The organism is Halobacillus sp. KGW1, from assembly GCF_001592845.1.
Taxonomy (GTDB): domain Bacteria; phylum Bacillota; class Bacilli; order Bacillales; family Halobacillaceae; genus Halobacillus.
Genome location: NZ_LSOC01000003.1, coordinates 759,249 through 816,919, shown reverse-complemented (window position 1 = coordinate 816,919; position 57,671 = coordinate 759,249). Strand labels below are relative to the sequence as shown.

Genomic DNA, 57,671 nt, shown 5'->3' with positions numbered 1-57,671 from the left:
CGACACCCGAAGAAGTGGCATCCGAAATATCAGAACCACTGGAGCAACAGGTCGGTAACTTGAGTGGTGTAAAGACGGTAAGTTCGACCTCCTATCAGAATGCATCTTCACTACAGCTGGAGTACAGCTTTGATAAGAGCTTGGACGAAGCGGAAGACGAGCTGCAAGAGGCAGTTGCGGATGTCGCCCTGCCTGAGGATGCTCAGGAGCCGTCCGTGTCCCGCTTGAACTTCAATGCTTTTCCTGTCGTAAGCTTCAGTGCCATCGATAAAGATGCCTCTTTGGAAGAACTGACGCAGGAAATGGAAGACACTGTCGTACCGGCACTTGAAGGTCTGGAGGGAGTTGCAGATGTTCAAGTTTCCGGACAACAGCTGAAAGAAGTCCGTATGACACTGGATGAGGACGCGCTTGCAGAACGCGGTCTTGATTCAGAGACGATCAAGAACTTGATACAAGGTTCGAATGTCAATTTCCCATTAGGGCTGTTTACGTTCGATGATTCACAGAAATCTGTCGTTCTGGATGGCAGTGTAGCCAATATAGAAGAATTGAAAGAATTAGAGATTCCTGCTGTACCTGCTTCTGGAGGCGGGGAAGCGCAGCAGGCCCCGGGCGGCCAGAACAGCCCGACAGGCACCGATCAGGCACAAACGACTTCTTCCATCCCGACAGTAGCGCTTGGAGACATCGCTGATATTGAAGTCGTTGGAGAAGCGGAATCCATTTCCAGAACCAATGGAGAAAATTCTATTGCTGTTCAAATCGTCAAGTCGCAGGAAGCGAATACAGTTGATGTCGTAAATGCGGTGAAAGCAGAGACAGAAGACCTCCAAACGGAATTGGACGGAGTGGAGTTTATTTATTCCTTCGACCAAGGAGAACCGATTGAAGAATCTGTCAGCACGATGCTGAATAAAGCGTTGTTTGGTGGAATCTTCGCTGTCATTGTCATTCTGTTGTTCTTAAGAAATATTAAAACGACTATCATATCCATTATTTCGATCCCTCTATCCCTGCTGATCGGGATCATTATCCTTAATCAAATGAATATTACGCTGAATATCATGACGCTTGGAGCTATGACGGTCGCCATCGGACGTGTCGTCGATGATTCCATTGTTGTTGTAGAAAACATATACAGGCGAATGTCTCTGCCTGGAGAATCATTGCGGGGCAAAGCGCTGATCAGGGAATCGACAAGAGAAATGTTCATGCCGATTCTTTCTTCGACGCTCGTAACTATCGCGGTGTTCCTGCCGCTTGGGCTTGTGGAAGGAACGGTCGGACAGATATTCCTTCCATTCGCTTTGACAGTAGTATTTGCTTTGCTTGCTTCTTTACTCGTGGCTGTCACCATTGTACCGATGCTGTCCCATACGTTATTGAAAAGCGATAAAATTAAGCAACAGCCTCATGAAGAGGGAGGCGGCCGGCTCGCTCGCTGGTATAAGTCAATATTGACCAAGGCTTTGAATCATAAGATCATTACATCGATTATTGCTGTTGCTGTATTGGTTGGGAGCATAGCCTTACTTCCTCTTGTCGGAACGAGTTTCCTTCCGGATCAGGAGCAGAAGATGGTCATCGCGACGTATAACCCGGAACCGGGTCAGACATTAGAGGATGTAGAGGCAGTTGCTGATGAAGCGCAGGACTTCTTCCTCGACCGTGATGGGGCGGAAACAATCCAGTATTCCGTCGGTGGAGAAAACCCAATGAACCCTGGTGCGTCGAATCAAGCAATGTTCTTCGTAGAATACAACGATGACACGGAAGCTTTTGACAAAGAAACGGAAACGGTCATTAAGGAATTAAACGCGAACTCAGATCAGGGAGAGTGGGTAAGCCAGGACTTCTCTGGTACTGGTTCAAGCAGTAACTTGGAACTGAGGGTATATGGAGAAAATATCGATGAAATCAAGCCGATTGTGACAGAGCTGGAAGATCTTCTTTCACAAGAAGATAACCTTCGTAATGTCGACTCCAGCCTTTCAGAATCCTACGATGAATATACACTCGTAGTGGATCACGATAAACTGAGTGAACTTGGCGTTACGGCTGCCCAGGTAGGAATGGAACTCAGCCAAAATAGAGAAGAACCTGTTCTGACAACCGTGCAGCAGGATGGAGAAGACTTGAACGTTTACTTAAACGTGGAGGAACCGGAATTATCAACGATAGAAGACTTGACCTCGCGGGAAATTCAAACGCCGCTAGGCCAGACGGTTCCGGTTTCTGAAGTGGTTGAAGTGGAAGAAGGAACGACTGCGGATACGATTACTCGTCGAGACAATCGTGTGTATGCGAGTGTCAGTGCAGAAATTACGGTAGACGACGTCGGAGCCGTTTCGGGTGACGTTTATGACAAAGCACAGGATATCGATACACCGTCCGGCGTAGAAATCACCCAGGGCGGAGTAGCCGAAGACATTGCTGATTCCTTCTCCCAACTAGGATTGGCCATGCTTGCTGCCATTGCAATCGTCTATTTGATTCTGGTCATCTTCTTTGGTGGAGGACTTGCGCCGCTTGCCATTTTGTTCTCGCTGCCATTCACCATCATTGGAGCGGTGCTTGGGCTGCTTATCAGCGGAGAAACCTTGAGTATTTCCGCTATGATTGGAGCACTCATGCTGATTGGTATCGTAGTAACGAACGCAATTGTACTAATTGACCGTGTCATCCATAAAGAGAAAGAAGGATTTACGACACGCGAAGCCTTGATTGATGCAGGTGTGACAAGACTCCGTCCGATTCTGATGACGGCATTAGCCACGATCGGCGCGCTGCTTCCGCTTGCGCTTGGTTTTGAAGGCGGTTCGATCATCAGTAAAGGGCTGGGTGTGACGGTAATCGGAGGTCTGGCAAGCTCGACGCTGCTGACACTGTTGATTGTTCCGTTGGTTTATGAGATTTTGTCTAAATTCCGCAAGAAAAAGCGGGTAACAGTAGAAGAGTAGGCGACTTCCGTACTATGTCCCTTGTTGAATAGTAAGTGGTAAAATAAGAACATCCTTGGATTGTCCGGGGGTGTTCTTTTTTCATTAAAGAGCATTCTACGAAAAGGAATATGGAGGTGGCTTAATTGGATCACTATGAGATTACGATCGTCGGTGCAGGGCTTGCTGGTATTACGGCAGCCAGAAGGTTTAAAAAACAAGGCCGGGATAATTTCGTTCTTGTAGATAAAGGAAGAAGTGTCGGCGGACGTCTCGCTACCCGTCGTGTCGCTCAGGGGAAGGCGGATCACGGCGCCCAGTTCTTCACAGTGAGGACCGAAGAGCTGGAGGAGGAAACGCAGGAGTGGCTCGATGAGGGGTGGGTGAAACGTTGGTTCGGGGAGGACTATCCTCGCTACACAGCAGTCGATGGAATGAACGGGTTAGCCAAACAGCTCGCCCAAAATATCCGTACTTCCTTACATACGAAGGTCGTCAAGCTGATGGAAATAGACGGCGGCTATCGTTTGTTTGGGGAAGATGGCGCAGAATGGCAGTCCGACAAAGTTCTGTTCACAATGCCGGCTCCGCAGGTTGTGGAGTTGATACGAAACAGTAATCTTGATATGGATCCTTCTTCTTGGAAACAGCTGAAGGATATCTTGTTTGAGCCTACTTATGTCGGGATTTATCATTTCAATGAAGCGACGGGTCTTCCGGATGGAGGTCATCTGGATAAGGATCTCCCGGAGGGCGTGGAGCGGGTGGTCGACCATCAGAAAAAAGGAATATCTGAAGATCCTGTTGTCAGTGTTTATATGCAGGGGGATTGGTCCAGAAAGCATTATGGGGAAGATTATGTACTTTCCCTGATTAAGGACAAGGTCGATACTTACCTCGACTGGAGTCATTTAGAGTCGGAGCAGCTGAAGCGTTGGCGGTATGCGCAGGCGAAGAAGGTCGTCCAACAATCCTATCTCGATTTGTCGGGAGACGGTCGCCTCGTCGCAGCCGGGGATGCTTTCCTTCGCCCGAATGATCAGGCGGGGAGGACCAGGCTCGAAAGTGCCTATCTATCCGGCAAAGACGCTGCGGCTTTTCTAAGCTGGTAATAACGTAAAAAAGCTCTCTGTGCGCAGAGAGCTTTTTTGATTAAAGAGCGAGGCGGTAAAGGATCAGCTCGCTTTTCTATAATATTTCTGCAGACGCTTCATCCGGCTGAATGTATAGACGGCGAGTCCTGCCCATATCAGACTGAAGGATACAGCGTGTACGGATGTGAACGGTTCTTCATAGAGGAAGACGCCGATCAAAAGCATGATAGTCGGAGCGAAGTACTGCAGGAAGCCGACCATGGACAAGGGGATTCGCTTCGCTCCTGCCCCGAATAAGAGCAGCGGGATGGCTGTGACGATACCGGAACCAAGTACGAGAAGAGTTGTTGATGAAAACACAGTGATTTCTTCCCATTGCCCATATTGTCGTTGAAGAAGAAAGGCAACGGCCACAGGAGTTACAATCATGGTTTCTAATGCAAGTCCGAACATAGCGTGGAGCGGGACGAGCTTTTTCAGTAGTCCATACGCACCGAAGCTGAATGCGAGCAGCAGGGCGAGCCATGGAATGGAACCGAAATGGAATGTCATGTAGAGGACGCCCAGACCTGCAAGAAGGAAGGCGGTCCACTGTGCTTTTGAAAATGTCTCTTTAAGAATAATCATTCCGAGCAGGATGCTCACCAGGGGATTAATGTAGTAGCCGAGACTTGCCTCTACCACATGCCCTGTATTGACAGCCAGTATGTAAACGACCCAGTTAATGCTGATGGTGATCGAAGCAAATACAATTCCGATGATCTGTTTTTTATCTTTTAGAATCAATCGAGCCTGTTTTAGGAATGCATGATAATTACGAGTAGCCAAAATCACGATTCCCATGAACACGAAGGACCAGACGATCCGGTGGGCGAGAATTTCAAAGGCTGGGATGTGCTGAATCAACTTCCAGTAAATAGGGAGGAATCCCCAGCATATGTAGGAACCGGCAGTGAGAAGGATGCCTGCTTTTTGTTCTTTGTCCATGTGAAGAAGTCCTTTCTGTGTGGCTCTTAAAATTTTTCATACGAATCATTATAGCACCGATTCCTGGAAAGGACAGCAGGGAAAAAGACGCAGGAAAGATAATAAAACCAGACACCTGAGGAAGTGGTGTCTGGTTTTACCCAATTAGATTTGATCTTGATTTCCATTCGAATCCTCTTCTAGTTGGACAGGAATATCTTTTTCGTCTTCTACAGCAAGCTTCATAAGCGGACGGTCGGCAGGTCCTTCCATCACAGACCCGTCAAAAGCGAAACGCGATCCATGGCATGGACAGTCCCAGGTGCGTTCAGCATTGTTCCACTCCACTTCGCAGCCTAGATGGGTACAGGTTGTATCCAAAACATGAAGCTTCCCTTCTTCATCTCTAAAGGCGCCGGCGCGCTCTCCTTTCCATTGGACAACCATCCCTTCGCCCTTATCCAATGTTTCCGGACGGTCAGCGACAAGTTCCAGTTTTCCTTCGATTAAGTGACTGGCGACATCAAAATTCTGAGACAGGAAGTGTTTCATGCTTGGATCTGCTTTGAAACGGGCCGGCTTGAATAATTCGTGATAGAGGGACTGCTCTCTCATAACATAATCACGAAGCAGCATGGCTGCGAGTGTTCCGTTCGTCATGCCCCATTTGCGGAAGCCGGAAGCGATCAAAACCCGATGATTGTTCCTTGTTATTGGTCCGATATAAGGTACTTTATCAAGCGTCGTCAAGTCTTGCGCAGACCACTGAAACAGCTTCTGTTTTATGCCGAATGTCTCGGAGGCGAATTCTTCCAAGGCCCGGTAGTGAAAGGAAGTATCGACACCCTGGCCTGTTTTGTGGCTTTCGCCTCCGATCAGCAGTACAGAAGTTCCGTTGTAGTCGGCTGTTCTTATCGAGCGTTTAGGTTCATCAATAGAGATGTACATCCCTGGTGGTACGGCCTTTTCCGGCTCAATAGCTATGACATAAGAGCGTTCTGCATACATGCGGCTGAAGTAGAGGCCCTTTCCGTCATAGAAAGGGAAGTGGCTGCAGGAGATGACGTAGTCGCTTGTAAGTGTGAACCCTTCCCCGGTGCGTACATGAACTCTTTCGGCTTCTTTCACGTCCACGGCCTTTGTGTGTTCGCAGACTTCGCCGCCAAGACGGATAAATTCGTCGATAAGTCCTTTCAAATACTTCACTGGATGAAATCGCGCCTGGTTTGTCATGAGGAGCGTCCGGTTGGCATCACTGTCAAAAGGGACCTCGTCTCCGATCGCACCTTCAATTTTCAGTTTTTGATAGGCCTCGTATTCTTGTTCGAGCTTATGAGCTCCCTGCTTCGTAGTAGAGAATAGAAATGCATCTTCTTTCTCCCATTCACAGTCAATCTTGTGTTTGGTAATAAGATTCTCCATGGTTTGGAGTGCATCCATCTGAGCCTGGTAGTATAAGGCAGCCGATTCTTCCCCGAAGTGTTTTAACAATTCATTGTAGATCAGCCCGTGCTGGGCCGTTACTTTAGCAGTCGTATGGCCGCTGGTCCCATTCAACAGTACATCTGATTCAATCAGGGTTACCTGTCTGCCTTCTTTTGCAAGCAGATAAGCGGTTGTAATTCCTGTGATGCCACCGCCGACGACTGTGACTTCTGTTTGTTTATTTTCTTTGAGTGCTTCGAAAGCAGGCAGGCGTAAATTTTCGCGCCACATCGGCTCTGGTTGTGTCCATTTCTCGTGATGTCCCATGCTTTTCCTCCTATGAACGTTTCTTTATCTTCATTATTTCCTTTCTTTACCGTTTCATGTATATCCTCTCCAAAATTAACAAGTAAATGGGTTTGTAGTATAATTGAGGAAGTGTATGCGTGCGTTGGAGGGAGGTTGGAAAATGTATGTGTTTGTGGCGAGACAGCCGATTTTAACGGTTGCCGATGAAGTGTTCGGTTATGAATTGTTATATAGGAATAGTGAAGAGAATCGTTTTGTGCCGGTAGATCCGAACAAGGCGACGTCTGAGGTGTTGATGAACGGGTTTATTACAATCGGTTTGGAGCGCCTTTCCAGGAACAAACCATGTTTCATTAACTTTACGGAAGACTTATTGCTGGAGAAAGTACCGGAATATTTCCGTCCGGATCAGCTGGTCATCGAGATTCTCGAGAACGTCTCTTTAAGTCTGGATTTGATCCGGGTGTGCAGGGACTTGAAGCAGAAAGGGTACTTAATAGCCCTGGATGACATGATCGATATTAACAGGCCGGCCTTGATGGAACTTCTGCATTATGTTGATATTCTAAAAGTGGACGTACGAGCGGTTTCTGATGAAAATCGTAGGAAGATCATCCAGCTGGCGGAAGATTTCTCTTTGACTCTTCTTGCAGAGAAGGTGGAGACATTGGAAGAACACCAGCGTTGTATGAAGGAAGGCTTCCGATTGTTTCAAGGATTTTATTACAGCAAGCCTGTTATCGTCCAAGCGTCTTCTATTATGCCGCTGAACATTACGTATCTGCGGTTAATTCGTGAATTGTCTGTTCTGGAGGAGTCAGTCGATGTCGATAAGGTGACATCCATATTGGAGCAGGACCTCGCATTAACTTATAAACTGCTCCGCTTGATCAATTCTTCCCTTTATAAGCCGAAGTATTCCATTCACTCCATCAAGCAGGCAGTCATGCTGCTGGGCACCGAGACGCTGAAAAAGTGGATGTACGTCTTGACGGTAGAGAATGCTGCTCCTCCCACGCACCCTCGGGAGCAATTGGTTATGAAAACGAGTCTGACCAGGGCAAAGGTGTGTGAACAACTGGCTTTGGCTTCAGGAGAAGGAGATATGGCAGACGGACATTTCCTAACGGGATTTCTTTCTCTTATTGATGTCATCACTCAGCGCCCATTGGCGGAAGCAGTAAGCACCCTGCCGCTGGAGGCAGATATCTTAGCAGCTCTTCAAGGCGGTGAAAACCGTTTCCGGAAAATCCTTGAATTGGCCGTCCATTTGGAGACGGCAGATTTTCAGAAGCTGGGAGAGTCGTTAGGCGGGATGCCTTTGAACGTGTCTACGGTGTTTGAAATATACGCCCAGGCTGTCTCTTGGACGGAAGAGCTGTTTCAAGAGAACTTTATGGAAAAAATAACAGAATAGACAGACCTGGAACATCATGTTAAAATACTCTTTATGTGTTTAGAGAGTATTTTTTTACGACAACCGTTACCTAGGTAAAGAAAGGAGGAGTATAGTGTCACTCATCTTTCACCACATTCAGCAATTATCCCGTAATGTGAATCAATATTTGAATGAAGCGCTCAAGGAGGAAGAAATCTACATGTCCCATTGGGCTGTCCTGTTCCAACTGTATTCCAATGGAGGAGTGATGACGCAGTCCGTATTGAGAGAGCGGCTTAATATCGAAGCGCCTCCTTTGTCGAGGGTCATCGTTAAATTAGAGAGTTTGGGATACGTATCCAAAGGTCCCAGCGAAGATCAACGAACAAATGACATCACTCTTACCGAGGCTGGCACAAAAGCATTCCCGAGATGGCAGCAAGCCATCCAAGATTCAGAAGAAAGGCTTCTGAAGGAACTGGGTGCGGATAATGAACGGGATCTGGAGTCTTTAATCAAGCATTTATCGGATATAATTTCGAAGGAAAGAAGGAAGTCAAATTGATGGAAAAGGAACCACTATGGACGAAGAATTTTTTGACGGTATGCGCCAGTAACTTTTTCTTATTTCTCGTCTTTTACTTAATGTTCGTTACGATGCCGTTGTATGCAATGGACGGTCTTCACGTCGGGGAGGGGGAAGCTGGACTTGTCATTACGATCTTTCTTATCGCTGCCATTCTCATCCGTCCATTGACGGGACATTGGGTGGAGACGATTGGAAGGCGCCGCATTGCTCTGACCGCTCTCTCCATTTTTGGAGTCAGTGCAGTTTTGTACCTGTTGACGGACGCATTTACGGCTGTACTCGCTATTCGTTTTCTTCAAGGAATCGGATTTGGTATGGGGACGACGGTTCTGGGCGCGATGGCGGCAGATGTTATTCCAGTTCAGAGGAAAGGCGAGGGGATGGGATACTTTGCCATGTCTATGAATATTGCCATGGTCATCGGACCTTTCCTTGGACTGTTCCTTGTTAAGAATACGGGGTTTCGTTTCATGTTCCTGACGTGCCTTGTCTTTGCCTTTGCTGCTTTGGTGACGGCTCTGTTTATTACGATATCGGAGGAACGTAGTGGATCGATGCAGCGTAGCTTCGTTCCGAAAGTGTCAGGCCTCTTTGAAGTAACGGTCATCCCGATTGCGCTGACGGGAGCAGTGATGGCGCTCGCGTACTCCGGGGTGCTGTCGTTTGTATCCGTGTATGCGAAGGGGCTGGGACTGGAAACATATGCAACATTCTTCTTTGTCGTATATGCGGTCGTGCTCCTCCTTTCTCGTCCATTTACAGGCAAATGGTTTGATCAGCACGGAGAGAATGTCATCGTCGTTCCTGCGATTGCCGTTTTTGGAATCGGAATGATTCTATTGAGCATCGCAGACAGCGGCTTGCTGCTGCTCATCTCCGGCGGTTTGATCGGCTTAGGCTGGGGAACCATCGTCCCCAGCTTTCAAACGATTGCATTGAAAAAAGTGCCGGAGCGCCCCGGTGCCGCGACAGCTACTTTCTTCGCAATCTTCGATACGGGAATGGGTGTCGGCTCTTACGTAGTAGGAGCAGTGGCATCAGGAATCGGCTTTTCTTCTCTGTATTTCAATAGTTCCTTCCTTGTTTTTGCCGGGATCATCATTTATATGGTTCTCCATGGAAGAAGGAAACAGAAGGCGAGCCCCCGCATAGAATATAGTAGTTAAGAAGGAGGTCTTTCCCTCCTTCTTTTGTTAAGATTATTGTAAACGCTTACAATATATAGGTGGGAGAGATAGGTATGAAAAGGGAGAAAAAACAGATAGAGACAGAGATGATCCATGGTGGTCCGGAAAGAAACTACGAAGGAAGTTTAGCAGCACCGATTTTTCAAACGTCCACTTTTTCGTTCTCATCGGCTGCGGAGGGGGAGCGCCGATTTGCCGGGGAAGAGGAAGGGTATATATATACGCGCCTCGGAAACCCGACCGTGCGGGCGTTGGAAGATAGAATCGCTGTGTTGGAAGGCGGCGAGAAAGGGCTTGCTTTTGCATCGGGAATGGCAGCTGTTTCCGCTGTGTTGATCGCCCTGACGAAAACAGGGGATCATATCCTGTGTTCCAACGGGTTGTACGGATGTACATTCGGGCTGCTTACCATGATGGAGGAGAAGTATGACATTACACACAGTTTCAGTCATATGAGGACAGAAGAGGAAGTGCGGGAGCAAATAACGGATAGGACGACGTGTGTCTTCATTGAAACGCCGATTAATCCTACAATGCGGGTGATTGATCTTGAGATGGTCGCAAAAGCAGCTAAGGAATATGGTGTTCCGGTCGTGGTGGACAATACATTCTGCACCCCTTATCTCCAGCGCCCATTGGAAAAAGGGTGCGATATTGTTATCCATAGTGCGACGAAATATATCAGCGGACACGGAGATGTTATTGCAGGTCTTGTGGTCGGCGATGAAGAATTCATGAACCGTCTTCGAATGTCGGAACAGAAGGACATAGGTGGAGTATTGTCTCCTTTTGATGCCTGGCTGCTTTTGAGAGGATTAAAAACGCTCCATGTCCGTATGGATCGCCACAGTTCAAATGCACAAGTGATTGCTGATAAGCTGGCTTCTCACCCGAGAGTAGAGCGTGTCTATTATCCTGGAGTAAGGGAGATAGACAGCCCGGCCGGCCGGCAGATGAGAAATGGCGGTGGAGTCGTTGCTTTTGAACTGAGTGGAGGCAAGCGTGAGGCGCAGAACTTCATTGACAGATTATCGTTTATTCGGATTGCCGTCAGCCTTGGGGATGCGGAGACGCTTATTCAGCACCCCGCCTCGATGACCCATGCAGTCGTACCGGCACACAAAAGGGAAGAAATGGGGATTACCGATTCGCTGATCCGCCTGTCCGTAGGACTTGAAGCAGCTGATGATATTTGGCATGATATATATCAAGCATTATCCGTGTGAGCGGGAAGAAGCCGGAGCAATTTGAACCGGCTTCTTCTTTAAATGGACAAAGGTTCCGCGTTTACCTTATTTTTTGAAGGGAAAAGAAACACATGGATAATGTGAGGAAGGAAACGGACAGCAATACCCTCTAAATACAAATGATAAGCAGAAAGGGACGATGCAGTATGTTTAAGAAACTATTTGGTAAGAAAAGTGTAGAAGAGCAAATCGTAGCACCTGTAAATGGTAAGGTTGTACCTCTGGACGAAGTGGACGACCCTGTATTCAGTCAGCGGATGATGGGGGACGGAATCGCTGTCGAACCCAGCGACGGAAAGGTCGTGGCACCCGTTTCCGGAGAAATTGTCCAGCTGTTCCCGACGAATCACGCGATCGGAATTAAAACGAAATCCGGTGTGGAAGTTCTTGTCCATATCGGTCTTGAAACCGTCTCCATGGAAGGAGAAGGGTTTGAAGGACATGTGAAAACCGGCGACCACGTGGATGTCGGAGATCATTTGATCACGTTCGATGTTGAATTAGTGAAAGAGAAAGCGAAAAGCACGATTACACCAGTGGTCATCACGAACTATGATGATATCGTCGATCAATTCGACCCTGCTTATTCCGACGGTGCAAGCGCAGGTCAGACGACCGTTGCCACACTCCAGACAAAATAAAAGGACAAGCCCTTGATGAGGTATTTCAAGGGCTTTTTTTTAGATCGGAAACTTTCTTAGATTAGGATTGGAAACGTTACCGGGAACGACGTATAATGAAAACAGAGTTTGTCCCAATGGTAAGGGAACGGCCAATTGTAAAGAGAGGATGAGTGATATGAAGAAAGGTATCATCAGTTTAGGAGAAGCCCTGATCGATTTTATCCCTTTGGATGATCAGAACATAAATTTTCAAAAAAGTCCCGGTGGGGCACCTGCTAACGTAGCCGTCGGTCTTGCACGGCTTGGAGCAAAATCTACGTTCCTCGGTAAAGTAGGAGACGACGTACTCGGACGCTTTTTGAAAGAGACACTGGGCAGCTATGGTGTACATACGGACCACATGTACTTAACGCAGGACACGAGGACCGGTGTCGTATTCGTTACGCTTGGGGAAGACGGAGAACGAAGCTTTGATTTCTACATCGACCCAAGTGCCGATCGTTTTCTTGAGGAAGAAGAGATTGATGATGATTTATTCCGAGCTCATAACTTATTCCACTTCGGTTCGATTTCCATGATCAATGAGCCTTCGAAGTCTGCTACCAAGAAGGCGGTTGCGCGTGCCCGAGAAGAAGGGATGATTGTTTCTTATGATCCTAACCTCCGACTCGGGTTGTGGCCTTCCGGAGAGCAGGCGAAAGAAACAATTCTTTCTATGCTCGGAGAGGCGGATGTTGTGAAAATCTCAGAAGAAGAATTGGAATTTCTTACAGGGGAACAGGAAATAGATAAAGGTGTAAGAGCACTTGCATCGTATGACATTCCATTGCTTTACGTAACGATGGGCGGGGAAGGAAGTCATCTGTTTACAAATTCCGGTCATGTCCACGTTCCGGCTATGAAAGTAAAAGCTGTCGACACCACAGGAGCGGGGGATGCCTTTGTTTCAGGGATCCTTTATCAATTAAGCGAGCGTAATCAAGCTGTTGACGAGTTATCTATGGAAGACATGGAATCGATTACTCGTTTTGCAAGTGTATCGGGTGCGCTTGCGGCCGCGACCAAAGGGGCAATGACGGCATTACCGACCTTGGATGAGGTCGAAGGATATTTGAAATAAGGGAGGCGTCGTTTTGTCAGAACGCGATTTAGAATTACGAAGACTAGCTAACGAAGAAGTGGAGAAGCATAAGGACACAGTGGAATCCGATCCTTACCGCCTGAAGTATCATCATATGCCCCCGGTCGGGCTGCTGAATGATCCGAACGGATTTATTCAATGGAAAGGTACGTACCATCTTTTCTACCAATGGATGCCCTTCGACACCGGCCATGGTGCGAAGTTTTGGGGCCATTACGCCTCCGAAGACTTAGTGAAATGGCGGCATGAGCCCATAGCTTTGACGCCTTCGGACTGGTTTGACAAAAACGGAGTTTATTCAGGAAGTGCAGTGGTTCATGATGATGAACTCTATCTTTTCTATACGGGAAATGTAAAAGACGAGAATGATAACCGGGAGGCTTATCAATGCATCGCAGTATCGCAAGACGGTGTACACTTCGAGAAACAAGGGGTGGCTGTCAACCTTCCTGAAGGGTACACACCTCACTTCAGAGATCCAAAAGTTTGGAAGAAAGCCGATCATTGGTATATGGTCATTGGAGCACAAAGCGAAGATCTTCAAGGGAAAGTTGTTATGTTCCAGTCATCAGACTTAAAGAACTGGGAGTTGATGGGTCCGGTGACAGGAAGCAGGGAGGGGACCCTTGGCTCCTTCGGTTATATGTGGGAATGTCCCGACTTGTTTGAACTAGGTGGAAAAGACATCCTGATCGTATCGCCTCAAGGACTGGAACCTCAAGGTATGAACTATGCCAATACGTATCAGAGTGGATACTTCGCAGGTGCTCTTGATTACAACACTGGAAAGCTTGAGCACGAAGACTTCCGGGAACTAGACCGAGGGTTTGAGTTCTATGCCCCTCAAACGACCCTGGACGAACAGGGGAGAAGGCTTCTCTTCGGATGGATGGGTGTGCCTGACCAGTATGAGCAGGCCCATCCAACCATCGAATATCAGTGGGTTCACTGCATGACCCTTCCGAGAGAATTGACCTGGAATGGCACGCAGATCATTCAGAAGCCTGCGGAAGAGCTTAAGCAGATGAGAGGACCGGTACTCCTTCATTCGTCTATTACGATTAACAATGATCAAAAGGCAATCAGAGGGATAGAAGGGAAAAGCGTTGAGTGGAACCTGGAGTTTGAGAAAATTGAGGATCAATTCGCCATCGAGCTTTTCCAATACGCTTCTTTAAGTTATAAGGACGGCGTGCTCACCTTGTCCAGGCCCCATTTGGAGGACAAAACGAAAACGGAATTCCGTCGGGTCGCCCTTGAACAAGGGTTGAAGAGTATGCGTTTGTACGTCGACCACTCCTCTCTTGAAGTATTCATAAATGAAGGGGAAGAAGTTATGACTTCACGAATCTTCCCTCAGCCGGAAGAAGAACATATTCTGTTCACCTCCCTCGGTGAAAGTACATTCTCTATTGAACAATGGAAGCTGGATGGTTTTCAACACGCCTGATTGCTAACGGACGTGTGCTTCCGGAATAAATACAGATTGTGATAAAATGTTCTTATGTTAATCGTACGGAGGGGTCATGTGATGAGTCAATCTTCTAAAAAAATGAAAGCAAGTGAACGGCGCGACCATATTCTAACGTTATTGAAACAGAAGCGTACTCCTGTAACGGGAAGCTCTCTGGCAGAGGAAATGAACGTGACCCGCCAGGTGATCGTCGGCGATGTGTCCTTGTTGAAAGCTGCCAATGAACCGATTGTCGCTACTAGTCAGGGGTACATGTACATGACCGATGCGAAAGAAGACATGGCATTCGAACGGACGATTGTCTGCCAGCATGCCGGTGAAGCAACAGAAGAAGAATTGAATATTCTTGTTGACCACGGAGTCCATGTCCAGGACGTCGTCGTAGAACATCCGATTTACGGCGACTTGACAGCTCAGCTGCGCATAGCGAACAGGCGGGATGTGAAGAAGTTCATTCGGAAGGTCGAGTCCACCAACGCCTCGTATCTTTTGGAACTCACGGGAGGTATCCACACCCACACGATAGCAGCGGATAATAAGGAAGCATTGGATGAAGCAGAAGAAGCCTTGCAAGAAGCCGGTATTCTTCTGAATCAATAGCCATGCAGAAAAAAGGGAAATGCTTTATCAAGAAGCATCTCCCTTTTTTCTTATGAAGCGGAAGAGATATCCCTCTGTTTTAATCAGGGTGGTTTCGGGGATGAGTGTGGTATATTTAAATAATAATCGTAAGATAGGTAAAGGCAGGTGATTCCAATGGATTTTTTACCTCACATACTCAGCTTTCTCCTAGCATTTAACGTTCTTCTCGCTCTGGCGATTGTGTTCCTCGAACGAAGGGATGCAAGTGCGACGTGGGCATGGTTGATGGTCTTGTTGTTCTTACCGATCGTCGGCTTTATCTTATACTTAATCTTCGGAAGGCGTTTGAGCAACAAAGAAATTTTTACGTGGGATAAGAAAAGCAGGCTTGGCTTACTGACCGCTGTGCAGGAGCAGCTGCAGGCGATCAAGGAGGATAAGCTGGAAGTGTATCATGAGGACATCATTCCATATGAAGATTTAATTTATATGCACTTAAAGAATAATGATGCATTGCTGTCCCAGAACAATGAAGTGGAAATATTCACGGACGGCCAGAAGAAATTCCATGCTCTGATGCAGGATATTGAAGAAGCGGAGGATCACATTCATCTGCTGTATTATATTCTTAGAGATGATAATCTCGGGCAGAGGCTGGCGGACGTCCTGATAAGGAAAGCACAGCAGGGACTTGAGGTAAAATTACTATATGATGATATGGGCTCGAGGCTCTTGAAGAGAAAGTACAAGAAGAAGCTGGTCGAGGCAGGAGTTCAAGTCGAGTCTTTCTTTCCGTCTCTTATTCCAAAGGTCAATTTCAAAATCAATTATCGTAATCATAGAAAACTGGCAATTATTGATGGGAAGATCGGTTACATCGGCGGTTTCAACATCGGCGATGAATACTTAGGGTTCAACAAGCGTTTCGGATACTGGCGTGATACGCATTTGAGAGTGGAAGGGGAAACGGTCAATCATATGCAGACGCGCTTCATTCTCGACTGGAACCAGGCCTCCAGAAGGGATATTGTCTATGAAGAGCGTTATTATCAGGCGGAACCGAAGGGGGATGTCGGCATGCAGATCGTTTCCAGCGGGCCGGATTCCGAATGGGAGCAGATCAAGCATGGGTACATTAAGATGATTCTGTCTGCTAAGGATTATGTGTACATTCAAACGCCTTACTTCATTCCTGATGACAGTTTGCTGGATGCACTCCGCGTAGCTGTCCTTTCCGGGGTCGACGTCCGGATTATGATCCCCAACAAGCCGGATCATCCATTCGTATACTGGGCTACTTACTCCAATATCGGCGATATGCTGAAGGCGGGAGCAACCATTTATGTATATCAAAAGGGGTTCCTGCATGCGAAAACGTTAGTAGTTGATGGGAATATAGCATCCGTCGGAACAGCAAACATCGATGTTCGAAGCTTTCGGTTGAATTTCGAGGTCAATGCCTTCCTCTACCATCCGGATATCTCCAAAACCCTGGCAGACCGATTTCAGGAAGACATTGCAGATTCGACAGAGCTCACTTTGAAGCTCTATCAATCCAGATCGAAATGGATAAGGTTTAAAGAAGCCATTTCCAGGCTGTTATCACCGATTCTTTAAATAGAAGCGGAAATAAAAAGAGCCCCTGCGCAATGCGCAGGGGCTCTTTCGAGAGAGGTTGGTTATAATAATGGTGTCTGAAAGGTCTGCGGCAAAGTTCAATCAGGCATTGGTTGGAGGGGGGATCGTATGCCTGGTCCCCTTTAACCGCCAGACGTTTCAAGACATATCAAATTAATAGCTTATCTGTTGTTCTTATTGAGAGGTTAGCGTAAGTTTTATATTCATTGGGCTGCCGTCACGATAAACGGTCAAATCTGCAGTATCTCCATCGTCCATTTCGTTATAAAGATACTTTCTTAGATCAATGAGGGATTTTATTTCTTCCCCATCGATTTCCGTAATGACATCGTACCGGTCGATTCCTGCCTTTTGGGCGGGGGAACCTTGTTCGATACCCTGTACAAGCACGCCTCCTTTAACATCCTCCGGGAGCCCTAATTCATCCTGCAGGATTTGATTAGGTACCTGAGTGACATCTTGGAGTGAAACGCCCATATAAGGCCGTTCTACTTGTCCTTTGGATTCCAGGTCCTCGATGACTGGCTTGGCTACATCCATCGGGATGGAAAATCCGATGCCTTCCACTTCTGCTTTGGCAATTTTCATCGAGTTAATCCCAATGACTTCCCCTTGCAGATTTATCAATGCCCCACCACTGTTTCCTGGGTTGATGGCAGCATCCGTTTGGATCACTTCGGTCTGCCAGTCTGGCTGTTGGTCTCCGTTAATATCTACAGGGATATCCCTTTTAAGACCACTGACAATACCTTTGGTGGCTGATCCAGCGAACTCCATGCCTAGCGGGTTACCGATGGCTATGGCTGTCTGGCCGACCTCTACGTCTTTCGCTTCACCCAACCGGGCAACCTTTTGGACGTGTTCGCTATCTATCTGTAAAACGGCTAGATCAGTTAACGGGTCACTGCCTTTCAATTCGGCATTCACTTTCGTTCCATCACTTAAAATGACTTCCAGTTCGGAAGCATTCTCTACTACGTGATGGTTGGTGGCAACAAAAGCTTTATCACCGTCTTTCTTATAAATGACCCCGGATCCAGTACCGGCTTTTTCTGCACCTTGTGAACCATTCTGGATATTGCTTATCCCGACGACTGCTGGGGAGGCTTCATCTATCGCCTGTGTTACGGACTCTTGTGTTTCTCCAATCTCAAGTTCGTTCGCTTGAGCAGTAGGCTGATCTGTGTTGATATGGATGGAAATTCCTTTCCATTGGAACACAGTCGTAACAAGAAAAACAGCGATGATGGCACCTAGGACGCTGAAGGCCAATCCAGAACGCTTATACTGGCTTTTTCGGTGTTTTTTCTGTTTTTCGTCATCAAACATAGAGAAGCGCTGGCTCCTTTCTCTTCGTTTCGATGTATGTCTCTTGATGTCTCTTACATTCTTTATAATACGCTCGATATATGGAATGACTTTGGAGTAAATGTGGAAAAAGTGTGTAATGAAGGGAGAACGCCCGCTAATATGAGAAAATAAGTAGAGGACGATCGTTTGAAGGAGGAATAAGCATGGACTATAAGATAGGTCTTGTAGAAGATGATCCGAATATAAGAGATATTGTGGAAGGATATTTGAAGAAAGAAGGCTATCGTGTCTACGCTTCCGATACGGCTGAAAAGGCGTGGGAGGTATTTGAGGAAGAGACACCTGACTTGTGGGTGCTGGATATTATGCTTCCAGGTATGGACGGGTATGAGTTTTGTAAGAAGATAAGGCAGACGTCGGAAGTACCCATTTTAATCATATCAGCGAAGGATGATGAAGTCGATAAAATCCTGGGGCTGGAGCTTGGTGGAGATGATTATTTGACGAAGCCCTTCAGCCCGAGAGAGTTGATGGCGCGTGTGAAGCGTCATTTAAAGAGATGGGAAGCATTGCGCCCTGTCTCCGAAGAACAGGGAGACAGGGTTATCGCAGGGGAGCTGGAGTTGAGTTATTCCGAGCGTCGGGCTTACTTCCGATCCGAAGAGGTGGAAGTGACGACAAAAGAATTCGAAATGCTCCGCATCCTCGCATCCCAAGTTAATCGTGCTTTTTCCCGGGAGGAACTTCTCATCAAGGTGTGGGGAGAGGACTACTTCGGAAGCGATCGGGCGGTGGATGATCTCATCAAAAGGTTGCGGAAGAAAATGAGCCAGCTTCCGATTGAGACCGTTTGGGGACATGGCTACCGGCTCCGGGAGAAGGGGTCATGAAGCTTCAATACCAGCTGAATGCCGCATTTGCTGCCTTGATCATCGCAATCATGTCCATTACCGCTTTCTTCATTTATTCTCTGCTCATGGATATGCTGATTCAGGACGAACAGAGACAATTGAAGGGGAGAGCCGAATTGCTGATCAACGTCATTAATGAAGACGGACCCGACAGGAACACACAGCTGTCCGAGCTGATTCAAGATAGAAATTATCCGATCCTTCTATTCGACAGGAGTACGGGGGAAGTATTGTTCCGGACGATGCCGGCAGACATCGCATACACCTGGATCGACAGGTATGAGGATGAATTGATGGGGCAGGAAGTGTGGGAAAGCCGGGAAGAGAAATATGTGGTCTACGATTTTGCAGTGAACTCCGGAAACGATCAAGTATTGGTGATGGCTACACCGCTCAATGACCTGCAGGCTGTCCAATCCGTCTTCGCGCTCCGGATGCTTGCTGTTTTCGTAATCGGTCTGTTGATGGCTATCATCGTCAGTTATGTGCTGACTTGGAGGCTCGTCACTCCACTGACGAAATTGAAACGAGAATTAAAGAAAATTGAGAAACGGCAGTTTTCTGATGTTCAGGAGGTGGAAGCTTCCGGAGAAATCCGGGAAGTGGAGCAGAGCGTAAGGCAGATGGCGAAAGAACTCTCGCGCTACATTCATTCGCAGAAGCAATTCTTCCAAAATGCCTCCCATGAATTGAAGACCCCGTTGATGTCTATCCAAGGTTATGCCGAAGGGATCAGGGACGGGGTGTTTGAAGGGGAAGCAAGAGAAAAGGGCTTGAATGTAATGGTAAGCGAAACGGAACGATTGAAGAAGATTGTAAATGAAATGATCTTACTCGCTAAGCTGGACAGTAATGAAGACGTCTACCATCCGGAAGACACGGATCTCTCTGAAATAGCCAATCAGGCCAAAGACTTGATCTATCCATTGGCGAGAGACAAAGAAATTGCGTTGGAGATGGGAAATGCAAGGCCGTTCCGCGCCAATGTAGATCCGGAAAGAGTACTGCAGGCGCTGATCAACATTTTAAGCAACGCCGTTCGTCATGCCGAAACGAAGGTCTCTATCGAAACGGAAGAGAAAGAGAATCGTTTTTTGGTCCGTGTTATAGACGATGGAGGAGGTATTCCGGAAGAATTGCTTCCACAATTGTTTGAGCGTTTCATTAAAGGAAAAGGAGGAGAAACAGGTCTTGGTCTCGCTATTGCCAGAGCCATCATTGAGCGGAGCGGTGGAGAAATCAGCGCGTCCAACAAGAAGAACGGGACCGGGGCTGTTTTCGAGGTCCAGTTTTTTAGAAGAGAGTGAGAACGGACGAACATGGTATAATAGGAACAGAGAACGATTTCACATAGAAGAGAGGACAGAGACGATGGAAGCAAAACCATGTATAGATTCACTGACTGTTAAAAGTTCACACGTGCTCCCACCGGATACGAACAGCCACGGAACATTGTTCGGAGGAAAGTTGATGGCCCATATTGATGACGTAGCCGCTATTGCCGCCGTCCGTCATTGTCGTAAACCCGTTGTCACCGCTTCAACGGACTCTGTAGACTTTCTGCAGCCGGTTTTTGAAGGAGATACGATCTGCCTGGAGGCCTTCGTCACTTGGACACATAACACATCGATGGAAGTGTTCGTAAAAGCGACGACAGAGAATTTGCTTTCCGGTGAACGGAAAGTATGTACGACGGCTTTCCTGTCCATGGTTGCCGTGGATGAGAATAATGAACCTTCTCCAGTGCCTGGAGTCTATCCGGAATCAGAAGAAGAGAAATGGCTCCATGCGGGAGCTCAGAAGAGACATGAATACCGCAAAAACCGCAGGAAAGAATCGAAAGAACTGGCAGAGAAGTTCGGGACAGACCTGCCTTGGAAAAAATAAATGATTAAAAGACGGGCTTCTTTTAAAGAAGCCCGTCTTTTACGTTTATTTCATATGAACAAGTTGTGACTGGGGGGAAGGGTCCTGTTTCATTGTGCAGATGGATTCCCAGTTATAAGCTGCGCCGTCTCTTATGGTGAGAATCCTGTCCGCTATCGCCTTGGAATCCTCCCGGTCGTGCGTGACCAGGATGGATGTGGTTCCTGTCTTTTTAATAATGTCCTTCAACTCACTCCGGATTTTAATTTGTAAATCCGCATCAAGATTACTGAAAGGCTCATCTAATAATAACAGAGAAGGTTTTGGGGCAAGTGCCCGGGCCAAAGCGATACGCTGCTGCTGTCCGCCGCTCAATTCATGCGGATACCGTTTTGTAAATGCCGTCATATTTACTAAGGACAAAACTTCATCCACGCGCATTTTCTTTTCTTTTTGCTTCATGCCTTTTAGTCCGAAGCGGATGTTCTCAGCAACCGTCATATGAGGGAATAAGGCATAGTCTTGGAATACCATACCGACTCCGCGTTTTTCAGGAAGAACGAAGGTATGATCATCCGTCATCGTCTCCTCGTTAATGACAATGCGCCCTTTCTCAGGCTTCTCCAGTCCACATAAAAGGCGTAGGACTGTACTCTTTCCGCTTCCGCTTTCGCCAAGGATGGAAATAATTTCTCCTTTTTTAATATGAAGGTTCAAGTGATCGACTGTGTACGATTTCACATTCTTGTATTTGAAGGTAAGGTCCTGAATGGTCACAAACATATCATGTAGGCTCCTTTTCTAATACTTGATAAAAAATGTAGATAGCCAAGGCGCTGATCAATACAATAATGATCGATGCCAGAGCTGCTTCCTGTATTTTCTCATCGCTGGCATACTTAAACGCATTGGTTGAAAGCGTGTCGAAGTTGAACGGCCGCAGAATTAAGGTCAAGGGAAGTTCTTTTATTATCTCAATGAAGGCCAGTAGAAATCCACTGACGATGGGCCCTTTCAGCATAGGGAGATCTACTTTGAAGAACGACTGCGTCACGTTCATTCCCAGCATTCTGGATGCCTCGGTGTACTTGTTGCCTATCTTATCAAAACCAGCTTCTATGGAATTATAACCAACTGCCAGAAAGCGTATGATATAGGCGGACACCAGTATGATCAGACTCGTGCTCAGGAAGAGCCGGCTTTCCAGACCCGTTTGTTGATAGAACAAGGAAAGCTTCTCATCCAGGTCAATGAATACAGTGCTGATTCCCACTGCAATCACGGCCCCTGGAATAGAGTAACCGAGAATGGTCGACTTGGATGCTAATTTGGAAAGAAAACTTTGATGCATCCTTGAAAAATTAGCAATGATGACAGCGAATAGGGTGATAATCATTGCACCTGCAATAGACACAAGGAGAGAATTCCATATTAATTGTGCAAATGCAGGGGACGCGATCTTTTTATACGTCAGGAACAGCCAATCAACCAACTGAAGAACAGGGATCAAGAACCCTGCAGCAAAGATAAGGAAACAGTAAAGAAATGCCATGGCTGCCTTTACACCATGTAAACGAATTGGTGTCAATGGTCTGGCTTTGGCTGTAGTCGTACTATATTTCTTCCTGCCCCGCAGCCATCTTTCAAGCAGCAGTACAATAAATACGATCATCATAAGTGTGGCAGATAATTTGATTGCTGCGTTCAAATCATTCATTCCAAACCAAGTTTGAAAAATGGCTGTGCTGAATGTGGGAACACCAAAGTATTGAACGACCCCATAATCATTCAGCACTTCTAATAGAACGAGGCTCGCTCCTCCTACAACTGCACCTCTGGACACCGGGAGGACGACACGGAAGAATATTTCCATTGGATTCCGTCCCAATAAACGGGCATTTTCAATTAACGAAGCGGATTGGTTGGCAAGGAAGGCCCGCGTTATCGTATAGACGTAAGGGTAGAGAAATAATGTAAAAATGAGAACAGCTCCGGGTAAGTTCAGGATGTTGAAGTAGTCCTGATTCACTTCCACTCCCCACTGGTTTCTTAACGTAGTTTGAATGACTCCTGTATAATTGAGGATCCCATTGTATGTGTATCCGGCAATATAAGGAGGAACTGCAAGGGGAAGAATGAGCCCCCATTTAAAAAATCCACGCAGAGGGAAGTCATACGCGGAAATAATCCAAGCTAGACTTGTCCCGATAAGAATCGTGAATAATCCGGTGCCTATGATGAGAAGGCCCGTGTTCGTTAACAGGTCTGGTAAAATGTACGTTTGTATGTGTTCCCAGTTTTCTGCTTTTCTGGTGAAAAAGTTAGTGAAGATGGAGAGATTGGGGATCAGGATCAGAACAACGATAGCTATGGTGAAGAGCGTCCAACTATTTGTATAACCGGATAATTTTCTGGAGAGTTTCAAAAGCGACACATCCTTTAACGACCGCACTGTTTTCTCATAGTGGAAGTACCGCACAGGAAACCTGGTGCGGTACTTCTGATTCAACTGTTATTTCCAACCGACTTCATTCATAATTTGAATGGCTCTGTCATTGTTTTCGCCAAGTTCATTCAACGGGATATCCTGTTCTTTAAAGTCTCCCCAGCTTTGCAGAAGCTCTGATGCTTCTACATTTGGATTGACAGGGTATTCGTAGTTGGCTTCTGCAAATTCTTTCTGTGCTTTCTCTTCCGTCAGAAACTCCATGAACTTTTTAGCGTTTTCTTGGTTTTTACTGCTGGTTGTCATACCTATTCCGCTGATATTGACGTGTGTACCCGTTGTTTCCTGGTTAGGGAAAATCACCTCGAGTTGTTCCGCCGCCTTAACTTCTTCTTCCTCTTCAGAATTCAGCATCTGGCCGAGGTAGTATGTGTTCATGACTGCAACATCTCCTTCACCGGATGCAATGGCTTTCGCCTGATCGCGGTCACCGCCTTGAGGATCTCTTGCCATGTTGTCTACAATACCCTTTGCCCAATCCTTCGCATTCTCTTCCCCATCGATGGAAATCATGGATGCGAGTAGAGACTGATTATAAATGTTGGAGGAAGAGCGGATTAAGACTTTCCCTTGAAAGGCATCTTTGGTCAAGTCGGAATACGTTTGGATGTCTTCTTTATTAACTCGATCTTTGTGAGCTACGATAATCCGGGCCCGCTTCGTCAAGCCAAACCAGGTTTTATCTGTATCCCGGAATTTTTCAGGGATGTTCTCTGTAAGTACGTCACTGTCTACAGGTTGAAGTAACTCCTGTTCTTTTGCTCGGTGCAGGCGTCCGGCATCGGCAGTAACAAGAAGATCTGCCTCTGATGCTTTGCCCTCTCTGGCCAGGCGTGCAATCAGTTCGTCATCTTTACCTTCTATCACGTTGACTTTAATGCCTGTTTGATCTTCAAATTCTTCGTATAGCTGCTGATCTGTGTCATAATGCCGCCCTGTATATAAGTTGATTTCGCCTTTATCCTTTTCTTTTTCATCGCCCGCCGTTTCCGAGCTTTCTTCTTTACTGCTGCTTCCGCAAGCGGCTAAGAAGAGGGAAGTGAGTAGTAATAAGAATCCAATTAAATACTTTTTCTTTTTCATCTGCATCCACCTCTGTTATGTAATCGGTTAAGTGAAGAATGATAATCATTATCAATCTCTTTTCTATCTTAATGATAAGGATTATCAAAGAGATGTCAATAGCAATTTTTACTCTTTTCTATCTTGTAAAGAGTTATGGAAGAAAACCTAACATATATGATATGATAAACAAGTTGTCACTTTTCGAAGTTTTTAAAAAGATTTAATCGGGAAAGTGTTAATAACTGGAAACTAAATGAATTTTAAAAATTACAAAAGAGGTGAATGGTATGGAAGCAGTTCTATCGTTCTTAAACGATTGGATGTGGGGAACCATCCTTGTTGTGGCATTGCTCGGAGTAGGTTTGTGGTTCTCTATTAAGTTGAAATTTATTCAATTCCGTTATATTCCGGAAATGTTCCGCGTGTTATTCGATAAACGATCCATTTCTGCGGAAGGGAAGAAAGGAACATCGCCTTTTCAGGCATTTGCTATCAGTACAGCATCACGGGTTGGTACAGGTAACCTTGCTGGTGTGGCTGCGGCAATTACCATCGGTGGACCTGGTGCAGTATTTTGGATGTGGATTGTTGCGATTCTGGGTGGAGCATCCAGCTTCATTGAGAGTACGTTAGCTCAGGTGTATAAAGTTCCGGATAAAAACCAATATCGAGGCGGTCCTGCCTATTATATTGAGAAAGGGCTTAAGAACAGGACGCTGGGTATAGTCTTCGCTATTACGATAACGTTTACATACGGTCTTGTATTCAGCTCTGTGCAATCCAATACCATTCGCCTTGCGTTTGAAAATTCATTCGATATCGGTAAATGGTTGATGGGTGGTATTTTGACCTTGGCTGTCGCGTTGATCATCTTCGGTGGTCTGAATCGGATCGCACAAGTTACACAAATCATTATTCCAATCATGGCTATCTTCTATATTATTCTTGCTGGGTACGTGCTTATCATGAATCTTGGCCAAGTACCGAATATGATTGGACAGATCTTTGCAGGAGCCTTCGGTTTCAGGGAAGTTGCCGGTGGAACCTTTGGAGGTATGATTCTGATTGGGATTAAGCGTGGACTCTTCTCGAACGAAGCTGGGATGGGTAGTGCGCCAAACGCTGCTGCTACGGCAGAGGTGTCTCACCCGGTTAAGCAGGGGTTGATTCAGACGTTGGGTGTCTTTACAGATACCCTGCTAATCTGTAGTGCGACAGCTGTCATCATCCTGTTCGCGGGAGACTACGCCAATACGGACCTAGACGGTATTCAATTGACACAGGCTGCTTTTGAATCGGAACTTGGTGCGTGGGCAGCCATCTTCATCGCGGTTGCTATTCTCTTGTTCGCTTTCAGTTCTATCATTGGAAATTATTATTATGGTGAAACGAACATGGACTTTATCAAGACAAGCAAAGTAAATATCTTCGTTTATCGTATCGCAGTACTAGCGATGGTCATGTTCGGTGCTATTGCTGAATTCGGCCTTGTTTGGGCATTAGCGGACTTAATGATGGGAATTATGGCTTTGATCAACCTTTATGCTATCTTCCGCTTGGCACCTGTTGCTTATGCTGCATTGAATGACTATCGTAAACAGCGGAAAGCCGGTAAGGACCCGGTCTTCTACCAGGATCATCTTCCTGATGTAGACGGTATGGAATATTGGAAGAGAGAACACGAACATGGTTCATAAATAGGATGGAAGTACAGGAACTGCTCTGATGATCAATCAGAGCAGTTTTCTTTTTGGAGACGCGTTATGGCCTGGCGCCGGGCAAGCGAAAGAAACCAATAGATGTGATATGATGAATGCAGATTATGTTAAAGGGATGAGCGGAATGAGCTTACTATCAGTGAATGAGTTAACCAAAAGTTATGGAGATAAAGATCTCTTCGATCACATTTCTTTCACCATAGCTAATCAACAGCGTATCGGCTTGATCGGTGTCAACGGAACAGGGAAATCGACACTGTTGAAGATTCTAGCCGGGATGGACAGCGTGGACGCGGGGGATATGGACCACGCAAAGGATTTTCGTGTGGAATACCTGCCTCAAGATCCTGAATTGGATGAAAAGAAAACCGTCCTTGAACAGATTTATGAGGGAAATGCAGAAATTATGGTCGCGATGAGGCAGTATGAGAAAGTGCTGCTGGAACTCTCGGCAGATCCAGAGGACACGGATGTTCAAGAGCAGTTGTTCCGTGTGCAGCAGCACATGGAGGAGAAGAACGCCTGGGAAGCGAATACAGCGGCGAAGACGATCCTTTCCAAATTAGGCGTCGATTATTTCGACAAGCAGATCGGTGAGCTGTCCGGTGGCCAGAGAAAAAGGGTGGCCATCGCCAAAGCATTGATACAACCGGCAGATCTGCTTCTATTGGATGAGCCGACCAACCACCTTGATAACGAAACGATTGAATGGCTGGAAGAGTTCCTTGCGTCATATCGAGGTGCGTTGATGATCGTCACCCACGATCGGTACTTCCTGAATCGGGTGACCAATTTGATTTATGAATTGGATAAAGGCAGGCTTTACACCTATGAAGGGAATTATCAGACTTTCCTTGAGAAGAAGGCAGAGAGAGAAGAGTGGGAACGGCAGGCGGAGCAAAAGCATCAAAACACACTGAGACGTGAACTTGCCTGGCTGAGGGCTGGTGTAAAGGCGAGATCGACGAAACAGAAAGCGCGTATTCAACGAGTCGAATCCATGAAAGAAGAAACGTTCCATACACAGAAAGAAGAAGTGGATATGGCAATCGGCTCCACAAGACTGGGAGATCAGGTTATCGAGTTGCAAGGGGTGACCTATCAGTATGAGGGTCAGAAACTGTTTGAGAATCTCGACTACCTTATCGTTCCGGGGGAAAGACTGGGCATCATCGGCCCTAACGGCTCCGGTAAAACGACGTTGTTGAACGTCATGGCGGATCGCCTGCAGCCCTACAGAGGTGTTGTGAAAACAGGGACCACCGTAAAAATCGGTTATTATACGCAGGATCATGGAGAATTAGATGAAAGCCTTAAGGTAATTGAATACATTAAAGAAGTGGCAGAGGTTATCCGTACGGCGGACGGAACGGAAATTACCGCAGAACAAATGCTTGAGCGTTTTTTGTTCCCGAGACCTCAGCAATGGACGTATATCAAACGTTTATCCGGTGGAGAGCGACGACGGTTGTATTTGCTGCGTGTGCTGATGAGTGAACCGAACGTCTTGTTTCTTGATGAACCGACCAATGACTTGGATACGGAAACGCTCAGTGTCCTGGAAGAGTATCTCGAGCATTTTCCTGGGGTTGTCGTGACTGTATCCCACGACCGTTATTTCCTTGATCGGGTTGTCGATAAGCTGCTCGCTTTCGAGGATGGAGGCTTTGTGCGCAAATTTTATGGTAATTATACGGAATACCTGGAATTGAAAAAGGAAACAGAACAAAAGGCTCAAGTGGAGAAAAAAGCCTCCCTGCAGGAAGAAACGCGCCGATCCAACCGTAAAAGAAAGCTCTCCTATAAAGAAAAACAGGAATGGGAAACGATTGAAGATGAAATTGCTGAATTGGAGACGAAGCTGGAAGATTTAAATCATCAGCTTGCAGCGGAAGCAACCAACTATGACAGAGTGCAGGAACTATCTTCCGAGCAGCAAAAGGCGGAAACAGAGTTGGAAACGAAAATGGAGCGGTGGGAAGAATTGTCGCTCATTGTGGAAGGAATGGAAGACTGATAACCGGGGGACTCGGATTGGCCGAGTCTCCTTTTTTGTGGTTCTGGTTATAATATGAAATAATGTATTCGGATACAAGGAAACTGAATTGGAGGAAAATTCAATGAAAATGCCTAGTGTTGAGAAATTAGAGAAATATGCAGATCTTGCTTTACGAACAGGTGTGAACCTGCAAAAAGGCCAGCTGCTAATGATTAACTCTACTATTGAAGGTGCAGAATTCACCCGTATTGTAGCACGTAAAGCTTTTGAGCTTGGTGCGAAGAATGTACATATTAACTGGTCTGACGACGCACTGACGCGTATGAAATATGAACATGCGGATAAAGAGACGTTATCTGACGTTCCGGAATGGCAGCAGCAGAAGTTCACCTACTTTGCAGAGCAGGGGGCGGCAGTACTATCGATTCGTTCTACTGATCCGGATCTTCTTAAAGGAATAGACGGAGAGAAAATTGCAGCGGCGAACAAAGCCGGGGCAGAAGCGATGTCTACTTTCCGTTCCTACACGATGAATGACCGTATTCCGTGGTCGATTGTAAGTATTCCTGTACCTGCCTGGGCACAAAAGATCTTCCCGGGGGAAGAAGAGGATACAGCGGTTGAGAAACTTTGGGAACAAATCTTCAGCATCGTCCGCGTCGATCGTGAGGATCCTAATGAAGCGTGGGCAGAGCACAATAAAACATTGATCAAGGCCCGTAAATTCCTGAATAAGAAGCAGTATAAGAAGCTGATTTATAAGGCACCGGGTACGGACCTTGCTGTCGGTCTACCGGAGGGGCACGTTTGGAAAGGCGGTCCTGCACAGACAGAAGGAGAAGAGATTCCGTTTAACCCTAACATGCCGACAGAAGAAGTGTTCACCGCGCCTCATAAATATGAAGTAGAAGGTACGGTCTCAAGCACAAAGCCGTTGAACTATGGCGGGAACGTCATCGATCGATTTAAACTGACCTTTAAAGAAGGGAAAGTCGTCGATTTTTCAGCCGAAGAAGGAGAAGAAACATTGAAACACCTTCTTGATACGGATGAAGGTTCCCGTCGTCTGGGGGAGCTGGCATTGGTGCCGCATGAATCTCCGATTTCCCAGTCGGGACTCATCTTCTACAACACATTGTATGATGAGAATGCCTCCTGTCACTTGGCGCTTGGAAAAGCATATCCAACAAACATGACCGGCGGTTCATCCATGAGTGAAGAGGAGCTTGATAAGAACGGGATCAATCACAGCCTCTCCCACGTTGATTTCATGATGGGTTCTGCTGAGTTGGACGTCGACGGCGTTCTTGCAGATGGAACAACAGAACCAGTGATCCGTAAAGGAAGCTGGGCTCTTACTTTCGAATAATAAGATAGAAAAAGGAAGCTGATATTTCAGCTTCCTTTTTTTGTTACCAGCGTACATCAATGCCTTCGAATTGGAGTTCCTCATAGTTTGGAACGACGGTGGGGTCGAGTCGGACGATGGTCAGAGATTTCAGTTTTAAAAGATCATCTACTGTCCCCTTGAAAGAGGAACTTGCAATATTTAAATATTGGACATGCTGCATCCCTTCCTGCATGGAACTTAAGTCAGTGACGGTCTCACCGATGATGGTGACCTGTTCCAATATGGGGAGGTGCTTCAGCAGATATCCCGGGATGACTGCATGATTGAGTTTCAAGACGCGGAGCGACTGCATCGCTTCAAAGACCTCTTCATTTTCATCCACAACATAAGTGCTGTCTAAATGAGATGCATTAATTGTTAATTCCTGAAGGTTCATCAAGTCTGCTTTCGTAATTTCCTCCGGCTTCTTATTCAAATCACGGGCGATCGATCGTAACAGCAGATCGTTTATTTCCAATGGCTCTTGATCATCCTCAAAAGTTTTGAAGGCATGGTCTGTAGGATTAGAGTAGAACGTCTCAATCGTTACGTGCTTTCCATCTTCTGAGAGGGTGGAGATCTTTACCAAAGGACTGACGTCAAAGGAGGGGATGTCTATTTCAAGGAACACGTCGATCTCGCCATTTTGATAATCCTCGAGGTCCGGCGTGCGCTTCGGCGACCAGGATTCTGCAATGCCGTCATTGTCTTCCTTCCAATGATAAGCATAGGTATAGGTCGCGTTTTCTTCCACACCCACTTTTGGTAACGTTTCTCCACTTCCGTACTTATCCAAGACGTCTTGCATATTCTCCGGGAGAGGGTTGGTAAGGATAACCTGCTTGAATTCTTCCAGAAACGCTTCCTGTGTAAGCTTCGGTTCTTTAACGGATACCAATGGCTCCGTTTCTGACTCTGGTTTGCTCTGCTCCGGAGACGCGGTTTGTTCAAAGAGGTTGCTGGACTGCACGTAATAGATGGTCCCTGATAAGAATAGAACGGCAAGCAAAGCCGTCAGCAGGCGAGGAACAATAGTCGACCGTAAATGTTTCCTTTTTCTTCCTTCGTAAAACCTACGGCGGTCTCTATCCGTAAATAACGGCTTTTCACTGATTCTATTATCAAGAGCCTCTTGGATCTTCTTCTTATTATTCAAGGGTCCACTCTCCTTCTATGAGCTTTTCCTTCAGCATTTCTCTTGCGCGCTGCTTTCTCGTCTTTACAGTGGATAAGGGGATGCCGGTCACTTCTGCGATTTCTTTTTGTGTCAGGTGTTGATGAAACGTAAGAATCATAACTTCCCGGTATTTAACAGGCATATTCAGGATTGCTTCTGCAATTTCTTCCCACTGCTCTTTCTGTAAGACAACGTCCTCCAACTGTTTAGGATCCGTCTGTTCCAACCATTGATCTTTCATGAGCTTCATTCTCTGGAAAGGAGACCGAAGAAAATCCTTGCAGCGGTTGATAGCAATCCGCATCACCCACGTCTTTAACTGTGAACGACCATCAAAACGATCCCATTTCCTATAAACCAGCAGGAGTACCTCTTGAAACAGATCGTCTGTGGTGTGGTGATTTTTCACATATGTATATATCATCCGTTTTAACATTTCGCCGTATTCCATCATCACGAATTCAATGGCTTCATCACGTGTGAAGGAAGGCTCCTTCCGTTCCATCACCAAATTTCACTCTCCTTTCTGATTGTTAGACGTTCCCATGTGGAGGAAAGTCTTCTTTTTTCCTTTATTATCGTCAGACAGAGCATAGAAGGTATTGAAACGGGGGTTCAGGGGGAAAACAGAAGAAATGGAGGTGAAGGTGATGTATGATGCAGCCATAGTTGGAGCGGGGTTCGGTGGTTTGGCAGCTGCTGCGTCCCTTGTGAAGCGAGGACGAAAGGTCGCTGTCTTTGAAGCCTCCAATGAGCTGGGAGGAAGTGCCGGGAAATTTGACCGTCAAGGCTACCGTTTCCAATCAGGTGCAACGGTCGGAATGGGTTTTGAACCGGGAGGTGTATTTGATCAATTGTATGACGAGCTTGGTCTCGAGGTTCCTGTTATGACCACACTGGATACGATCATGGATATCCACATGCCTGATCGAACCATTCACTATTATCGGGACAGACAAGCGTGGTATGAAGAGATCGAGCTTCACTTTCCGGAGAAGTCCGCGGCTATTCAAGCTTTTTATGATGAAATCTTCTACGTCGGTGCCCTTGTCGACCGTTTAATAGACAAGCTTCCAATATTTCCGCCCCGGACATGGAAAGATGTTAAAAACCTGCTGCCGATGGTGGACCGGTCTTCTTTGCGTCTGCTTCCGTTCCTGAACCAGACAGTCGAAGATCGATTGAAGAAATATGGATTGGAACGCCACCAGCTGTTTCGGACGTTTCTTAATGGAGAGCTGATGGACAGTGTACAGACAAGCGTAGAGTATTGTCCGGCCTTTCTTGGTTGTGCAGCTCTCCAGACGTTTCATAAAGGTGCCTACGCCGTTCATGGAGGGCTTGCAACGATAGCAGAACAGCTTTCCGAATATATCAAGAGCGGCGGGGGAGAGATTTATATGCGCCACCCTGTACATCGGGTAGAGAAGGAAGCGGGAATGTTCCTTCTTCATTCCAAACGCAATAAAGTATTTCAGGCGAAAGAAATCATCCTTAACAATTCGGTCCATAATCTCCATGATACGTTATCAGAAGAGCTTCTGAAACAGACCTATATTAAGAAGACAAAGGAAGTGCAGCGGGAGGCATGGGGGGCTTTTATTATACATGCCGGGATCGACACATCTGTATTCCTAAATACAGATGTGCTGTATCATCAGTTCATCGATCCGGAACGGCCGGAGGAACTGCATGACGGAGGGCAGTTCCTCTTATCCCTTTCCGATCCGTCAGATAAGAGCATGGCGCCTGAAGGGAAGCGGTCTCTTACCATATCGACCCATACGGAGTTGGAGCAGTGGTGGCAGGCGGAGGAGTATGAAGAACATAAAGAAACCATGAAAAACCGGATGCTTCAGACGGTGGAACACTACTTCCCGGGATTCGCGGAAGGGTTGGATATTGTCCTGCCGGGTACACCATTGACTTTTCATAAGTGGCTGAGAAGAAAGGAAGGAAAAGTTGGAGGATATGCACCGGATGGGAGATACAGCTGGTTGAAGAGCTATTCGGTCCGTACAGGTATCGACGGTGTTCATCAATGTGGCGATACGGTATTCCCGGGGGCAGGCACCCTCGGTGTCACACTCTCCGGTTTAATGGCAGCGAAAGAAGTTTCGGCTGATTGAAAACGTGGAGTAAGGGAATAAGAAAGGAAAGGAGCGATGTAAATGCCAGGTCCAGAACATGAACTCCCGGGATTCCAGGCGAACCCTAATGAGTTTGACAAATGCAGCAGCTGTGGAACACTTTTGACGAGCAAGCAGGAACAGGAAATGAAGCTTTGCAAAGAGTGTCAAAGAAGACACAAAGATAAAGAAATTGAATATGACGAATCAGAATGAAAAAAGGTCACGGAAGCGTGACCTTTTTCTCATGGAGTTGTCAGGATATAATGCAACATCAGGGGAATATTACCAAACGATAGGAGTAAACTGTTTCTTTACATCCGAATCCCTTGATGTTAAAGTGGTCCACTGTGCTTAAAACAACTAAGAGTTACTATGAAGGAGAGAATCATGAAAAATAAACAAACAAATGGAATCGATTGGCCGGTATTTGCGATCAGCGGCGGACTGCTGGTACTATTCGTAATTTTTGCCTTAATCGATATTGATTTGATCGAACTAATCGTAAATGAGAGCTTTGCATGGTCAGCAAAATACTTCGGTGCCTTCTGGCAGGTACTTATGTTAGCTACGTTCTTTGTGGGCCTTTGGCTTGGTTTCTCTAAATATGGAAAGGTAAAGATGGGAAACAGGGAGAAGCCCGAGCTCGGTTTATATCAATGGCTTTCTATCATTATGGCTACCCTTCTGGCGGGCGGCGGTGTTTTCTGGGCGGCGGCCGAGCCGATGTGGCATTTCCTGACGGTTCCGCCATCCCAAGCCGGGGTGGAAGCAGGTACGGAAGCAGCTGTCGATCCAGCTTTGGCACAAAGTTTCATGCACTGGGGTTTTCTCGCATGGGCTATTCTAGGAACGATCAGTGCTATCGTTATGATGTATGGCCACTACCATAAAGGAATGCCGATGAAACCTCGTACCCTTCTTTACCCTATTTTCGGTGAAAAGCTGCGAAACAGCTGGCTTGGTACCGTAATCGACGCGTTCTCTGTCATTGCGGTTGCTGCCGGCACAGTTGGTCCGTTAGGCTTCTTGGGGTTACAAGCGAGTTATGGTTTGCAGGCCATTTTCGGAATCCCGGATGAATTCGGCACACAGTTCACTATCATATTGGCCGTGGTGCTGGTTGCGACTATCTCCGCAGTAACAGGATTGCATAAGGGAATTCAGTTCCTGAGTAATTTCAATGTCCGGCTCGCGTTAGGTTTGATGATCTTCATCGTTATCTTTGGACCGGGCGGGTTTATCATCAATCATTTTCTTTCAGCTTTCGGCTATTATATCGATCAATTTGTTCCGATGAGTATGTATCGGGGAGATGAAGGATGGTTGTCCAGCTGGACCGTATTCTTCTGGGGATGGTTCATTGGGTACGGACCGATGATGGCTATTCTCGTAAGTAGAATTTCCAGAGGACGGACGATTCGTGACATTATTATAGCCGTTTCTATTTTCGCACCGATTATTTCTACCTTCTGGTTCACCGTGCTGGGCGGTTCCGGGATTTCCTTTGAGTTAAGTAATCCAGGATCAATTTCAGAAGCGTTGGAGGCCGGGGGGAACCCGGCGGCTATGTTTGCCATCACGGAGCAGTTCCCTCTGGCGACTATCATTTCACCATTGTTTTTGGTATTGACGATTCTTTTCGTCGTGACCACAACAGATTCCATGTCTTATACCATTGCTATGGCTGTCACAGGACAGGGGGACCCTAAGAAATGGGTTCGTGTCTTTTGGGCGGTTCTGATGGGCGCAATCGCAGTGATCTTGTTGGTAACAGGAGACAGCGGAATTACGCAGTTGCAGAACTTTATTGTTGTCACCGCTGTACCTGTTTCCATTTTGCTGCTTCCAATGCTGTGGCTTGCTCCTAAGGTCGCTAAACAACTGGCCTTCGAGCAAAAAACAAATAGGAAATGACTTTGGAAGGGGAAGGAGAGGCTGTCGTCGTATCACCCTATCCACTCTTTCTTAAGGTAAAGTGAATCAATAAAAGGAAAAAAGCTTAGAGCATGGGCTCTAAGCTTTTTTTATGGAGAATTATTTTTCTCGCAACACAGCACGTACCGGACTCCCATCGCCGTCCTCCATTTTCAACGGAAAAGCCATGAGTTCATAAAATCCAGGAGAAACGTGATCCAATTGCAGACCTTCGAGGATGAGAATGTCGTTAGCATATAAGGAATGATGACCAGGTAAAGCTTTGCTTTTTTCCGTATCGACAGAGGGCGTATCCACGCCGATCAAATCGATGCCGTGTTCCCGAAGCAAGGGAGCTAGATCTTCGCCGATGGTGGTGTAGGTATTCGGGAATGTAGTGCGGTCTTTCCAACTCTTTGTTTGGAGTATCACCTTCGTTACGGCTGTCAGGTCGATGCCTTCCAAATCTTTCGCTTGAATTCTATCTTTATCCGGAAGGGAGAGGACTAAAGCATCACCGATATATCTCTCCAATGGGACTTCAGCAATTCTCCACCCATTGGAGTCATAATGGTAAGGCGCGTCCACATGGGTTCCGATATGGTTGCTTGCCTGGAATTGACCGACATTAACAGAACCTGTTTCTTTCATCGTAAATGTATGCTCATAGTGAAAAGGCGTATCTCCCGGCCATGGCGGGGTTCCTTCATGCAGGGGCATGCTGATATCGATAAGTTTCATGTTTCTGCCTCCTTATGCTATGATTCCACGCTCGTTTTTATATTGCTTATGCTTGTCTTGGTCCATAATGTCTTTCAATACCTGTACCACTGTAAATACATCTTCGAAGGATGTGTAGAAAGCGATCGGAGCGAGTCGGATAACATCTGGTGCCCGGAAATCCGGGGTGACTCCTTCTACTTTCAATGCTTGGCATATACTTGCTGCCTCTTTGTGCAGAAGACAGATATGGCCGCCTCGCCGTTCATCTTCCATAGGATTGGCGATACGGAAGCCTTTCCCGGAAAGCTCTTGATGGATGAGGTCCATAAAAAGCCGCGTCAGCTTTAATGATTTAGTCCGTATAGTGTCTATACCAGCTTCGTGAAAAAGCTCCAAGGAACCAAGAAGCGGGGCGGAGCTCAAAATGTGCGGGGTTCCAATCTGGAAAGCACCGGCATCTTCAGCAGGCGTCAGTTCGTGTTCCATGTCGAACTGTTTCTGTTTATTAGAGCTGAACCACCCGGCAAGGCCGGGACTCCTGCCTAAATGACGTTCGTTGACATATAAACCGCCGACACCTCCTGGTCCGCTGTTCAAGTATTTATACGTACACCAAACGGCAAAATCGACTCCCCATTCATCAAGGGAGTGCGGAACAGAGCCGATGGAATGAGCCAGGTCGAAACCGACGATGATGCCATGTTTGTGCGCTGCTTCTGTAATCCTTTGGATATCCAGAAGCTGACCGCTGCGGTACAGGACAGAAGGCAGCAGCAACAGAGCAATATCCTCTCCCATTTGATTGATGATGTGCGTCTCCTCCAGCGTGTAACCATCTTTGCTTTGAATCTGTACTAACTCTTGTGCCGGGTCTAAATCCCGAAGTTTGATTTGGCTTTTCAGAGCATAGATATCGGATGGGAAATTCAAGGTATCTGCAAGAATTTTTGTTCTTTTACCTGCCGGGTTGTAGAAAGTGGCCAGCAGTTGGTGGAGATTGGTCGTAATGGAGCCGGTGTTAATAACCTGATGCGGCTTTGCTCCAATGAGGGGAGCCGTCTCGTCTCCCAGCTTCTCCGACAAATAGAACCACGGCTCTTTCGCTTCCGTCCATCCATCAATCCCCGAGGTCTTCCAATCCTCCAGTGACGTAAACAACGATTGTTCTGCCCGTTTGGAAAGCAGGCCCAGTGAGTTTCCATCCATGTAATAGCTGCTGTCCTTCAAGTAAAACTCTTTCTTGAAGTGCTTCATCGGATCTTCTTGGTCCAACTGCCGAACGGCGTCCAACGTCCATAGATGCTTTGTCATTTCGGGTTCCTCCTTTTATACTAAATCGTGTTTAACTAAAACAGCTTTGATGGCAGAATAGCTGTAAGTGTCCGGAAGCATGTCTTTTAAAGGTTTAAGCTTCTTATCCTCCAATTGTTCATAGGCTTCCAGTACAGAGGTCTCCTGTTGCTCATCAAACCAGCTTGGCCAGTTGATATCATAGCCTTCCTTGGCTGCACGGAACAAATGGCTCTCAATGGTAAGTTGACTCATGCCCCTGGCTTCAGCTATCTCCTTTGGCGTCTGTTCCTCGAGTTTCCACATCTCGTAACTGATGATGTGACTCGGTCGATCGTCACCTGGGTCTCTCTTTAAAGGAGCAGAGGGGGAAGAGGAGGCAGGCCGTGGCTTATCCGCCGCGGCTTTTGCCCATGGCTGAATCATTTCAAGAAATGCTTCCCCGTATTTCTGATATTTCTGTTCCCCGATACCTTTTATCTTCAACATGTTATCTTTCGTTTCCGGGAGATAAGCGGTCAAGTCCTTCAAAGTCGCATCAGAGAAAATGACATAAGGCGGCAGGGATTCTTGTTCGGCTATCTGCTTGCGTAAACGGCGTAATTCTTCAAAGTATTCTACGTTGTAATCAGCCTTCGTTTTTGTGACGACGGCTTCCACCAGCATGATTACAGGTTCTTCTCCTTTAATTACTTTCTTAGCCTCCTGGGTTAGCTGTAAGGTTGGGTAACGGCCGGAACCGGGGTACAGATAACCTTCTGCGGTGAGAAAATGAATAAAGCGCGTCAATTCTTTTTCCGTATAGTTGGACATGATTCCATAGGTAGACAAGGAATCGAAACGAAACTGCTTTACTTTTTGGTCCTTCGATCCCCGAAGCACCTTCGCGGTAAGGGAGGCACCGAACCGTTCCCCCATCCTCTTCACACAGGACAGCACCATTTGAGCTTCTTTCGTCATATCCGTCTTCTGCCCTTCATGCATACAGTTCGAACATTTTCCGCATGGCTCCACAGGTACCGGATTGTCGAAATAGTCAAGGATATATTGCTGCAGGCACGTGTGGGTGTGGCAGTAATTAATCATAGCCTGAAGTTTATCGTATTCAGCTGTCCGCTTCTTTTCAGAAGGAGACTGATCAATCAAAAAGCGCTGGAGGTTGATATCCTGACTGGTGAAAAGCAGAACGCAGTCTCCCGGTTCTCCATCCCGACCGGCACGACCGGCTTCCTGATAATACGATTCAATATTCATCGGCATGGAGTAGTGGATCACGTAACGGACGTTGGATTTATCAATCCCCATTCCAAAAGCGTTCGTAGCCACCATGGTGGTCACCTTGTCCTGGACAAAATCCATCTGTGTCTGTCTGCGCTGGTTCTCCGTCATCCCAGCATGATACTTCCCGGAAGCATACCCCTTTTCCGATAAGTATGTATGCAGTTGGTCAGCATCTTTACGAGTAGCGGTATAAATGATGCCGGCATCCTCCGGAACTTTCTGCAAATATGTTTCAACGAAGTCACGCTTATCGCGTCCTTTGATGACCCGGAAGGATAGGTTTTCACGGGCAAAACCTGTGTTGACGACGGCTTCTTCCGGCACATCGATGAGGCGCTTAATATCTTCGATTACTTCTTTCGTGGCCGTAGCTGTCAATGCCATGACCACCGGGAGGTTCGGTATGGTACGGAGAGTAGGGACGATCGATCGGTAGCTTGGGCGGAAGTCATGTCCCCATTGCGATATGCAGTGGGCCTCGTCGAAAGCGATCAAGGACAGCGGGATGGAGGAAAGTAGATTAAGGAAATCCGGTGCTTCCATCCGCTCCGGTGCGACGTACACAAAAGAATATCTTCCTTGCCGGATGGCAGTCATGCGTTCCTGCTGTTCTCGTGCGGAGAGGGAGCTGTTGATGTAAGTCGCCGGTACTCCATAGGATAGGAGAGCGTCGACCTGGTCCTTCATCAATGAAATGAGAGGGGAGATGATCACGGCAGTACCATCTAGTGTGAGCCCGGGGATTTGATAGCAGAGTGACTTCCCTCCGCCTGTCGGCATGACTGCGAGCGTGTTATGCCCATGAAGGACATGTTGAATTACTTCTTCCTGCCCTGGCCGGAAAGAGGAATAGCCGTAATATTGCTGTAGTATTTTTTCCGCTTGCTGCATCATTTGGATCATCCTTTATTTGTAATCATTCGTGCCTCCATCTTATCATGTTTCAAGCTGGTTCTGTGGGGAAAACTACACGGGTAAAGCACAAACAAAAGGAGTGATCGCTGCATGAAAGCGGTTGTTATCGAACAGTACGGAAATAGAAATGAATTGATAGAGAAGGAAATGCCGAATCCCGAACCGGCTGCTAATCAAGTGGTGGTGGAAGTCCACGCGACGTCCATCAATCCAATCGACTGGAAGCTGCGCGAAGGATATTTGAAAGAAATGCTTGATTTTGACTTTCCGATAATTCTTGGATGGGACGTCGCAGGAATTATTAAGGAGACGGGCGAAGACGTCCGTGGCTTTAAAACAGGAGATCGCGTTTTTGCACGGCCGGATACGACAAGGCTCGGCACGTATGCGGAGTATACGACCGTCGATGAGCACCTTCTGGCACATCTTCCTGATGGGATCGGGTTTGAAGAAGCTGCTGCGGTTCCGTTGGCAGGGCTGACTGCATGGCAGTGCCTCGTTGACTTCGCGGATATAAAGGAAGGGGACAAGGTACTTGTTCATGCTGGATCCGGCGGAGTCGGACATTACGCGGTACAGATTGCAAAAAAAATGGGAGCGTATGTTGCAGCCACTGCCAGCGGTAAGAATAAGGATTGGGTCAAGAAGCTGGGTGTTGACCGGTTTATCAATTATAAAGAAGAGGACTTCTCGGAGGTACTTCATGATTTCGATATCGTCGTTGATACATTAGGTGGAGAAATTCAGGAGAAGAGCTTCGCTGTATTGAAAAAAGGAGGGCGAATGCCTTCCATCGTTCAGCCTCCTGATGAAAAGCTTGCTGAGAAACACGGGGTAAAAGCGGGGTCTGTATGGCTGGAACCAAGTGGTGAACAATTGGCGAAGTTAGCGCAGTTCATGGAGGAAGGAAGCCTTGTCTCCGTCATCGGCCACACCTTCGACTTTTCCGGTGAAGGATTGCGGGAGGCTCATAAATTAAGTGAGACGCACCATGCCAAAGGAAAAATTGTTATTAAAATGAAATAGACCACTTTTTATGTCCCTTTGATAAAGCGAAGGGACACTTTTTTGGTCAGTTATTATAAAGCGATTACATAAAATAGAGGATGCATTATTTTCGAATTTTCTTACAATTTTTGTGTACCTGCAGTAAACTAAGGGTAAAGGCTTTTAAAGAAGCAGAATTGGAGGAGAAGTGGTGTGCTTATAAATTATAAGACCGGGGTATATTTTGACGAAATGATGCATTCGGATGGAGGGCCAAAACAGCACTATCAATGGTTCTATCAACTCGTACAGCAGTTCTCCGAACGTGAACTTATGAACAAACATGAAACGGCCCAGATGAATTTTCTCAGAAAGGGTATTACGTTTACTGTTTACAACCACACAGGCGGGACGGAGCGGACGATGCCGTTCGATTTCGTTCCCATCATTATTCCCAGAGAAGATTGGGAGAAGATCGAGCGCGGGATGGTGCAGAGGATGAAAGCCCTGAACCACTTTCTTGAAGATGTCTATAATGATCAGAGGATTGTTGAAGCTGGAATCGTTCCGAAAGAATTAATAGAGAACAACCCCTATTACTATAAGGAACAAGCGGGTGGGTTATCCATTCCTCTGAATAACCACATTTTTCTTGCCGGTGTTGATTTAATTCGTGATGAGAACGGGGACTATCGTGTTCTTGAGGATAACCTCCGGAACCCATCCGGGATGTCCTACGTATTCCAAAACCGTTACGTCATGAGACAGGTGTATCCGGAGCTGTTCTTCCAGCATGCCATCGAGACACTGGAGCACCAGATTTCCGAGCTGCATCAGGCTGTCATCAGTCATGTGCCGGAAAATGCTCTACAAGACAAAGAACCAAAGGCTGTCCTGCTGACACCTGGTACATATAACTCCGCCTATTATGACCATGTTTTCCTCGCGCAGCAAATGGGAATCGACCTCGTCGAAGGCCGGGACTTAACGGTGAAAGATGATGTAGTGTATATGAAGACGATCAGGGGGCTGCAGCGGGTCGATATTATATACCGTCGTATTGACGACGATTTTCTCGATCCGGAAGCCTTCCGGCCGGATTCTGCTTTAGGAGTTCCGGGGTTGCTTCGAGCCTACAGGAAGGGGAATGTTTCGATTCTGAACGGGATTGGAAACGGGGTAGCAGACGATAAAGCCATGTATGTTTATGTGCCGGAAATGATTCGTTTCTATCTGGATGAAGAACCAATCATCCCGAATGTAGAAACCTATTTTCTTAGTGATCCGGAACGTCTGAGTTACGTTTTAGATCATATCGATGAACTGGTCATTAAAAATGTCGGTGCCTCAGGAGGCTATGACATGCTGATTGGTCCACAATCGAGCGAAGAGGAGCAGGAAGAATTCCGTCGCAAAATCATCGAGCACCCTAATCAGTATATCGCCCAGCCGACGATCAAGCTTTCCAGAGCCCCTGCATACCAGGGGGGACGTTTCTACCCATGCCACGTCGATCTAAGGGTCTTTGTCATGAACGGGCGGAAAACCAACGTCCTGCCGGGAGGTCTGTCGCGGGTTGCTTTAAAAGAAGGATCGCTTGTTGTGAACTCTTCTCAGGGTGGCGGCGGTAAAGACACATGGATTATGACAGAGGGTGGTGGTGTCCATGCTTAGCAGAGTAGCAGATTCTCTTTATTGGATGTCACGTAATTTGGAAAGGGCGGAAAACAATGCGCGTGTTCTCAGCGTCCAGCTCATCCATTCGCTGGAAGCAACCAGTCAGGAGACAGCGGATCGTGATTGGGAAGAGGTACTTGAAATCTGTTCCTCTAAAGCGGATTACTATGATACTTATGAGCGACTCGACAGTGAGACGCTTCTGGAATACTTAACCATCAGTCCGATCAATATGAATTCCTTAATCAATTGCATGAATTATGCACGGGAAAATGCACGTATAACCAGGGACAACCTGCCGGGGGAGCTCTGGGAAGTGTTAAATGAGTTCCATCTCAATCAAAAGGATTGGCAGGAACTACCGAATACAAGACAGCATACGCAAAGTTACTTGAAGAATGTAGTAAATACATCGATGACGGCTCAAGGAGTTATCGAGTCCAGTATGACACGTGGAATTCCTTATACATTCATTAAAATTGGAAAATGGCTGGAGAGGGCGGAAAAAACGGCACGGCTTTTGAACGTCACCTGTGAGAAGAACAGAAAAGAGTCGACGGTCGATACGGCTACCTATTATTATTGGCTGACAGCCTTGCAGTTCTTAAACGGATATGACGCCTATATTAAGGAGCATCCACCTACCATGGACTCCAAAAGTGTGCTGCGTTTCATGATTCAGGAGGAGACGTTCCCCCGTTCGATCCGTTACTGCATGAACCATGTCTGTGAAGCAATTGAAAATTTAGAAGATGGAAAGATATCTCATTATTCTGCGGACTTATTCGAAATGCTTGAAGTGATACAAAACGAAATCCAACAAACGAATATCGAAGAGATGGATATGGAACAGCTGATGCATTTTCTTGATCATTTCCAAGATCGTTGTCTCACATTCAGTCGAATGTTTTCAGAGACATATTACCTCATAGAACCTATTCGTGTGAAGTAGACACATACGGGAGGAATACAGATGAAATACCACATAGAACATACCAATACATTTCAATACGACAGCCCTGTGGATCAAAGTATGAACCACATCCGGTTAAAGCCGAGAACCGATGAATGCCAACGGTTGCTGACCTATCGGACGGAGATCACTCCGGGGTCCATGACGAAAGAACATATCGACTTATGGGGGAACCATGTAGAGACATTCTTCATCCCGGAGAAACACGACCACTTAATGCTGAAGACGAGTTCAACTGTCAGCATTCAAAAAAGTCCTTTCATCCGAATGATCACCTGTTCGGATGAAATGAGAGAGATTTTCCATTCGGAATTGTTCCATCACCATTACCTGGCTTATTTAAACGATACGCCATACACTTTCTTATATAAGAACCAAGTGGAAGATATTATGAAGGAGGTAGGCGGTGCGGAAGACCCCGTGCGATTCTCGCTGCGTCTGATGGAATACCTGCATCAATCTATTTCCTATGACACTATGACCACAGAAGTGAGTACAAAAGCGCATGAGTCCTGGCCGCTGAAAGCGGGAGTCTGTCAGGATTATGCCCACGTGATGCTCGGTGTGCTTCGTTCCCAGGGGATACCTTCCAGATACGTCAGCGGATACTTATACGTAGGTGAAGACTCGGCGCTGGTAGGAGATGCAGCGACACATGCCTGGGTGGAAGTGATGGTACCCGGCATCGGTTGGGTTGGCCTTGACCCGACGAACAATGTGGAAGCTCTCGAACAACATATCCGAATTGGAACAGGGCGGGACTATGCAGATGTCAGTCCTCTCCAAGGAGTATATCGTGGAGGCGGGCAGAGCCTTGATGTGAAAGTAAGCGTCACGCTTCTGCATCAATAATAAAGAAAAAATCCCTCTTCTGTATGAAGAGGGATTTTAAGTAAGCTGTTAATTCTGGTAGCTTTCCTTGTGGTTCGGTTGTCCTTTAATCGAATGAATGATCAAGCCGATTAATCCTCCGACAATTGCCGGCACGATCCAGGCCAAACTGAAATCGTAAAACGGCAGGTGGCTGATGATGGGTTCCAGCAGAGAAACGTCCGTCCCAAAAGCTTTCAGTCCGTCATACAGTCCAATAATAGCTGTAAATAGAACAGCACCTCTGTACACATAAGGGGAGTGCTGGAACAGTTTTCCCATAAAGGTAAGAGCGACTAGAACGATAGTAATCGGGTAAACGAAAACAAGTACAGGAACAGAATAGGCAATAATTTGATTCAGTCCGATATTAGCAATCGCAAAGCTGAGCAGCGTAACGAGCAGGTTGATCTGTGTATAAGACAATCCTTTGATCCGGTTGGAGAAGAACTGTGCGCAGGCAACGTTTAATCCGACACATGTCGTGAAACATGCAAGTCCTACAATGACACCGAGCAGGATGGTACCAAGATCTCCAAACATAATGGTAGCAGCGCCGGAAAGAATGGCACTTCCGTTCTCATACGTTCCTTCTGTAGCCATCCGGGCACCAATCCATCCAATGGAAACGTACACAGCGATTAAACCAATGGCTGTCACCAGTCCGGCTTTCAATGTACGATAAGTAATTTCCCTCGGTTTCGTTACCCCGCGCTCGCGGAAGGATGACACGACAATCAAACCGAAAGCAAGCGAAGCGATAGCATCCATCGTTAAATAACCTTCAACAAAACCGGAGAAAAAAGGCTGCTCTGCATACTTTGGTTCAGGCGGTTGTATGGGACCATCCAATAAGAAAAAGCTGCCGATAACTAATCCTAAAATTGCCAGGAAAAGCATGGGTGTCAAGATCTGTCCCACACGGTCCACCAGCTTGGATGGGTTTCGGGCAACGATGTAGACCAAGGAAAAGAATATAACGGTGAACACCAACAAGGCATAAGAAGCACCATTCGTAAATGGAGCGACTCCTGTTTCGAAAGCTACGTTGGCAGCTCTTGGAATAGCGAAAAATGGACCGATCACAAGATAAACCATAGAGGTGAACAACAGACCGAATGTAGGGTGCAGTCTACCTGCGAGCTGGACGGCTCCATTCTTAACGAGTGAAATGGCTGCAATTGTGACTATAGGCAGGCCTACCCCGGTGATTACGAAACCAATGATTGCGGGAATATAAGAAGTACCTGATTCAAACCCTAAGGAAATGGGGTATATTAAGTTTCCGGCACCGAAAAATAGAGCAAACAAAGTAAACCCGATCACAATGGTATCTTTTGCTTTCATAAACTTGCTCCTCCTCTTAGATGTCTCTATATTTTGCGTAAAAAAACCGCTCTTATCCACGGCAAGAGCGAGGCACACTATGGTACTTTAAACGAATTTTTCGACAAAAACAATCAATTTTCTTCATTCACCGGAGTAATACTATCAATTTCAAAAAATTATGTCAACGATTTATTAGAAAATTTAAAAGGTTATGATTTCCATGACGGTATGATTTTCCTATATTCAGGAAGGATTTAGGGAGCGCCCCTTCTTGGTTTACAGACGAGGGGGAGGTCGATAGAATGTGTTCTATATAAAAATAAGAAAAAAAGGTACATATACACATTCATAATATAAAGGAGTTTATTCTATGGTGGATTCGCTGTTACTTCAATTCATGTTAATAGGTTTTCTAGGTATCGGTTCCCAATGGGTGGCTTGGAGGTTTCGCCTTCCAGCCATCGTTGTTATGTCGATTGCGGGGCTGCTTGCAGGTCCGGTATTCGGGTTAATGAATCCGGAACAGGATTTTGGTGAGTTGTACAGTCCGATTATCTCTTTGGCGGTAGCTGTCATTCTTTTTGAAGGAAGTTTGAACCTTGACTTCAAAGAAGTGAAGGGGCTTGGAAAGCCGGTGTTTCGAATTGTTACATTAGGAGCCTTCCTGAGCTGGATCTTAGGTTCTCTGGCAGCCCACTATGTTGCCGGACTATCGTGGGCAGTCGCTTTCACGATCGGCGGGTTATTTATCGTAACAGGACCAACCGTCATCCTGCCATTGCTCAGGCAGGCGAAATTAAAACCCAGACCGGCAAAGATTCTCAAGTGGGAAGGAATTATCGTGGATCCGATCGGAGCACTGCTCGCAGTCTTTGCATTCGAATTCATCGTGTTCTTTATGGAGGAAAGTGCGAGCCCTACATCTCTTCTTCTATTCTTTGCAGCTTCCGCATTCGCTGTCTTTCTCGGCTGGGTATGTGGGAAAGGGACAGGGTGGATGTTTGAAACCGGTTATGTACCGGAATTTCTGAAATCACCAGTCGTCTTCACGATCGTTATTGCATGCTTTACCATCGCTGATGAGATCATGCATGAAACAGGGCTTCTATCCGTGACGGCTATGGGGATGACTCTTGCCAATATGCATATATCATCCATTGCAGATATGCGGCATTTCAAAGAGAATATTTCCCTGCTGTTAATATCGACAATCTTTGTCATGTTGACGGCTTCTTTAACGGTAGATACGCTGCTTGAAATATTTAATCTGCAAATTATCGGGTTCGTTATTTTGATGTTGTTCGTCGTCCGGCCGTTGTCGATTTTCCTGTCTACAGCAGGAACGGGGTTGTCCAAATCTGAAAAACTGTTAGTGGGATGGATTGCTCCAAGGGGAATCGTTGCTTTGACCGTTGCAAGTTACTTTGCCAGCGTTTTATTGGATGCAGGGTTTGAAGATGCTTCGATTCTCATTTCCCTTACGTTTGCGCTGGTATTTACAACGGTAGTGGCTCACGGGTTCTCCATTGGATGGCTTGCAAAGAAACTTGGCTTGTCTATGGAAGGGCCTCCCGGCGTTCTCATTGCAGGTGGAAGTGCGTTTACTACAGGTCTCGCCAAGGTGCTGGAAGAGCTGAAAATTCCGGTTCTTTTGACAGACTCCTCCTGGCAGAAACTTTCCCGTGCAAGATCTCGGGGGATCGAATCGTATCACGGCGAAATCCTGTCCGAACAGACGGAATATTATTTAGATATGACGCCGTATGAGTATTTAATTGCTGCATCGGAGATGGATTCTTATAATGCGCTGGTCTGTACGACATTTGTTCCGGAATTCGGGAGGAACAACTGCTTTCAGTTGAGCTTGAGCAATGCAGAAGGGGATAATCTGGAAAGCCTAGTCCATACCATCGGCGGGCGTGTGTTGTTCGAAGAAGGTGCATCATGGGAAGAAATGAATGCTCGGGTGGAAAACGGATATGTGTTCCGTAAGACCACCATCACGGACCAATACACGTTTGATAACTATCGGGACAATGTGGATGAGCATGCCATGCTCCTTTTCGTGAAGCGTCCGACGGGGAAAGTGGACTTCTTTACTCCTGACATGGAATATCGTCCGGAGAATGGGGATATCATCGTCTCCTTGATGCCTCCGAGCAAAGAGTTCGAGAAGATTCAGGAACGATTGGAAGACCAGAGGAAAGAACAAGAAAAACAGAAGGAAGACTAATAAGAGCAAAAAGGTGGAGGGTTATACCCTCCACCTTTTTGCATTTGTTTCGTTGTATTTATTTAGTTGTTTCTGCCTGTTTCAGTTTAGTGTTCAGTTCTTTAAGCTCTGCTTCCATCCTCTCCAGCTGCTTTTCGGCATTACGGACATTGCCGCCGGCAGCTTCCAGTTTATCAAGATCCCCCTGGATACGGATATAGTCGGATTTAAGGAATGTGATTTGATCTTGTATTTCTTTTTTAGTCATCATACATGCTCCTTTCCGTTGTTGCTGGATGATTAGTCGGGACGTATAATAGAAGAACTATCCATATTCAGAATTTTAACAAAAAACAATGGAAGAAGAAAAGGGGGAAGAGGAATGGTTGTACGAAAAGAAACAGACCCGGTCACTTTTTTGAATCAAGTAGAGGGGCTGTTGATGCATGGGGAAGCTCAAAATAATCTGCCGCTTGGCCTCCTTGAAGATAGGAAGCGGACGGGTACAGATCAGGTCTGTCATATGCTTACAGTCATAGAAAGAGAAAATCCGGTTTATGCAGCACTCCGGACACCGCCGCACTTATGGATTCTTCCTTCAACAGAGGTCATGGAGAAACCTTTCATAAAACAGCTGGTCGATTATTTGCATGGTGGGAACTATGAGGTTCCCGGCGTGCTTGGAGATCGCCGTGCTGTTCAATGGTTTGTAGAAGAATGGGAAAACGTTTCAGGATTGAAAGGGTCCCTGCATATGGAACAGGGGATTTATCGTCTGGATGATCTGCAACCCATTGCGGATGCTCCGGGGGAACTTGTGCCGGCTGTGGAATCTGATCTGCCGCTTCTGCAGGCATGGATGTATCAATTTGGTATAGAAACGGGCGAGAAGAACATTTCTGAGCGTGCAGAAGTATTGGCAGCGGAAATGGTGGAGGAGCGTAAAATCTATTTATGGAAAGTAGATGGAGAACCGGTTTCCATGGCGGCAAGAGCAAGAGCGACGAAGAATGGAGCGACCATTAACGCTGTGTACACACCGGATATATTCAAGCGTAACGGATATGCATCTAAGGCTGTCTGGCACTTAACGGATAAGCTCTTGCGGAGCGGATACCGATTCTGTTCTCTCTACACGGATATGGCCAATCCCACATCGAACTCGATATATAAACGGATCGGATACAAGCACGCAGGGGATTCGATCGTCTATACTTTTTGAATTGAAAAATGCGGAGGACAGCAGTCCTCCGCATTTGTTTGTTCTATCTTGGTGCCTGCCACGGTTCCGTTTGTTTTCGTTGGTCTAGGAAAGTAAGAATCATAACGACGAGGAACAAAAAGCTGGACAGTTTAAATAAGGTAGCCGTCTCTACAAACTGATAAACGAATCCAAGCAGGAAGGCACTTGCCCCGATTCCTAAATCGATGGATGAATAATACATGCCGTTGGCGATTCCGCTGCGCTCGGTCGTCGTTTTTGATATAACCCATGCCTGCAGGGCGGGCATCATGGAGCCGTAGCCTAATCCAAACAACGAACCGGCGATGATCAAGTCCACGTTCGAGTTGGATAATGCAAGGAGCCACATGGCGATGAAAGACAGGCCGGAACAAACGATAATCAGCTTCCAAGGTCCGTGTTTATCGAAATACCTTCCGGTGATTGGACGCGACAGGGTGGCGAATAATGCATTAAAGAAATAAAACAAGAACGTACCACTGAGTCCCTGCTCATTCCCGAAGATAACAATATAAGTAATGACAGAACCGTATCCGAAGGTGTTTAGGATGGTGACAAGCGCTGGATACCAGCTCTTTTTCTCGACAAGCGACCCGACGAAGGAGAATTTCGGAGGGTTTTTTTGATTTTCATAGACCTGCGCCGGTGTGACAAAAGACGTGAAGGCAAACAGGATGATGGCAATGACTCCAAGCCCCGCAGAAATCCACACGAGGAGATCGAAAGAGTAGTTCTGATAAAGGAAGATACCGATACTGGGTGCCATAATCATACCGACTGTAACGGACAATCCGAAATAGCCCATGCCTTCCCCGACCCTGCGCCTTGGTACGAGGTCGACGGCGGCGGTACCGTTGACGGTGGTGGACCACCCCCAGGCGATTCCGTGGATGAATCGGATGATCAGGAGTGCGACGACAACCTGAGTGACCGGGTACAATACGGTCATGATCAGTAAGGATACGGCTCCGACCATGACGAGTACCTTGCGCGGCCTTGTCATGAGCATATGACCGATGAACGGCCGGATGATGATTGCAGCAAAGGCGAAGGTCGTCGTGATAAGTCCTACCTGAAGGCTGGTTCCACCAATGGATTCTATGTATGGAGGTAAGTTAGGGAGAAGCATTTGAAAACTCATGAATGTGAACAGGTTGGCAATGATCAGGAAAATGAATGGCAGCGTCCATAGCTTCTGTTGTGTAGAATGTGTCATTTTAATGGTCCTCTCTTTCTGTCAAAAAGGAAACCCGTCATGCACAGAGCACGACAGGCTTCACTGGAATCTTAAGTTGTCTCTGACTTTCGTTCTATCCACTCATGATAGAAGTGGCTGATGACTGTTTTAATGACGGCATAGGCAGGAATCGCGAACAATAACCCGATGAAACCGGCCAGGCTTCCGGCAGCCAGGATCAGTGTGATGATTGTCAGCGGATGGATGCTTAATGCTTTACCCATCACGTTAGGAGATACGAAGTTGCCTTCCAGCTGTTGGGCGATAACAGTAATGACAGCTACCCATACGGCAAGCATCGGGTCCTGGAAAAAGGCAACCAGAATAGCCGGGATGACCGCTAGAAATGGTCCGACGAACGGAATGACGTTCATTGCCATTGCAAACAAGGAGAGTGTCAAAGAATATTTCAGCCCTATAATTAAATAGCCGATCAACAGAAGCAGCCCGACGACGATACTCACGGTAAGCTGCCCGAGAATAAAGGAATTCAAGGTCCGGTCTACTGATCCCGAAAGTTTACGGAAGCTTTCAGCTGTTTTCTCAGGCAAGAATTGAGTAATAAATGGTACGAGCTTATCTCCGTCCTTCAACATGAAGAAAAGGAAGAATGGAATCAATACGAGAGCAAACACAAAACCGATGAGCTGGCTGATGAAGTTGATGATGATCATCGATGCGTTTTGAACATAAGACTCCAGGTTCTCGGCAAATCCTGAGATGGTGTCATTGAATTCATCCGGAATAATATCCTGATTCTGCTGCCAGTAGGTGACAGCATCACTGACCGCATTTGCCATTGCAGGAATGTTATCGATCAGCCTGGTAAACTGCTCCTGAGCGATCGGAGCGATGAAGCGGCTGATCAGAAACCCGATAAACAGGAATAACGCGAAGACAATGATAATTGCCAGTACACGAGGGATGCGGTTCTTCTCAAGGAAGTGCATAATTGGACGTGATATATAGAAAAGAATCCCTCCTCCGATCAGCGGTACGGCGATTGCACCGATATATGTCAGGACAGGTTCAAAGAAAAAACTGATTTCATGCAGCAGAAGAATGAGTAATACGACTAAAACGGCAGCCACAAGGGCTTGGAACCAACGCTTATGTATCAAGGACACACACACCTTTATGGAAAGTTTTTTTGGAAGGATGTTTGTTTTATATAATAAGAATACCAAAAAATGACGTGAAGCAGTACACTTACTTTAGGAGCTTGAAATCGCTACACTTGGTATAGAACACTAGAAGGAGGATACCGATATGCAGAAGGAATTGTTAGAACGTTTCATTTCTTATGTGAAGATGAATACTCAATCCAATGAGGAAAGCAGTCAGACACCATCCACCGACGGGCAATGGGATTTGGCACGTCAGTTGGTGGAGGAATTGAAAGCCATCGGGATGGAGGATGTAACCATAGATGAGCATGCGTATGTGATGGCTACACTGCCTGCAAACACAAAGAAGGAAGTACCGACAATCGGCTTTCTTGCTCACATCGACACAGCTACTGATTTTACAGGTGAAGGAGTAAATCCACAGATCATTAAATATGAGGGAGGACCGGTTCAACTGAACGAAAGTACAGCCCTTACACCGGATGAATTTCCTGAACTTGCTACATATAAAGGAGAGACGCTCATCACCACAGATGGCACGACATTACTTGGCGCTGATAATAAAGCCGGAATTACGGAAATCATGACCGCGATGGATTATTTGATTCAGCATCCGGAAATAAAGCACGGAGAAATCCGCGTCGCATTCACACCGGATGAAGAAATCGGACGGGGACCCCATAAGTTTGATGTCGGCAGGTTTGCAGCCTCCTATGCTTATACCGTAGACGGGGGTCCGGTAGGCGAGCTGCAATATGAAAGCTTTAATGCCGCAGCTGCCCGCGTGACGTTCCATGGTCACAGCGTGCATCCGGGCACGGCTAAAGGGAAAATGGTAAACGCGCTGAAACTGGCTGTGGAATTCCAGCAGCAGCTCCCTCAGAACGAAGCGCCGGAACATACCGAAGAATATGAAGGCTTTTATCATCTGCATACGTTCAAAGGCGATGTGGAGGAGGCGGTACTTAACTATTTGATCCGTGATCATGATAAAGCAGAGTTTGAAAACAGGAAACAAAACCTGAAACGATTGGCCGCAGAATTGGAAGACGCATACGGAAAGCACCGCGTTTCCCTGGAAATCAATGATCAGTATTATAATATGGGCGAGAAGATTGCTCCTGTGAAGCACATCGTCGATATTGCCTACGAGGCGATGGAGAATTTGGAAATCGAACCACTAGTCAAACCGATCCGTGGCGGAACGGATGGTTCCCAATTATCCTACATGGGGCTGCCGACTCCGAACATTTTCACAGGCGGGGAGAACTTCCACGGCAAATACGAGTACATTTCCTTGGAAAGCATGGAGAAAGCAACCCGTACCATTGTAGAAATCTCCCGGTTATTTGAAGAGAAGGCAGGGGAATGACGACTGCTGTCCTGTTCATCAAACGCTCATTTAATCCTTTTGTATAAGCTTAGTCCTATGCTCCATACTAAGGTTGTAAAAAAGTGGGTGAAAGCCGTTGACTTTCGAAGGTCGAGTGCTATGATAGGAATAGATTCAGCGTTCCTTAAAGGGGAGTAGCTTATACAATAAAGTCGTCATTTCGGGATGGATCCCCGGCTTTATTGGCAACGTTCGTTGTTAGCGAGACCTTTACCCACTGTGGTAAAGGTCTATTTATTTATAGTCCTGTCCACCACAGTGGCCGGGACTATTTTTAATGGAAAAGGAGACAGAATAGTGGATGCTCAATTATTGATCGAGTATGGCTGGGTATTAATTGTTTTAGTCGGGTTGGAAGGTATACTGGCAGCAGATAATGCGCTGGTGTTGGCAATCATGGTCAAACACCTGCCGGAGGAAAAGCGGAAGAAGGCGCTGTTTTACGGATTGGCTGGTGCATTCATACTTAGATTTGGTTCCTTGTTCGTCATTTCCTTTCTTGTGGATGTGTGGCAGGTACAGGCGCTTGGAGCTGCATATCTGTTATTCATATCAGGAAAGCACTTATTTGATAAATGGAGAGAGCGTGGAAAAGAGGAAGAAGAAGAGGTCGTCGCCGTTGAGAATCAGCGGGGGAAAGGTTTCTGGGCAACGGTTTTAAAAGTGGAACTTGCTGATTTGGCCTTTGCGGTCGATTCGATTCTTGCTGCGGTAGCTCTTGCAGTCGCTTTGCCGGAAACACCTCTTCCGGAAGTGGGGAGTTTGGACGGTGGGCAATTCGCTGTCATCCTTGCGGGAGGTATGATTGGAATCATCATCATGCGTTTTGCGGCCAACGTTTTCGTTAAATTGTTGAAATCACGACCTGGATTGGAAATTGCTGCCTTTGTCATCGTCGGATGGGTAGGGGTAAAGCTCGTCGTTTCTACATTAGCCCACCCGAATATTCAGATTCTCGATGAGCACTTCGCTCATTCTACGACGTGGAAGCTGATCTTCTACTCTATCCTCGTGTTGATTGCCGCTCTTGGATGGTTCTTGTCAGGAAAGAAAGAAGTACAGGAAGACTGAGAAAGGAAAGAGCATGCAGTTTGTTATATCTCCCTTCGTGATGTTGATCGTTCGGAGTTCCGCAGCTGTAGTGGTCCGACATCTTAATAGGATTCTTAACTAAGTTAAAGGTAAGAGCGGCAGGGTATGCCGCTTTTTTTGTGCCAAATTCTTTTCAACCCACATACCGGCAGGTTAAGATAGAAGTAATAACGATGGAGTGACTAACTATGACAGGAGGGTTTTATCGATGGGCAAAGCCGTACAGCATCCTTCCGAACAGTTTCATTACATTAAGAATCGGATTCATATGTTGAATCAAGTCGTGTCTACCATGGAAGCGGAAGACGTGGATATGGAAGATTTTAACAGGGTCCTGGATATGATTGAACAGTTGCAGATGAAAATGACCCGGTTTAAACAGGACTGGGAGAAAAGCGAATGAATGATATCTGGAAGTTCACCAAAATGACCCAGCAGGAGGCGGAAACGATCGCCGAATGGAAGTACCCAGCCCCTTATGACTTTTATGACATGACAGCGGATGAAGAGGATTACGTGGAATTCATTGATCCAGTTAGAAGAAATCCAGAGACGTACAGTGTCAGCCAGGGAGGAAGCCTCATTGGGTTTTTCAGCTTTACCAAGAACACAGCTGTGGACATCAGCCTGGGACTGCATCCGGAACGTACCGGGAAAGGCGAAGGGGAATACTTTCTCAAACAAGTGCTTCTGTTTGGCCGGTCCCTGTACGGAAACAGACGCTTCACTTTAGCTGTAGCCGCATTTAATAAACGGGCGATTCGTGTTTATGAGCGGTGCGGTTTTTCTTGCACGAAGAGTTTCGAGCAGGCGACAAATGGAGATGTGTTTGATTTCATCGCTATGGAGCATCAAGGATCGAGGACCCCTTAGATAAGGAGAGGAAATAGAATGGCAGATCATCATTTTTACTTGAAAGCCGAATGGCCGGGAGGACGCAACGAAGTCGGCCATATCGATGCAGGAAACTTAAAGACGAAAATATCCATACCCGCAAGCATGGACGGGCCTGAAGTAGGCACGAACCCGGACGAAATGCTGTTGGGAGCAGCTTCAACGTGCTATATCATAAGTCTGGCCGCCATGATTGAGCGTGCCGACCTGCCTTTGCAGGAAATGGATATGGACTCGGAAGGAATTGTCGACGTTACCAATGGTGTTTTTACTTATAAGACGATTATCCATCGTCCACGCGTCGTTTTAAAGTCCGGTTCTGATGAAAAGCAATTATCCAAGCTGAACCGTTTGGTGGAGAAGGCAGAAAAAAGCTGTATGATCTCCCGCGCGATCGAAGGAAATGTTGAACTTCGTCTGGAGGCGGATGTAAGGATCGCCGATGCTGAATAAAAAAAGGAGTGTCTCTGGCTTTCGCGGCGGGAGACACTCCTTTTTTTCTGTTGTATTTAGTTGTTTGAAACGATATATACACGTGCTTCAAACGGTTTGAGTGGAAATTCCTTTGCTTGTATATGCTTTGGTACTTCCATATTGGACAATACGAGAGCACTGGAATCGAGGGAGAAAGAAGATTGAACACGGGCGACGCTGCCTGTCAAATTAGCAAAGACGATCGCTGTCTTGTCATGGAGCGTACGCGTGTATGCGTAAATGTGTGGATCGTCTTCCATGATCAATTCGTACGTGCCGTATGTGAAAAGATCATGGTCTTTCTTCAGGCCGATCAGATTCTTGTAATGATTAAGAATCGATGCGGGGTTGTTTTCCTGATCAGCGACATTAATGGTCTGGTAGTTTGGATTGACTTGGAGCCACGGATCTCCAGTAGTGAATCCCGCATTCGGTTCATCGCTCCACTGCATAGGAGTCCGACTGTTATCCCGAGATGTATTCCAAAGAATTTCCATGATTTCTTCATGAGGGACTCCCTGTTCCTTTTTCTTCTGATACAAATTCTTTGCAGCCACATCATCGTAGTCTTCGATGGAAGGGAAGGCGAAATTCGTCATGCCGATTTCCTGTCCTTGGTAAATATAGGGTGTGCCCTGCATAAGGAAATACATAGTTGCGATGGAGGTGGCACTTTCCCTCCAGTACACTTCATCATCTCCCCATGTGGACACGACACGGGCTTTGTCATGGTTCTCTACGAAGAGTGCATTCCACCCGTCTCCTTCCAAGCCTTTCTGCCAACGGGTCAGTACTTTTTTCAGTCCGGGAATATCCAACTGCTGTTCGGCATTCTGATCCCACAAGTCCAAGTGTTCAAATTGGAAGATCATATCCATCTTCCCATTCTCGCCGACCCATAAATCCGCTTCATCTGCGCTGACTCCGTTCGCTTCTCCAACGGTCATGACGTCGTAATTCGAATAGGTTTCCTCCTTGAATTCTTGAAGGAACTCGTGGATACCTTCCTGATTCATATGCATATCAAAGGAGGAGACGTACTTCTCTTTCTTTGGATTCGGCATATCAGGAAACCCCGGCCGCTTCTTGATATGGCTGATTGCATCAATGCGGAAACCGTCGATCCCTTTCTCGAGCCACCAGTTGACCGTATCGTAGAGCGCCTTCCTTACTTCGGCGTTCTCCCAGTTCAAATCCGGCTGCTTTGTAGAGAAAACGTGAAGGTAGTACTGCTCCGTCTTTTCATCCCATTCCCACGCCGATCCATCAAAAATACTCTCCCAGTTGTTCGGCTCGCTTCCTTCTTTCCCATCCTTCCAAATATACCAGTCGCGTTTTGGATTGTCTTTCGACTGCCTTGATTCCACAAACCAAGGGTGTTCATCGCTCGTATGGTTCAAAACCAAATCAATGATCAGCTTCATCCCGCGTTGGTGGACTTCCTCCAATAGACGGTCAAAATCATCCATCGTACCGAATTCTTCAAGAATATCCTGGTAATCGGAAATATCATAACCGTTGTCATCTTTCGGAGATTTGTACATTGGACAAATCCAAATAAAATCGATGCCCATTTCTTTCAAATAGTCGAGCCGGTCGATCATTCCCTGTAAATCACCGATGCCGTCCCCGTTCGAATCCTGAAAGCTCCGCGGGTACACCTGGTAACCAACCGCTTCTTTCCACCAAACACGCTCCATAACCATCGCTCCATTTCTTTAGGAAATAAAATTATTAATGCAATCGATTGCATGACGAAGGGTATCTATATAGTACTGATTATATAGAAAAATCAAAAAACATCCACTTTAAGATAAACCTTTTTGTGCAAACGTTTTCTTTTATTTGTATCCTAATCGAATATCTTTCGATTTACAATAGGGAGAGGTGTGAAACTTATTACATGATGCAAGCGTAAGCAATAAGAGAGAATACCGGGAGGGTGATTTGATGCGCGGGTACAAAATTGCTAAGGATAAGGAACGACGTGGCATCTGTGTAAGTAATGATTGTGGAGAAGTGATCGGTGAAATTTATAAAACTTCCAAAAGAGGCTTGGAAAAGGAGAATAATTTTCTTTTTTCCTTTCGTTCTCAGGAGGTTTCTTTCGGTATTCAGAAGGGACGCATCCTTTTTGCTGCGTATCGTTATTCCATCTCAGGCATGGAATTCATCTTTAAAGACAACCCCTTGAAAAGTCTGCTTTATTTCTGTGTGGAAGGGGAGGTACGGGGAGACGCCGTAAAGCTGGAGGAGAACTGGAATAAGGAAATAGAAGTAAAAACAAAAAAGAAAGAGCTGGCGGTTATTCGTCCTTTTACATGGAAGACGGGGGCGGATCTGTCGGTTTCTGAGGATGTCACTGAAGATTCTTTCTTGTTTCCCCTGATTGTGCTAACGTATTTTTTATATAAGGTGTATAAGGACGAAACAGCATTCATCGACGGACTGATCGAATGGGTGTAAGGGATTGTCAGACGTAAGGATTGCGAATTTTGTTTGTTTCCGTTATATTTAAAGTGTTCAAATCGAATAAGAGAACCTTCGGGGTCGGGTGAAAATCCCAGCCGGCGGTAAAGAGCAGCTGCTCCAAGCCCGCGACGGAAAGTCAGTGTTAAGCACGGCTTTCCCTGATTTGGTGAAAATCCAAAGCCGACAGTTAAAGTCTGGATGGGAGAAGGTTGTAGGAACGTAATGGTACATTTCTTGAGTTAAGTGTACCCTTTGTTTGCTGTACGCAAAAAAAATTACGTTAACGACCCTGGAGAAGTATGTCTTCTTCAGGGTCTTTTTTTTCAAAAATCGGAGGGATGCAGATGGAACGCGACGAGAAATATATGTCTATGGCTGTGGAAATGGCGAGCAGCACGGTAGGGCAGACGAGCCCTAACCCTTCCGTAGCGGCTGTTGTGGTGAAAGATAACCAAGTTGTCGGCGTAGGTGTCCACGTCAAAGCAGGTGAAGCCCATGCAGAGGTTCATGCGCTGCGGATGGCCGGGGAAAAGGCGGATGGCGCAGAGATCTATGTGACGCTTGAGCCGTGCAGTCATCACGGACGCACGCCTCCTTGTGCACAAGCTGTCATAGATGCGGGAATCAGACGTGTCATCATTGCATCCCACGACCCCAATCCGAGAGTGTCAGGAAGAGGAATAGAGATGATGAGAGCGCATGGCCTGGAAGTAGAAATGGGTGTGCTGAAAGCGGAAGCCGACAAGCTGAACCGCGCTTTCTTCCATTCCATCCAGACAGGAATGCCTTATGTCCGGTTGAAATCAGCCATGAGCCTCGATGGAAAGATTGCAACATCGACAGGCGAGAGTCAGTGGATTACGGGCGAGAAAGCACGTGCTGACGGGCATCGATACCG

At 46.5% G+C, this 57,671-nt stretch carries 49 protein-coding genes and 1 riboswitch (2 of these 50 cut by a window edge); of the genes, 33 read left to right on the top strand and 16 right to left on the bottom strand.

Going from position 1 to position 57,671, the window contains the following annotated elements; all coding sequences use genetic code 11:
• Both AXG56_RS13065 and AXG56_RS13060 read left to right on the top strand, forming a co-directional pair.
• On the top strand, positions 1–2,963 hold the 3' portion of the coding sequence (locus AXG56_RS13065) for an efflux RND transporter permease subunit (protein ID WP_062514928.1). Its footprint begins 163 nt before the window's first position; 2,963 of the gene's 3,126 nt are visible here — the last part of the coding sequence; the start codon falls outside the window, past its left edge; its stop codon occupies positions 2,961–2,963.
• Positions 2,964–3,088: 125 nt separating this feature from the next.
• Positions 3,089–4,054, top strand: a complete 966-nt coding sequence (locus tag AXG56_RS13060) for an NAD(P)/FAD-dependent oxidoreductase (protein ID WP_008633702.1) — start codon at positions 3,089–3,091, stop codon at positions 4,052–4,054.
• Positions 4,055–4,117: 63 nt separating this feature from the next.
• Here AXG56_RS13060 and rarD read toward each other — a convergent pair whose 3' ends face one another.
• Entirely contained in the window at positions 4,118–5,023 is a 906-nt protein-coding gene (gene rarD / locus AXG56_RS13055; RefSeq protein ID WP_026577810.1) for an EamA family transporter RarD, read from the bottom strand.
• A gap of 144 nt (positions 5,024–5,167) precedes the next feature.
• The gene (locus tag AXG56_RS13050) at positions 5,168–6,754 is read right to left on the bottom strand and encodes an FAD-dependent oxidoreductase (RefSeq protein WP_062514926.1); all 1,587 of its coding nucleotides are present in this window, start codon (positions 6,752–6,754) and stop codon (positions 5,168–5,170) included.
• Positions 6,755–6,896: 142 nt separating this feature from the next.
• Between AXG56_RS13050 and AXG56_RS13045 the strand changes: the two genes are divergently transcribed.
• The 9 genes from AXG56_RS13045 to cls all read left to right on the top strand — a co-directional run bounded on the left by AXG56_RS13045 (position 6,897) and on the right by cls (position 16,574).
• Positions 6,897–8,153 (top strand): EAL and HDOD domain-containing protein, encoded by a 1,257-nt coding sequence (locus AXG56_RS13045; protein ID WP_026577812.1) that lies wholly within the window; start codon positions 6,897–6,899, stop codon positions 8,151–8,153.
• 94 nt (positions 8,154–8,247) lie between these two features.
• Positions 8,248–8,679, top strand: coding sequence for a MarR family winged helix-turn-helix transcriptional regulator (locus AXG56_RS13040; protein ID WP_008634956.1), 432 nt, complete (start codon positions 8,248–8,250; stop codon positions 8,677–8,679).
• The gene (locus tag AXG56_RS13035; RefSeq protein ID WP_008634957.1) at positions 8,679–9,869 is read left to right on the top strand and encodes an MFS transporter; all 1,191 of its coding nucleotides are present in this window, start codon (positions 8,679–8,681) and stop codon (positions 9,867–9,869) included. Before AXG56_RS13040 ends, AXG56_RS13035 begins: the two co-directional genes overlap by 1 nt.
• A gap of 74 nt (positions 9,870–9,943) precedes the next feature.
• On the top strand, positions 9,944–11,116 hold the full coding sequence (gene megL / locus AXG56_RS13030) for a methionine gamma-lyase (RefSeq protein ID WP_026577813.1): 1,173 nt from the start codon (positions 9,944–9,946) through the stop codon (positions 11,114–11,116).
• Positions 11,117–11,283: 167 nt separating this feature from the next.
• Entirely contained in the window at positions 11,284–11,778 is a 495-nt protein-coding gene (locus AXG56_RS13025) for a PTS glucose transporter subunit IIA (RefSeq protein ID WP_026577814.1), read from the top strand.
• A gap of 157 nt (positions 11,779–11,935) precedes the next feature.
• Entirely contained in the window at positions 11,936–12,880 is a 945-nt protein-coding gene (locus AXG56_RS13020) for an aminoimidazole riboside kinase (RefSeq protein WP_026577815.1), read from the top strand.
• A gap of 13 nt (positions 12,881–12,893) precedes the next feature.
• Positions 12,894–14,351 carry a sucrose-6-phosphate hydrolase gene (locus AXG56_RS13015; RefSeq protein WP_062514924.1) on the top strand — a complete coding sequence of 486 codons (1,458 nt, stop codon included), beginning with the start codon at positions 12,894–12,896 and terminating at the stop codon, positions 14,349–14,351.
• Positions 14,352–14,432: 81 nt separating this feature from the next.
• Positions 14,433–14,975: a transcription repressor NadR gene (locus AXG56_RS13010; protein WP_062514922.1), complete on the top strand. Its 543-nt coding sequence runs from the start codon at positions 14,433–14,435 to the stop codon at positions 14,973–14,975.
• A gap of 156 nt (positions 14,976–15,131) precedes the next feature.
• Positions 15,132–16,574: a cardiolipin synthase gene (cls, locus tag AXG56_RS13005; RefSeq protein WP_008634964.1), complete on the top strand. Its 1,443-nt coding sequence runs from the start codon at positions 15,132–15,134 to the stop codon at positions 16,572–16,574.
• 195 nt (positions 16,575–16,769) lie between these two features.
• Here cls and AXG56_RS13000 read toward each other — a convergent pair whose 3' ends face one another.
• Positions 16,770–17,924 (bottom strand): S1C family serine protease, encoded by a 1,155-nt coding sequence (locus tag AXG56_RS13000; RefSeq protein ID WP_062514920.1) that lies wholly within the window; start codon positions 17,922–17,924, stop codon positions 16,770–16,772.
• 185 nt (positions 17,925–18,109) lie between these two features.
• On the opposite strand from AXG56_RS13000, the gene AXG56_RS12995 reads away from it, so the two are divergent.
• The 3 genes from AXG56_RS12995 to AXG56_RS12985 all read left to right on the top strand — a co-directional run bounded on the left by AXG56_RS12995 (position 18,110) and on the right by AXG56_RS12985 (position 20,704).
• A complete protein-coding gene (locus AXG56_RS12995) occupies positions 18,110–18,796 on the top strand; it encodes a response regulator transcription factor (RefSeq protein WP_008634967.1) in 687 nt (228 codons plus the stop codon).
• Positions 18,793–20,124, top strand: a complete 1,332-nt coding sequence (locus tag AXG56_RS12990) for a cell wall metabolism sensor histidine kinase WalK (RefSeq protein ID WP_008634968.1) — start codon at positions 18,793–18,795, stop codon at positions 20,122–20,124. The genes AXG56_RS12995 and AXG56_RS12990 overlap by 4 nt, the downstream gene beginning before the upstream one ends.
• Positions 20,125–20,188: 64 nt before the next feature.
• The gene (locus tag AXG56_RS12985; RefSeq protein WP_008634970.1) at positions 20,189–20,704 is read left to right on the top strand and encodes an acyl-CoA thioesterase; all 516 of its coding nucleotides are present in this window, start codon (positions 20,189–20,191) and stop codon (positions 20,702–20,704) included.
• Positions 20,705–20,749: 45 nt separating this feature from the next.
• On the opposite strand, the gene AXG56_RS12980 is transcribed toward AXG56_RS12985, so the two are convergent.
• From AXG56_RS12980 to AXG56_RS12970, 3 genes are all read right to left on the bottom strand, one after another.
• Positions 20,750–21,466: an ABC transporter ATP-binding protein gene (locus tag AXG56_RS12980; protein ID WP_008634972.1), complete on the bottom strand. Its 717-nt coding sequence runs from the start codon at positions 21,464–21,466 to the stop codon at positions 20,750–20,752.
• 1 nt (position 21,467) lies between these two features.
• Entirely contained in the window at positions 21,468–23,108 is a 1,641-nt protein-coding gene (locus tag AXG56_RS12975) for an iron ABC transporter permease (RefSeq protein WP_008634974.1), read from the bottom strand.
• Between the two features lie 87 nt (positions 23,109–23,195).
• The gene (locus AXG56_RS12970) at positions 23,196–24,272 is read right to left on the bottom strand and encodes a Fe(3+) ABC transporter substrate-binding protein (protein WP_008634976.1); all 1,077 of its coding nucleotides are present in this window, start codon (positions 24,270–24,272) and stop codon (positions 23,196–23,198) included.
• A 269-nt stretch (positions 24,273–24,541) separates the two neighbouring features.
• Between AXG56_RS12970 and AXG56_RS12965 the strand changes: the two genes are divergently transcribed.
• The 3 genes from AXG56_RS12965 to AXG56_RS12955 all read left to right on the top strand — a co-directional run bounded on the left by AXG56_RS12965 (position 24,542) and on the right by AXG56_RS12955 (position 29,340).
• Positions 24,542–25,951 (top strand): sodium:alanine symporter family protein, encoded by a 1,410-nt coding sequence (locus tag AXG56_RS12965; protein WP_008634984.1) that lies wholly within the window; start codon positions 24,542–24,544, stop codon positions 25,949–25,951.
• A 145-nt stretch (positions 25,952–26,096) separates the two neighbouring features.
• On the top strand, positions 26,097–27,989 hold the full coding sequence (locus AXG56_RS12960) for an ABC-F family ATP-binding cassette domain-containing protein (RefSeq protein WP_026577819.1): 1,893 nt from the start codon (positions 26,097–26,099) through the stop codon (positions 27,987–27,989).
• Positions 27,990–28,092: 103 nt separating this feature from the next.
• Complete coding sequence (locus AXG56_RS12955; protein WP_081694888.1) at positions 28,093–29,340, top strand: aminopeptidase; 1,248 nt, start codon at positions 28,093–28,095, stop codon at positions 29,338–29,340.
• Positions 29,341–29,383: 43 nt separating this feature from the next.
• On the opposite strand, the gene AXG56_RS12950 is transcribed toward AXG56_RS12955, so the two are convergent.
• Positions 29,384–30,517 (bottom strand): hypothetical protein, encoded by a 1,134-nt coding sequence (locus AXG56_RS12950; protein WP_062514918.1) that lies wholly within the window; start codon positions 30,515–30,517, stop codon positions 29,384–29,386.
• Entirely contained in the window at positions 30,510–31,043 is a 534-nt protein-coding gene (locus AXG56_RS12945; protein ID WP_026577822.1) for a sigma-70 family RNA polymerase sigma factor, read from the bottom strand. The genes AXG56_RS12950 and AXG56_RS12945 overlap by 8 nt, the downstream gene beginning before the upstream one ends.
• Positions 31,044–31,173: 130 nt before the next feature.
• Between AXG56_RS12945 and AXG56_RS12940 the strand changes: the two genes are divergently transcribed.
• The 3 genes from AXG56_RS12940 to AXG56_RS12935 all read left to right on the top strand — a co-directional run bounded on the left by AXG56_RS12940 (position 31,174) and on the right by AXG56_RS12935 (position 34,584).
• Positions 31,174–32,667 (top strand): NAD(P)/FAD-dependent oxidoreductase, encoded by a 1,494-nt coding sequence (locus AXG56_RS12940; RefSeq protein ID WP_008634992.1) that lies wholly within the window; start codon positions 31,174–31,176, stop codon positions 32,665–32,667.
• A gap of 42 nt (positions 32,668–32,709) precedes the next feature.
• The gene (locus AXG56_RS19680) at positions 32,710–32,883 is read left to right on the top strand and encodes a hypothetical protein (RefSeq protein ID WP_008634993.1); all 174 of its coding nucleotides are present in this window, start codon (positions 32,710–32,712) and stop codon (positions 32,881–32,883) included.
• Positions 32,884–33,057: 174 nt separating this feature from the next.
• Positions 33,058–34,584 carry a BCCT family transporter gene (locus AXG56_RS12935; protein ID WP_008634995.1) on the top strand — a complete coding sequence of 509 codons (1,527 nt, stop codon included), beginning with the start codon at positions 33,058–33,060 and terminating at the stop codon, positions 34,582–34,584.
• Positions 34,585–34,704: 120 nt separating this feature from the next.
• Here AXG56_RS12935 and kynB read toward each other — a convergent pair whose 3' ends face one another.
• From kynB to recQ, 3 genes are read right to left on the bottom strand one after another with little or no spacing between them, the layout of a single operon-like run.
• Complete coding sequence (kynB, locus tag AXG56_RS12930) at positions 34,705–35,325, bottom strand: arylformamidase (RefSeq protein WP_062514916.1); 621 nt, start codon at positions 35,323–35,325, stop codon at positions 34,705–34,707.
• Between the two features lie 12 nt (positions 35,326–35,337).
• Positions 35,338–36,618, bottom strand: a complete 1,281-nt coding sequence (kynU, locus tag AXG56_RS12925) for a kynureninase (RefSeq protein ID WP_062514914.1) — start codon at positions 36,616–36,618, stop codon at positions 35,338–35,340.
• 15 nt (positions 36,619–36,633) lie between these two features.
• Entirely contained in the window at positions 36,634–38,772 is a 2,139-nt protein-coding gene (gene recQ, locus AXG56_RS12920) for a DNA helicase RecQ (RefSeq protein WP_062514912.1), read from the bottom strand.
• 111 nt (positions 38,773–38,883) lie between these two features.
• Here recQ and AXG56_RS12915 point away from each other — a divergent pair, with 111 nt between their 5' ends.
• The 4 genes from AXG56_RS12915 to AXG56_RS19775 all read left to right on the top strand — a co-directional run bounded on the left by AXG56_RS12915 (position 38,884) and on the right by AXG56_RS19775 (position 43,282).
• Positions 38,884–39,819: an NADP-dependent oxidoreductase gene (locus AXG56_RS12915; RefSeq protein WP_026577827.1), complete on the top strand. Its 936-nt coding sequence runs from the start codon at positions 38,884–38,886 to the stop codon at positions 39,817–39,819.
• 174 nt (positions 39,820–39,993) lie between these two features.
• Positions 39,994–41,454 (top strand): circularly permuted type 2 ATP-grasp protein, encoded by a 1,461-nt coding sequence (locus AXG56_RS12910; protein WP_008635006.1) that lies wholly within the window; start codon positions 39,994–39,996, stop codon positions 41,452–41,454.
• Entirely contained in the window at positions 41,447–42,409 is a 963-nt protein-coding gene (locus AXG56_RS19780) for an alpha-E domain-containing protein (protein ID WP_008635009.1), read from the top strand. Before AXG56_RS12910 ends, AXG56_RS19780 begins: the two co-directional genes overlap by 8 nt.
• A 21-nt stretch (positions 42,410–42,430) precedes the next feature.
• Complete coding sequence (locus AXG56_RS19775) at positions 42,431–43,282, top strand: transglutaminase family protein (protein WP_008635011.1); 852 nt, start codon at positions 42,431–42,433, stop codon at positions 43,280–43,282.
• Between the two features lie 48 nt (positions 43,283–43,330).
• Here the strand turns inward: AXG56_RS19775 and brnQ are convergent, their stop codons facing one another.
• The gene (brnQ, locus tag AXG56_RS12895; RefSeq protein WP_008637853.1) at positions 43,331–44,647 is read right to left on the bottom strand and encodes a branched-chain amino acid transport system II carrier protein; all 1,317 of its coding nucleotides are present in this window, start codon (positions 44,645–44,647) and stop codon (positions 43,331–43,333) included.
• A 352-nt stretch (positions 44,648–44,999) separates the two neighbouring features.
• On the opposite strand from brnQ, the gene AXG56_RS12890 reads away from it, so the two are divergent.
• Entirely contained in the window at positions 45,000–46,862 is a 1,863-nt protein-coding gene (locus tag AXG56_RS12890) for a sodium:proton antiporter (protein ID WP_008637852.1), read from the top strand.
• Between the two features lie 58 nt (positions 46,863–46,920).
• On the opposite strand, the gene AXG56_RS12885 is transcribed toward AXG56_RS12890, so the two are convergent.
• On the bottom strand, positions 46,921–47,109 hold the full coding sequence (locus AXG56_RS12885; RefSeq protein WP_008637851.1) for an SE1832 family protein: 189 nt from the start codon (positions 47,107–47,109) through the stop codon (positions 46,921–46,923).
• A gap of 114 nt (positions 47,110–47,223) precedes the next feature.
• Here AXG56_RS12885 and AXG56_RS12880 point away from each other — a divergent pair, with 114 nt between their 5' ends.
• Positions 47,224–48,063, top strand: a complete 840-nt coding sequence (locus tag AXG56_RS12880; protein ID WP_026577829.1) for a GNAT family N-acetyltransferase — start codon at positions 47,224–47,226, stop codon at positions 48,061–48,063.
• Positions 48,064–48,106: 43 nt separating this feature from the next.
• Here AXG56_RS12880 and AXG56_RS12875 read toward each other — a convergent pair whose 3' ends face one another.
• Positions 48,107–49,300, bottom strand: a complete 1,194-nt coding sequence (locus tag AXG56_RS12875; protein ID WP_062514910.1) for an MFS transporter — start codon at positions 49,298–49,300, stop codon at positions 48,107–48,109.
• A gap of 71 nt (positions 49,301–49,371) precedes the next feature.
• The gene (locus AXG56_RS12870) at positions 49,372–50,442 is read right to left on the bottom strand and encodes an AI-2E family transporter (protein WP_008637847.1); all 1,071 of its coding nucleotides are present in this window, start codon (positions 50,440–50,442) and stop codon (positions 49,372–49,374) included.
• A gap of 148 nt (positions 50,443–50,590) precedes the next feature.
• On the opposite strand from AXG56_RS12870, the gene pepT reads away from it, so the two are divergent.
• The 5 genes from pepT (at position 50,591) to AXG56_RS12845 (ending at position 54,280) form a co-directional block, all read left to right on the top strand.
• Positions 50,591–51,820, top strand: a complete 1,230-nt coding sequence (gene pepT / locus AXG56_RS12865) for a peptidase T (protein ID WP_008637844.1) — start codon at positions 50,591–50,593, stop codon at positions 51,818–51,820.
• Between the two features lie 261 nt (positions 51,821–52,081).
• Positions 52,082–52,912 carry a TerC family protein gene (locus tag AXG56_RS12860; protein ID WP_369815272.1) on the top strand — a complete coding sequence of 277 codons (831 nt, stop codon included), beginning with the start codon at positions 52,082–52,084 and terminating at the stop codon, positions 52,910–52,912.
• A gap of 229 nt (positions 52,913–53,141) precedes the next feature.
• Complete coding sequence (locus AXG56_RS12855; protein ID WP_062514904.1) at positions 53,142–53,336, top strand: SE1561 family protein; 195 nt, start codon at positions 53,142–53,144, stop codon at positions 53,334–53,336.
• Positions 53,333–53,806: a GNAT family N-acetyltransferase gene (locus AXG56_RS12850; RefSeq protein ID WP_008632210.1), complete on the top strand. Its 474-nt coding sequence runs from the start codon at positions 53,333–53,335 to the stop codon at positions 53,804–53,806. Before AXG56_RS12855 ends, AXG56_RS12850 begins: the two co-directional genes overlap by 4 nt.
• Before the next feature lie 18 nt (positions 53,807–53,824).
• Positions 53,825–54,280, top strand: coding sequence for an OsmC family protein (locus tag AXG56_RS12845; protein ID WP_008632213.1), 456 nt, complete (start codon positions 53,825–53,827; stop codon positions 54,278–54,280).
• 56 nt (positions 54,281–54,336) lie between these two features.
• Here AXG56_RS12845 and AXG56_RS12840 read toward each other — a convergent pair whose 3' ends face one another.
• Positions 54,337–56,001: an alpha-glucosidase gene (locus tag AXG56_RS12840; protein WP_062514902.1), complete on the bottom strand. Its 1,665-nt coding sequence runs from the start codon at positions 55,999–56,001 to the stop codon at positions 54,337–54,339.
• Between the two features lie 250 nt (positions 56,002–56,251).
• Here AXG56_RS12840 and AXG56_RS12835 point away from each other — a divergent pair, with 250 nt between their 5' ends.
• Both AXG56_RS12835 and ribD read left to right on the top strand, forming a co-directional pair.
• Positions 56,252–56,767, top strand: coding sequence for a hypothetical protein (locus tag AXG56_RS12835; protein WP_008632218.1), 516 nt, complete (start codon positions 56,252–56,254; stop codon positions 56,765–56,767).
• 70 nt (positions 56,768–56,837) lie between these two features.
• Positions 56,838–56,987, top strand: a riboswitch (FMN riboswitch).
• A 130-nt stretch (positions 56,988–57,117) separates the two neighbouring features.
• Positions 57,118–57,671, top strand: the 5' portion of a protein-coding gene (ribD, locus tag AXG56_RS12830) for a bifunctional diaminohydroxyphosphoribosylaminopyrimidine deaminase/5-amino-6-(5-phosphoribosylamino)uracil reductase RibD (RefSeq protein ID WP_026577835.1). 538 nt of this gene lie beyond the right edge of the window; 554 of the gene's 1,092 nt are visible here — the first part of the coding sequence; its start codon is at positions 57,118–57,120; the stop codon falls past the right edge of the window.

Bases quoted from the DNA above. Each gene is read 5' to 3' on its own strand.
- brnQ (WP_008637853.1), bottom strand. From the start codon at position 44,647: ATGAAAGCAAAAGATACCATTGTGATCGGGTTTACTTTGTTTGCTCTA.
- AXG56_RS19680 (WP_008634993.1), top strand. From the start codon at position 32,710: ATGCCAGGTCCAGAACATGAACTCCCGGGATTCCAGGCGAACCCTAAT.
- AXG56_RS19775 (WP_008635011.1), top strand. From the start codon at position 42,431: ATGAAATACCACATAGAACATACCAATACATTTCAATACGACAGCCCT.
- AXG56_RS12885 (WP_008637851.1), bottom strand. From the start codon at position 47,109: ATGACTAAAAAAGAAATACAAGATCAAATCACATTCCTTAAATCCGAC.
- AXG56_RS13000 (WP_062514920.1), bottom strand. From the start codon at position 17,924: ATGTTTGATGACGAAAAACAGAAAAAACACCGAAAAAGCCAGTATAAG.
- AXG56_RS12955 (WP_081694888.1), top strand. From the start codon at position 28,093: ATGAAAATGCCTAGTGTTGAGAAATTAGAGAAATATGCAGATCTTGCT.
- AXG56_RS12880 (WP_026577829.1), top strand. From the start codon at position 47,224: ATGGTTGTACGAAAAGAAACAGACCCGGTCACTTTTTTGAATCAAGTA.
- AXG56_RS12980 (WP_008634972.1), bottom strand. From the start codon at position 21,466: ATGTTTGTGACCATTCAGGACCTTACCTTCAAATACAAGAATGTGAAA.
- AXG56_RS12990 (WP_008634968.1), top strand. From the start codon at position 18,793: ATGAAGCTTCAATACCAGCTGAATGCCGCATTTGCTGCCTTGATCATC.
- cls (WP_008634964.1), top strand. From the start codon at position 15,132: ATGGATTTTTTACCTCACATACTCAGCTTTCTCCTAGCATTTAACGTT.
- AXG56_RS13010 (WP_062514922.1), top strand. From the start codon at position 14,433: ATGAGTCAATCTTCTAAAAAAATGAAAGCAAGTGAACGGCGCGACCAT.
- AXG56_RS12935 (WP_008634995.1), top strand. From the start codon at position 33,058: ATGAAAAATAAACAAACAAATGGAATCGATTGGCCGGTATTTGCGATC.
- AXG56_RS12960 (WP_026577819.1), top strand. From the start codon at position 26,097: ATGAGCTTACTATCAGTGAATGAGTTAACCAAAAGTTATGGAGATAAA.
- pepT (WP_008637844.1), top strand. From the start codon at position 50,591: ATGCAGAAGGAATTGTTAGAACGTTTCATTTCTTATGTGAAGATGAAT.
- AXG56_RS13050 (WP_062514926.1), bottom strand. From the start codon at position 6,754: ATGGGACATCACGAGAAATGGACACAACCAGAGCCGATGTGGCGCGAA.
- AXG56_RS12965 (WP_008634984.1), top strand. From the start codon at position 24,542: ATGGAAGCAGTTCTATCGTTCTTAAACGATTGGATGTGGGGAACCATC.
- AXG56_RS12845 (WP_008632213.1), top strand. From the start codon at position 53,825: ATGGCAGATCATCATTTTTACTTGAAAGCCGAATGGCCGGGAGGACGC.
- AXG56_RS12840 (WP_062514902.1), bottom strand. From the start codon at position 56,001: ATGGAGCGTGTTTGGTGGAAAGAAGCGGTTGGTTACCAGGTGTACCCG.
- AXG56_RS13025 (WP_026577814.1), top strand. From the start codon at position 11,284: ATGTTTAAGAAACTATTTGGTAAGAAAAGTGTAGAAGAGCAAATCGTA.
- AXG56_RS13045 (WP_026577812.1), top strand. From the start codon at position 6,897: ATGTATGTGTTTGTGGCGAGACAGCCGATTTTAACGGTTGCCGATGAA.
- rarD (WP_026577810.1), bottom strand. From the start codon at position 5,023: ATGGACAAAGAACAAAAAGCAGGCATCCTTCTCACTGCCGGTTCCTAC.
- AXG56_RS19780 (WP_008635009.1), top strand. From the start codon at position 41,447: ATGCTTAGCAGAGTAGCAGATTCTCTTTATTGGATGTCACGTAATTTG.
- AXG56_RS12940 (WP_008634992.1), top strand. From the start codon at position 31,174: ATGGAGGTGAAGGTGATGTATGATGCAGCCATAGTTGGAGCGGGGTTC.
- AXG56_RS13020 (WP_026577815.1), top strand. From the start codon at position 11,936: ATGAAGAAAGGTATCATCAGTTTAGGAGAAGCCCTGATCGATTTTATC.
- AXG56_RS12850 (WP_008632210.1), top strand. From the start codon at position 53,333: ATGAATGATATCTGGAAGTTCACCAAAATGACCCAGCAGGAGGCGGAA.
- AXG56_RS12970 (WP_008634976.1), bottom strand. From the start codon at position 24,272: ATGAAAAAGAAAAAGTATTTAATTGGATTCTTATTACTACTCACTTCC.
- AXG56_RS12855 (WP_062514904.1), top strand. From the start codon at position 53,142: ATGGGCAAAGCCGTACAGCATCCTTCCGAACAGTTTCATTACATTAAG.
- megL (WP_026577813.1), top strand. From the start codon at position 9,944: ATGAAAAGGGAGAAAAAACAGATAGAGACAGAGATGATCCATGGTGGT.
- AXG56_RS12875 (WP_062514910.1), bottom strand. From the start codon at position 49,300: ATGACACATTCTACACAACAGAAGCTATGGACGCTGCCATTCATTTTC.
- AXG56_RS12945 (WP_026577822.1), bottom strand. From the start codon at position 31,043: ATGGAACGGAAGGAGCCTTCCTTCACACGTGATGAAGCCATTGAATTC.
- AXG56_RS12915 (WP_026577827.1), top strand. From the start codon at position 38,884: ATGAAAGCGGTTGTTATCGAACAGTACGGAAATAGAAATGAATTGATA.
- kynB (WP_062514916.1), bottom strand. From the start codon at position 35,325: ATGAAACTTATCGATATCAGCATGCCCCTGCATGAAGGAACCCCGCCA.
- AXG56_RS12835 (WP_008632218.1), top strand. From the start codon at position 56,252: ATGCGCGGGTACAAAATTGCTAAGGATAAGGAACGACGTGGCATCTGT.
- AXG56_RS12995 (WP_008634967.1), top strand. From the start codon at position 18,110: ATGGACTATAAGATAGGTCTTGTAGAAGATGATCCGAATATAAGAGAT.
- AXG56_RS12985 (WP_008634970.1), top strand. From the start codon at position 20,189: ATGGAAGCAAAACCATGTATAGATTCACTGACTGTTAAAAGTTCACAC.
- AXG56_RS13035 (WP_008634957.1), top strand. From the start codon at position 8,679: ATGGAAAAGGAACCACTATGGACGAAGAATTTTTTGACGGTATGCGCC.
- recQ (WP_062514912.1), bottom strand. From the start codon at position 38,772: ATGATGCAGCAAGCGGAAAAAATACTACAGCAATATTACGGCTATTCC.
- AXG56_RS12890 (WP_008637852.1), top strand. From the start codon at position 45,000: ATGGTGGATTCGCTGTTACTTCAATTCATGTTAATAGGTTTTCTAGGT.
- kynU (WP_062514914.1), bottom strand. From the start codon at position 36,618: ATGACAAAGCATCTATGGACGTTGGACGCCGTTCGGCAGTTGGACCAA.